The sequence below is a fragment of the Fodinicola feengrottensis genome, from assembly GCF_039530045.1.
Lineage (GTDB): Bacteria > Actinomycetota > Actinomycetes > Mycobacteriales > HKI-0501 > Fodinicola > Fodinicola feengrottensis.
Genome location: NZ_BAAANY010000005.1, coordinates 324206 through 380650, shown reverse-complemented (window position 1 = coordinate 380650; position 56445 = coordinate 324206). Strand labels below are relative to the sequence as shown.

General features: G+C 65.7%; 55 protein-coding genes, 1 tRNA gene, 2 pseudogenes and 1 riboswitch (2 of these 59 only partly in view). Of the genes and pseudogenes, 33 read left to right on the top strand and 25 right to left on the bottom strand.

Annotated elements, in window-relative coordinates; all coding sequences use genetic code 11:
• The 3 genes in view from ABD301_RS07965 to ABD301_RS07955 are tightly spaced (at most 25 nt apart) and all read left to right on the top strand, a layout consistent with a single transcriptional unit that may run on beyond the window.
• A protein-coding gene (locus ABD301_RS07965) for a CBM35 domain-containing protein (protein WP_163566583.1) crosses the window boundary here: on the top strand, window positions 1-1269 show its 3' portion. 1221 nt of this gene lie to the left of the window's left edge; 1269 of the gene's 2490 nt are visible here — the last part of the coding sequence; its start codon lies beyond the left edge, outside the window; it ends in the stop codon at window positions 1267-1269.
• Window positions 1270-1288: 19 nt separating this feature from the next.
• Complete coding sequence (locus ABD301_RS07960) at window positions 1289-2902, top strand: glycoside hydrolase family 13 protein (protein WP_344308528.1); 1614 nt, start codon at window positions 1289-1291, stop codon at window positions 2900-2902.
• A gap of 25 nt (window positions 2903-2927) precedes the next feature.
• On the top strand, window positions 2928-3917 hold the full coding sequence (locus ABD301_RS07955) for a LacI family DNA-binding transcriptional regulator (protein WP_344308526.1): 990 nt from the start codon (window positions 2928-2930) through the stop codon (window positions 3915-3917).
• Here the strand turns inward: ABD301_RS07955 and ABD301_RS07950 are convergent.
• The gene (locus tag ABD301_RS07950) at window positions 3895-4539 is read right to left on the bottom strand and encodes a nicotinamide mononucleotide transporter family protein (protein WP_163566584.1); all 645 of its coding nucleotides are present in this window, start codon (window positions 4537-4539) and stop codon (window positions 3895-3897) included. The two genes, ABD301_RS07955 and ABD301_RS07950, sit on opposite strands and share 23 nt — an antisense overlap.
• Before the next feature lie 71 nt (window positions 4540-4610).
• Window positions 4611-4741: riboswitch (FMN riboswitch) on the bottom strand.
• Window positions 4742-4903: 162 nt separating this feature from the next.
• On the opposite strand from ABD301_RS07950, the gene ABD301_RS07945 reads away from it, so the two are divergent.
• From ABD301_RS07945 to ABD301_RS07935, 3 genes are read left to right on the top strand one after another with little or no spacing between them, the layout of a single operon-like run.
• Window positions 4904-5908, top strand: coding sequence for a 3-oxoacyl-ACP synthase III family protein (locus tag ABD301_RS07945; RefSeq protein ID WP_344308524.1), 1005 nt, complete (start codon window positions 4904-4906; stop codon window positions 5906-5908).
• Window positions 5905-7053 carry a cytochrome P450 gene (locus tag ABD301_RS07940; protein WP_344308522.1) on the top strand — a complete coding sequence of 383 codons (1149 nt, stop codon included), beginning with the start codon at window positions 5905-5907 and terminating at the stop codon, window positions 7051-7053. Before ABD301_RS07945 ends, ABD301_RS07940 begins: the two co-directional genes overlap by 4 nt.
• Complete coding sequence (locus tag ABD301_RS07935; RefSeq protein ID WP_163566585.1) at window positions 7044-7949, top strand: NAD-dependent epimerase/dehydratase family protein; 906 nt, start codon at window positions 7044-7046, stop codon at window positions 7947-7949. The genes ABD301_RS07940 and ABD301_RS07935 overlap by 10 nt, the downstream gene beginning before the upstream one ends.
• 27 nt (window positions 7950-7976) lie before the next feature.
• Here the strand turns inward: ABD301_RS07935 and ABD301_RS07930 are convergent, their stop codons facing one another.
• Both ABD301_RS07930 and aceE read right to left on the bottom strand, forming a co-directional pair.
• A complete protein-coding gene (locus tag ABD301_RS07930) occupies window positions 7977-8441 on the bottom strand; it encodes a hypothetical protein (RefSeq protein WP_344308519.1) in 465 nt (154 codons plus the stop codon).
• A gap of 166 nt (window positions 8442-8607) precedes the next feature.
• A complete protein-coding gene (gene aceE / locus ABD301_RS07925) occupies window positions 8608-11355 on the bottom strand; it encodes a pyruvate dehydrogenase (acetyl-transferring), homodimeric type (protein ID WP_344308517.1) in 2748 nt (915 codons plus the stop codon).
• A 164-nt stretch (window positions 11356-11519) separates the two neighbouring features.
• On the opposite strand from aceE, the gene ABD301_RS07920 reads away from it, so the two are divergent.
• From ABD301_RS07920 to lepB, 6 genes are all read left to right on the top strand, one after another.
• Window positions 11520-11924 (top strand): YjbQ family protein, encoded by a 405-nt coding sequence (locus ABD301_RS07920; RefSeq protein ID WP_279578899.1) that lies wholly within the window; start codon window positions 11520-11522, stop codon window positions 11922-11924.
• A gap of 152 nt (window positions 11925-12076) precedes the next feature.
• On the top strand, window positions 12077-12517 hold the full coding sequence (locus tag ABD301_RS07915) for a DUF3052 domain-containing protein (protein ID WP_279579037.1): 441 nt from the start codon (window positions 12077-12079) through the stop codon (window positions 12515-12517).
• A gap of 47 nt (window positions 12518-12564) precedes the next feature.
• A complete protein-coding gene (locus ABD301_RS07910) occupies window positions 12565-13032 on the top strand; it encodes a peroxiredoxin (RefSeq protein ID WP_344308514.1) in 468 nt (155 codons plus the stop codon).
• Between the two features lie 303 nt (window positions 13033-13335).
• A tRNA-Val gene (locus tag ABD301_RS07905) sits at window positions 13336-13407 on the top strand.
• A 211-nt stretch (window positions 13408-13618) separates the two neighbouring features.
• Complete coding sequence (locus ABD301_RS07900) at window positions 13619-13885, top strand: hypothetical protein (RefSeq protein ID WP_163566587.1); 267 nt, start codon at window positions 13619-13621, stop codon at window positions 13883-13885.
• A 202-nt stretch (window positions 13886-14087) separates the two neighbouring features.
• Window positions 14088-14663, top strand: coding sequence for a signal peptidase I (lepB, locus tag ABD301_RS07895; RefSeq protein ID WP_344308512.1), 576 nt, complete (start codon window positions 14088-14090; stop codon window positions 14661-14663).
• Here the strand turns inward: lepB and ABD301_RS07890 are convergent.
• Window positions 14655-15920, bottom strand: a complete 1266-nt coding sequence (locus ABD301_RS07890; RefSeq protein ID WP_344308510.1) for a DUF6114 domain-containing protein — start codon at window positions 15918-15920, stop codon at window positions 14655-14657. The genes lepB and ABD301_RS07890 overlap by 9 nt on opposite strands.
• On the bottom strand, window positions 15911-16528 hold the full coding sequence (locus ABD301_RS07885) for a DUF6230 family protein (RefSeq protein WP_344308508.1): 618 nt from the start codon (window positions 16526-16528) through the stop codon (window positions 15911-15913). The genes ABD301_RS07890 and ABD301_RS07885 overlap by 10 nt, the downstream gene beginning before the upstream one ends.
• A gap of 292 nt (window positions 16529-16820) precedes the next feature.
• Between ABD301_RS07885 and ABD301_RS07880 the strand changes: the two genes are divergently transcribed.
• The 4 genes from ABD301_RS07880 to ABD301_RS07865 all read left to right on the top strand — a co-directional run bounded on the left by ABD301_RS07880 (window position 16821) and on the right by ABD301_RS07865 (window position 19756).
• Complete coding sequence (locus tag ABD301_RS07880; protein WP_344308506.1) at window positions 16821-18128, top strand: DUF445 domain-containing protein; 1308 nt, start codon at window positions 16821-16823, stop codon at window positions 18126-18128.
• 3 nt (window positions 18129-18131) lie between these two features.
• Window positions 18132-19001: an Abi-alpha family protein gene (locus ABD301_RS07875; protein ID WP_344308504.1), complete on the top strand. Its 870-nt coding sequence runs from the start codon at window positions 18132-18134 to the stop codon at window positions 18999-19001.
• Window positions 19002-19309: 308 nt separating this feature from the next.
• The gene (locus ABD301_RS07870; RefSeq protein ID WP_163566592.1) at window positions 19310-19615 is read left to right on the top strand and encodes a hypothetical protein; all 306 of its coding nucleotides are present in this window, start codon (window positions 19310-19312) and stop codon (window positions 19613-19615) included.
• Window positions 19616-19756: a hypothetical protein gene (locus ABD301_RS07865; protein ID WP_279578903.1), complete on the top strand. Its 141-nt coding sequence runs from the start codon at window positions 19616-19618 to the stop codon at window positions 19754-19756.
• Window positions 19757-19765: 9 nt separating this feature from the next.
• Here the strand turns inward: ABD301_RS07865 and ABD301_RS07860 are convergent.
• The 3 genes and pseudogenes from ABD301_RS07860 to ABD301_RS07850 all read right to left on the bottom strand — a co-directional run.
• Window positions 19766-19970 (bottom strand): annotated as a pseudogene (locus ABD301_RS07860) (type I methionyl aminopeptidase); the annotation flags it as partial.
• Window positions 19955-20347, bottom strand: coding sequence for a TetR/AcrR family transcriptional regulator (locus ABD301_RS42340; RefSeq protein ID WP_425551898.1), 393 nt, complete (start codon window positions 20345-20347; stop codon window positions 19955-19957). The pseudogene ABD301_RS07860 and the gene ABD301_RS42340, both read right to left, overlap by 16 nt.
• A gap of 34 nt (window positions 20348-20381) precedes the next feature.
• Window positions 20382-21026, bottom strand: a complete 645-nt coding sequence (locus tag ABD301_RS07850; RefSeq protein WP_344308501.1) for a TetR/AcrR family transcriptional regulator — start codon at window positions 21024-21026, stop codon at window positions 20382-20384.
• An 86-nt stretch (window positions 21027-21112) separates the two neighbouring features.
• Here ABD301_RS07850 and ABD301_RS07845 point away from each other — a divergent pair, with 86 nt between their 5' ends.
• Together ABD301_RS07845 and ABD301_RS07840 are read left to right on the top strand one after the other, a co-directional pair.
• A complete protein-coding gene (locus ABD301_RS07845) occupies window positions 21113-21913 on the top strand; it encodes an SDR family NAD(P)-dependent oxidoreductase (protein ID WP_344308499.1) in 801 nt (266 codons plus the stop codon).
• Window positions 21914-22049: 136 nt separating this feature from the next.
• On the top strand, window positions 22050-22376 hold the full coding sequence (locus ABD301_RS07840) for a hypothetical protein (protein WP_344308497.1): 327 nt from the start codon (window positions 22050-22052) through the stop codon (window positions 22374-22376).
• 14 nt (window positions 22377-22390) lie between these two features.
• Here ABD301_RS07840 and ABD301_RS07835 read toward each other — a convergent pair.
• A pseudogene (locus ABD301_RS07835) lies at window positions 22391-22705 on the bottom strand (YybH family protein); the annotation flags it as partial.
• A gap of 24 nt (window positions 22706-22729) precedes the next feature.
• Complete coding sequence (locus ABD301_RS07830; RefSeq protein ID WP_279578907.1) at window positions 22730-23173, bottom strand: YybH family protein; 444 nt, start codon at window positions 23171-23173, stop codon at window positions 22730-22732.
• Window positions 23174-23268: 95 nt separating this feature from the next.
• Between ABD301_RS07830 and ABD301_RS07825 the strand changes: the two genes are divergently transcribed.
• Both ABD301_RS07825 and ABD301_RS07820 read left to right on the top strand, forming a co-directional pair.
• Entirely contained in the window at window positions 23269-24225 is a 957-nt protein-coding gene (locus ABD301_RS07825) for a sigma-70 family RNA polymerase sigma factor (protein ID WP_344308495.1), read from the top strand.
• A 54-nt stretch (window positions 24226-24279) separates the two neighbouring features.
• A complete protein-coding gene (locus tag ABD301_RS07820; RefSeq protein ID WP_163566595.1) occupies window positions 24280-24489 on the top strand; it encodes a hypothetical protein in 210 nt (69 codons plus the stop codon).
• A gap of 184 nt (window positions 24490-24673) precedes the next feature.
• On the opposite strand, the gene ABD301_RS07815 is transcribed toward ABD301_RS07820, so the two are convergent.
• On the bottom strand, window positions 24674-25318 hold the full coding sequence (locus ABD301_RS07815) for a nucleotidyl transferase AbiEii/AbiGii toxin family protein (protein ID WP_163566596.1): 645 nt from the start codon (window positions 25316-25318) through the stop codon (window positions 24674-24676).
• Window positions 25319-25323: 5 nt separating this feature from the next.
• Window positions 25324-25698, bottom strand: coding sequence for a hypothetical protein (locus tag ABD301_RS07810; RefSeq protein WP_344308492.1), 375 nt, complete (start codon window positions 25696-25698; stop codon window positions 25324-25326).
• A gap of 57 nt (window positions 25699-25755) precedes the next feature.
• On the opposite strand from ABD301_RS07810, the gene ABD301_RS07805 reads away from it, so the two are divergent.
• Genes ABD301_RS07805 through ABD301_RS07790 form a run of 4 tightly spaced genes read left to right on the top strand, consistent with a single transcriptional unit; the run spans window position 25756 to window position 33845 of the window.
• A complete protein-coding gene (locus ABD301_RS07805) occupies window positions 25756-27309 on the top strand; it encodes a DUF2397 domain-containing protein (RefSeq protein WP_344308490.1) in 1554 nt (517 codons plus the stop codon).
• The gene (locus ABD301_RS07800) at window positions 27306-28451 is read left to right on the top strand and encodes a TIGR02678 family protein (RefSeq protein WP_344308488.1); all 1146 of its coding nucleotides are present in this window, start codon (window positions 27306-27308) and stop codon (window positions 28449-28451) included. Before ABD301_RS07805 ends, ABD301_RS07800 begins: the two co-directional genes overlap by 4 nt.
• Complete coding sequence (locus tag ABD301_RS07795; protein ID WP_344308486.1) at window positions 28448-32653, top strand: TIGR02680 family protein; 4206 nt, start codon at window positions 28448-28450, stop codon at window positions 32651-32653. The genes ABD301_RS07800 and ABD301_RS07795 overlap by 4 nt, the downstream gene beginning before the upstream one ends.
• On the top strand, window positions 32634-33845 hold the full coding sequence (locus ABD301_RS07790; protein ID WP_344308484.1) for a TIGR02679 domain-containing protein: 1212 nt from the start codon (window positions 32634-32636) through the stop codon (window positions 33843-33845). The genes ABD301_RS07795 and ABD301_RS07790 overlap by 20 nt, the downstream gene beginning before the upstream one ends.
• Window positions 33846-34297: 452 nt before the next feature.
• Here ABD301_RS07790 and ABD301_RS07785 read toward each other — a convergent pair whose 3' ends face one another.
• From ABD301_RS07785 to ABD301_RS07770, 4 genes are all read right to left on the bottom strand, one after another.
• Window positions 34298-34483 carry a hypothetical protein gene (locus ABD301_RS07785; protein WP_163566598.1) on the bottom strand — a complete coding sequence of 62 codons (186 nt, stop codon included), beginning with the start codon at window positions 34481-34483 and terminating at the stop codon, window positions 34298-34300.
• A gap of 249 nt (window positions 34484-34732) precedes the next feature.
• A complete protein-coding gene (locus tag ABD301_RS07780) occupies window positions 34733-36076 on the bottom strand; it encodes an SEC-C domain-containing protein (protein ID WP_344308481.1) in 1344 nt (447 codons plus the stop codon).
• Between the two features lie 157 nt (window positions 36077-36233).
• A complete protein-coding gene (locus ABD301_RS07775) occupies window positions 36234-36923 on the bottom strand; it encodes a hypothetical protein (RefSeq protein WP_344308479.1) in 690 nt (229 codons plus the stop codon).
• On the bottom strand, window positions 36884-37159 hold the full coding sequence (locus tag ABD301_RS07770; protein WP_163566602.1) for a hypothetical protein: 276 nt from the start codon (window positions 37157-37159) through the stop codon (window positions 36884-36886). The genes ABD301_RS07775 and ABD301_RS07770 overlap by 40 nt, the downstream gene beginning before the upstream one ends.
• Before the next feature lie 105 nt (window positions 37160-37264).
• Between ABD301_RS07770 and ABD301_RS07765 the strand changes: the two genes are divergently transcribed.
• The 3 genes from ABD301_RS07765 to ABD301_RS07755 all read left to right on the top strand — a co-directional run bounded on the left by ABD301_RS07765 (window position 37265) and on the right by ABD301_RS07755 (window position 39076).
• A complete protein-coding gene (locus ABD301_RS07765; protein WP_279578918.1) occupies window positions 37265-37588 on the top strand; it encodes an ArsR/SmtB family transcription factor in 324 nt (107 codons plus the stop codon).
• The gene (locus ABD301_RS07760) at window positions 37585-38064 is read left to right on the top strand and encodes an SRPBCC family protein (protein ID WP_163566603.1); all 480 of its coding nucleotides are present in this window, start codon (window positions 37585-37587) and stop codon (window positions 38062-38064) included. Before ABD301_RS07765 ends, ABD301_RS07760 begins: the two co-directional genes overlap by 4 nt.
• Before the next feature lie 178 nt (window positions 38065-38242).
• Window positions 38243-39076 (top strand): alpha/beta fold hydrolase, encoded by an 834-nt coding sequence (locus tag ABD301_RS07755; RefSeq protein ID WP_344308475.1) that lies wholly within the window; start codon window positions 38243-38245, stop codon window positions 39074-39076.
• Between the two features lie 76 nt (window positions 39077-39152).
• Here ABD301_RS07755 and ABD301_RS07750 read toward each other — a convergent pair whose 3' ends face one another.
• Together ABD301_RS07750 and ABD301_RS07745 are read right to left on the bottom strand one after the other, a co-directional pair.
• Entirely contained in the window at window positions 39153-39767 is a 615-nt protein-coding gene (locus ABD301_RS07750) for a maleylpyruvate isomerase family mycothiol-dependent enzyme (RefSeq protein WP_425551901.1), read from the bottom strand.
• Between the two features lie 17 nt (window positions 39768-39784).
• Window positions 39785-39952 carry a hypothetical protein gene (locus ABD301_RS07745; protein WP_279579049.1) on the bottom strand — a complete coding sequence of 56 codons (168 nt, stop codon included), beginning with the start codon at window positions 39950-39952 and terminating at the stop codon, window positions 39785-39787.
• 279 nt (window positions 39953-40231) lie between these two features.
• On the opposite strand from ABD301_RS07745, the gene ABD301_RS07740 reads away from it, so the two are divergent.
• The gene (locus ABD301_RS07740) at window positions 40232-40729 is read left to right on the top strand and encodes a hypothetical protein (RefSeq protein ID WP_163566606.1); all 498 of its coding nucleotides are present in this window, start codon (window positions 40232-40234) and stop codon (window positions 40727-40729) included.
• A 135-nt stretch (window positions 40730-40864) separates the two neighbouring features.
• Here ABD301_RS07740 and ABD301_RS07735 read toward each other — a convergent pair whose 3' ends face one another.
• The 5 genes from ABD301_RS07735 to ABD301_RS07715 form a co-directional block, all read right to left on the bottom strand.
• On the bottom strand, window positions 40865-44413 hold the full coding sequence (locus ABD301_RS07735) for a DUF8189 domain-containing protein (protein ID WP_344308469.1): 3549 nt from the start codon (window positions 44411-44413) through the stop codon (window positions 40865-40867).
• Between the two features lie 317 nt (window positions 44414-44730).
• Window positions 44731-46029, bottom strand: a complete 1299-nt coding sequence (locus ABD301_RS07730) for a hypothetical protein (protein WP_344308467.1) — start codon at window positions 46027-46029, stop codon at window positions 44731-44733.
• A complete protein-coding gene (locus tag ABD301_RS07725) occupies window positions 46026-46625 on the bottom strand; it encodes a hypothetical protein (RefSeq protein ID WP_163566612.1) in 600 nt (199 codons plus the stop codon). The genes ABD301_RS07730 and ABD301_RS07725 overlap by 4 nt, the downstream gene beginning before the upstream one ends.
• 123 nt (window positions 46626-46748) lie before the next feature.
• On the bottom strand, window positions 46749-47573 hold the full coding sequence (locus ABD301_RS07720) for a DUF222 domain-containing protein (protein WP_163566613.1): 825 nt from the start codon (window positions 47571-47573) through the stop codon (window positions 46749-46751).
• 199 nt (window positions 47574-47772) lie between these two features.
• Window positions 47773-50466: a helix-turn-helix transcriptional regulator gene (locus tag ABD301_RS07715; protein ID WP_344308464.1), complete on the bottom strand. Its 2694-nt coding sequence runs from the start codon at window positions 50464-50466 to the stop codon at window positions 47773-47775.
• A gap of 108 nt (window positions 50467-50574) precedes the next feature.
• On the opposite strand from ABD301_RS07715, the gene ABD301_RS07710 reads away from it, so the two are divergent.
• The 4 genes from ABD301_RS07710 (at window position 50575) to ABD301_RS07695 (ending at window position 53708) form a co-directional block, all read left to right on the top strand.
• Window positions 50575-51360 carry an SDR family NAD(P)-dependent oxidoreductase gene (locus ABD301_RS07710; protein WP_163566614.1) on the top strand — a complete coding sequence of 262 codons (786 nt, stop codon included), beginning with the start codon at window positions 50575-50577 and terminating at the stop codon, window positions 51358-51360.
• 33 nt (window positions 51361-51393) lie between these two features.
• Window positions 51394-52941, top strand: coding sequence for a carboxylesterase/lipase family protein (locus ABD301_RS07705; RefSeq protein ID WP_279578924.1), 1548 nt, complete (start codon window positions 51394-51396; stop codon window positions 52939-52941).
• 64 nt (window positions 52942-53005) lie between these two features.
• Window positions 53006-53491, top strand: a complete 486-nt coding sequence (locus tag ABD301_RS07700) for a pyridoxamine 5'-phosphate oxidase family protein (protein ID WP_344308460.1) — start codon at window positions 53006-53008, stop codon at window positions 53489-53491.
• Window positions 53492-53552: 61 nt separating this feature from the next.
• Entirely contained in the window at window positions 53553-53708 is a 156-nt protein-coding gene (locus ABD301_RS07695; RefSeq protein WP_344308458.1) for a hypothetical protein, read from the top strand.
• Window positions 53709-53729: 21 nt separating this feature from the next.
• Here the strand turns inward: ABD301_RS07695 and ABD301_RS07690 are convergent, their stop codons facing one another.
• Window positions 53730-55220: a hypothetical protein gene (locus ABD301_RS07690; protein ID WP_344308456.1), complete on the bottom strand. Its 1491-nt coding sequence runs from the start codon at window positions 55218-55220 to the stop codon at window positions 53730-53732.
• A 100-nt stretch (window positions 55221-55320) separates the two neighbouring features.
• Here ABD301_RS07690 and ABD301_RS07685 point away from each other — a divergent pair, with 100 nt between their 5' ends.
• Entirely contained in the window at window positions 55321-55971 is a 651-nt protein-coding gene (locus ABD301_RS07685) for a TetR/AcrR family transcriptional regulator (protein WP_163566616.1), read from the top strand.
• 187 nt (window positions 55972-56158) lie between these two features.
• On the opposite strand, the gene ABD301_RS07680 is transcribed toward ABD301_RS07685, so the two are convergent.
• A protein-coding gene (locus tag ABD301_RS07680; RefSeq protein WP_344308453.1) for an SDR family oxidoreductase crosses the window boundary here: on the bottom strand, window positions 56159-56445 show its end. It continues 493 nt past the right edge of the window; 287 of the gene's 780 nt are visible here — the last part of the coding sequence; its start codon lies beyond the right edge, outside the window — the gene reads right to left on this strand; it ends in the stop codon at window positions 56159-56161.

Below are 56445 nucleotides of genomic sequence, written 5' to 3'. Positions count from 1 at the left end.
TACAACAACGATCCGGCCGGCGGCTCGGGTCACCATTTCTACGACGAAATTCGGGCTCAGATTGGCAGCTGGCCAGCCGGTACGGTCCTGAAGCTGCAAAAGGACGCCAGTTCCACAGCCTCCTACTACGCGATCGATCTCATCGACACCGAACAGGTCGCGGCGGCCCTCGCGATGCCGGCGAACTACCTTTCGATCACCTCGTACGGCGCGGTCGCCAACGACTCCGGTGACGACACTTCGGCGATCAACTCGGCCATCTCGGCCGCCCAGTCGCAGGGCAAGGGTGTGTGGATTCCGGCCGGAACCTTCATCACGACCAGCCGCTTTAACGTATCGGGCGTCAGCATTCGCGGCGCCGGCCCGTGGTACTCGACACTGCGAGGAACAAACGGGAAAGGCGGTTTCTACGGCACCGGCGGAAATGTACAGCTCGCCGATTTCACCTTCGCTGGGGACGTACGCTATCGCGACGACCAGAATTTCGACAGCGCGCTCGATGGGACCTTCGGCGCTGGCTCGCTGGTTTTCAACGTCTGGATAGAACATGTCAAGGTCGGTATGTGGATCGACTCGGGCACCAGCGGGTTTTACGCGGCCGGCGTACGGATCCGGGACACCTTCGCCGACGGAGTGAACATTCACGCGAATGTCAGCAACATCAGGGTGGATCAGAGTGTCACCCGCAACACCGGTGACGACGCGTTGGCGATGTTCTCCGAAGGATCCGCGGTCACCAACAGTGCCTACACATACGACACCGCCACCCTGCCGCTGCTGGCGAACACCGTCGGAATTTATGGCGGCGATGGAAACCGGGTCGAGGACTGTCTGCTCTCGGACACGGTGAACGCGAGTGCCGGTATCGCGATCAGCACCCGGTTCGGCCCGGTTCCTTTCAGCGGTACGACCTCCGTCCAGCGCAACACCCTGACGCGTACCGGTGGATACGAGCCGAACTGGGCGGCCCAGCTCGGTGCCCTGTGGATTTACGCCGACACCGCGGACATCACCGCGCCGGTTCTGGTCAAAGACCTGTCTATTGTGGACAGTCGCTACCAGGGGATCCTGCTCAGCTTCCAAAAGACCATCAGCAATCTCAGTCTCGACCACGTGGCGGTCAACGGCGCCGGTACGTACGGTATCGAGCTCAACGCCGCCGGCAGCGCCACCGTGTCCTATGTGACGGTCACCGGCGCGGCCAGTGGCGGGCTCAACAACCTGACCGGCTACACCCTCATCCGCGGCGCTGGCAACAGTGGCTTCTGACCAACGAAAGCAGGCACCAGTGCCGCACGACAGCACCCGCGACTGGTGGCGTCATGCCGCCATCTATCAGATTTATCCGCGCTCTTTCGCGGACGGGAACGACGATGGTGTCGGTGATCTCGCGGGCATCCGGGACCGGCTCTGGTATCTGCGGGAGCTGGGGATCGACGCGATCTGGCTGAGCCCCTGGTTCCCCTCTCCGATGGCGGATGCCGGCTACGACGTGGCCGACTATCGGGACATTGACCCGGCTTTTGGGACCCTGGCCGCGGCCGAGCAGCTCATCGGTGAGGTTCACCGGGCCGGCATCCGGGTCATCATTGACATCGTTCCCAACCACTGCTCGGATCAGCATGCCTGGTTCCAGCGGGCACTCGCCGAGGGTCCCGGCTCGGCGGCCAGGGAGCTCTTCTGGTTCCGGCCCGGACGCGGCGAAAACGGCGAGCGGCCACCGAACAACTGGAACTCGGTTTTCGGTGGCAGGGCCTGGACCCGGGCCGCCGACGGCGAGTGGTATTTGCACCTGTTCGCGCCTGCGCAGCCCGACCTGAACTGGCGGCACCCGCAGGTGCGAACGGAGTTCGCGGACATCCTCCGGTTCTGGTTCGACCGCGGTGTCGACGGCATCCGCATCGACTCCGCGGCGATGTGCGCCAAGGATCCCGAGCTGACCGACTTCGACCCGGCCACGCCGCCCGACCCGCATCCGTACGTCGATCGCGAGGACATCCACGACATCTACCGGGAATGGCGGCGGATCGCCGACGGCTATCCAGAACCCCGGGCGCTGATCGGCGAGGTGTGGCTCGCTGACAGCGAAAGATTCGCGAACTACCTGCGCGCGGACGAGTTGCACGCGGCGTTCAACTTCGACTTTCTCGGCTGTCCATGGGATCCGAAGATGTTGCGAGCCTGCATCGAAAACACGCTTGCATCGCACGCTCGGGTCGACGCCCCGAGTACGTGGGTCCTGTGCAACCACGACGTGACCCGCACGGTCACCCGTTATGGGCGTACGGACACCGGGTTCGACCACGCTATGCGACAGGCCCGTCATCTCAGCCCCTCTGATGAGGCCACCGGGTTGCGCAGGGCCCGCGCGGCGGCGTTGCTGACGCTCGCATTGCCGGGCTCAGTTTATGTGTACCAGGGCGAAGAACTCGGCCTACCGGAGGTCGAGACGCTGCCGGACGCGGTCCGCCAGGACCCGATGTACGTACGTAGCGGGTGCACCGACCCGGGCCGCGACGGCTGCCGCGTACCGTTGCCATGGTCCGCCGGCGGCCCCGCGTACGGCTTCGGGGCGGCGCAGCCGTGGCTGCCACCGCCTCCCGGCTGGGCGGCCCGCTCGGTCGCCGCGCAGCGCCCCGATCCGGCCTCGATCCTGCGCCTCTACCAGCGGGCGCTGGCGATCAGGCAGGCGCAGGCTGGGCTCGGCGACGGGCCGATGAGCTGGCTGGACACCGGCGAGGACGTACTCGCCTTCGGCCGGCCCGGCGACTTCGCCTGCGTGGTCAACCTGTCCGCGGACCCGATCGAGCTGCCACCGCACCGCACGGTCCTGGTCAGCAGCGCGGACCTGGTCGGCGGCCGGTTGCCCAGCGACGCGGCGGCGTGGTTGTGGACGGGCTGACCCGGTGCCTGTCTACCATCGGACGGTGGCAAGGAAACTGGCCGATGTGGCCGAGCATCTCGGGGTCAGCCAGGCCACCGTGTCCCGGGCGCTCAACGGCAAGCCGGGCATCTCCGACGCCACCCGCGCCGCGGTCCTCACCGCCCTGGACGTCCTCGGGTACGAGCGTCCGGCCAAGCTGCGTGGGGAGACCGCGCGGCTGGTCGGCGTCGTGCTGCCGGACATGCAGAACCCGATTTATGCGAGCTTCGCCGAAGCCGTCGCCGGTGCGTTGGCCAAACGGGGAATCACCGCGGTCCTGTGTCCACGTACGGTTGACGGCGTCAACGAGGCCGACTTCGTCGAGTTGCTGATTGAGCAACAGGTTTCGGGTGTGCTGTTCGCGAGCGGCCTCTACCAGTACGCGACGGCATCGAAGGGGCACTACGCGCTGTTACGAGCGCGAAGCCTGCCGACCGTGTTGATCAACGCAGCCGTCCCGGGTTTTGACGTTCCGAGTGTGTGTACGGACGAAGAACACGCGGTCGGCCAGGCGTACAGCCACCTGACCCACCTGGGACACCGCCGCATCGGTGCCGTTCTAGGCCCGCGTGAGCACATGCCGTCGGCTCGCAAACTGGCCGCGTACCGCGCCCTCGGCGGCAGTCCGGAGCTGGTGGCGCACGCGGGGTTCACGATCGAGGAGGGACACAGCGGGGCGCTCCCACTCATCGCGGCAGGTGCGACCGGCGTGATCTGCGGCAACGACGTGCTGGCGATGGGAGCTGTACGAGCCGCCCGAAAGCTTGGCCGAGAGGTCCCGCGGGAAGTGTCGGTTGTCGGCTTCGACGACTCCGGGCTGATGGCCTACACCGATCCGCCGCTGACCACTGTCCGGCAGCCCATCGTGGCGATGGCGCATGCGGCCGTCGACCTGTTGCTGCGGCAGATCGACGCCGAGGTGGTGCCGACCGACGCGATGCTCTTTGAACCCGAACTCGTCGTACGCGCCTCTACCGCGCCGGCGCCTCGCTAATGGCCTGTGGGGCCTCACGTTGGACGCGGGCGGAGCGGGCCCAGCCGATCCAGCCGTAGATGACCAGGGCGGCGAAGACGACGTATATCGCGGCCGAGAAGTAGAGGTGGCCGGTGATTTGCAGGGGAACGCCCACCGCGTCGACCAGCAGCCAGACCAGCCAGAACTCGACCAGGCCACGGCCCTGGGCGAAGAAGGCAACGGCCGTACCAACGAAGATCCACGCGTCCGGCAGCGGCGCCCAGGAAGCGTTCAAAGCGTTGAGCAACCAGGCGAAACCCAGAGTGCCGAACACCATGATGCCGGCGAGCAGGCCGCGTTCGGGCCAGGTCGATCGGCGTACGGCTATCCCGTAAACGGCGTCACGGTTGTGTTGCCAAGCCCACCAGCCGTAAATCGAGATCAGCAGGATCAGCACGTTGCGGGCGGCGAGGCCGCCCAGATGCGCGGACGCGTAGACGGCGACCAGCAGGACGGTCGCGGCGATTTGTACGGGCCAGGTCCACAAAGTCCGGCGCTGGGCCAGCAGCACGACAGTGAGCGCGCAGATCTGGCCGATCAGCTCGGCCCACGAGATGAACTGGCCGAAGACCGTCAACCCGGTCGTCAACAAGATGTGCACGTCCCGCTCCTTCGCGACAAAAACGCCACGGGGACAGCGGAAGGCGTGCGCGCGTACGGCAGCACCGTCGCGCGTGCGCTGCCTCCCATCCGGACTTTCACCGTCGGTCCCGGAATTCCACCGGATCAACCACTACCTGGCTGGCAGCGGCTCGCGGACTGTCACCGCCGGTTCGGATTTACACCGACCCCGGAGCGCACGAACTCTTACGTGTCGATCTAGCGCCTGCGAGTGTCGCACTATTCCCGGGCGTACGCAGCGATTAAAACCACAGCCCCGACATGCGTGAGTAGTTGTACGCACGCGATGATGCGGCCTTGATGAATACGCTCGCCGCACGACGAGCGGCGAAGGCGGGGCGGCGATGGGCGCACATCTGGCCGGCACTGCGGTGCAGCTGGCGGAGCGGCGGCTGACCACCGCCGAGACCGAGCGGCGGATCCGGGCAGCGAGCGGCACTTTCGGGCCGCCGGAAGGGCTGATCAAGCGGCTGACCGGGATCGAGTCGCGCCATGTGATGGGCGACCATGAGCAGGCCTCGGACCTCGCCGTCGCGGCAGCGCGCAAGTTGCTGGCCGAGACGGGTACGAGCGTGGCCGAAGTCGACTTGTTGCTGTTCGCGTCCGCGAGCCAGGACATGGTGGAGCCGGCGACCGCGCACATCGTGGCGGCCAAGCTGGAGCTGCGATGTCCGGTGATGGATGTGAAGAACGCCTGCAACAGCATGCTGAACGGCATCGAGGTGGCGGACGCGCTGATCGCCACCGGCCGCTATCAGACCGTCCTCGTCGCTGGCGGTGAGGCGCCGTCCCGGGCGGTCCGCTGGAGCGTGCCCGACCTGGCCAGTTTCGTGCGTACCTTCCCCGGCTACACCCTGTCCGACGCGGGGTCGGCGATGCTGCTGACCGCTGGGGCGGCCGGCGAAGGCGTGCTGGGCTGCGGTTTCAGCGCCGACTCCAGCCAGTGGGAGGTGGGTACGCTGCCGTCCGGCGGATCCGCGCACCCGCGGGACGTGGAGTTCTCGTACTTCGCGATGGACGGCGCCCGGATGAAGGCCGCTTTTCTGTCCCTGGGGCCGGAAATCCTGGATGGGACGTTGGACCGGCTCGGCCTGAGCTGGGACGATTTCGCCGTTATTGGTGTCCATCAGGTGTCGATGCCGTATTTGGCGGAGATCTGCCGGCGTACCGGGGTGCCGACCGATCGGCTGGTGATTACCCTGCCTGAGCACGGAAATCTCGCGTCCGCGAGCCTGCCTTTCCAACTGGTCAAGGCTCGAGAACTGGGCCGCTGCGGGCCCGGCGACCTGGTCGCGTTGGTCGGTCTGGCCGGCGGGGTGAGCCTCGGGATCGTGGTGATCCGGCTGTGACGGCCGCGGAGCGGCGCGTCCAGTTCGGCGCTCATCCAGTCGCGTACCCGCTGGTCAGAGGGCTCGGGCTGGTTTACCCAGTGGTACGCGTGCCGCGCGTCGGGGTCGTCGTCAGCGATGCCGCGATCGCCCGCCAGGTGCTGAGCGACCCGGTTTCCTTCACCAAAACCGGTCCTGGCTCGCCGGCGGATTTATGGACGCCGGTGGTGGGGCCGCGGGTGCTGCTCAACATGGAAGGCGCCGAACACGCTGAACTGCGCCGAAAACTCGGCGGACTTTTCACCGCTCGCGCGGTTTCTTCCTTGTGCGCGGAGGTGGCGGCGGCTCCGATGGCTTTCCTATCATCCGAGCTGCGGGCCGGCCGTCCGGTTGACGTGGTCTCGGTGGTGAAAGACCTGGCGGGCGCGGTGATTTGCGCGTTGGTCGGCTTGCCGTCGGCCGATCGCGCGGAGTTGGCTCGGGCTTTTGCCGCTGGCACGGCGATGACGTCGATGGTCCGGCTCGGACGGCCGCGGCTGACGCCCAGCCAGGTCGCCCGATGCCGGTCGGTGCTGGCCGACCTGACCGCACCGGCTGTCCGCGCGTACGCGGACGGAGATCCGTCGACGGTCCCGGGCCGGATGCGCGAACTCGGCCTGACCGAATCGGAGGCGCTCGGCGCGGTCGCTGCTTTTGTGTTGACCGGCACCGAAACTCTCGTCTCTTACGTGCCGCGGCTGATCGCCCTGGCGATCGACACCGGCTGGCTTGCCCGACTTTCCCTTGACCGTACGCGCCTTGACGATGTCGTCAACGAAGGTCTGCGATTCACCGTCCCGTCGCCGGTCATGCTGCGTAGTGTGGCGCGTGACGCTTTTGTCGGCGGTAAACGGGTGAAAGCGGGAGAGCGGGTAGTGATCGCGACCATTTCCTGCGCGAAGACGCTCGGTCCGTTCGATCCCGACCGGCCGCATTCGCCGGCGCTGCGCCAGCTCTGGTTCGGCGCTGGCGCGCATTTCTGTCTGGGCATGCCGTTGGCGTACGCCGAGATCCGTACCGTTCTTGAGACTCTGCTAGGCCTTGACGGACTGTCCATTGTGGAGCGTAGGGTGGCCCGGCGAGTGCTGATCCCGGCGTACGAACGATTGGTGGTGCGGTGCGGATAGCCGTCACTGGCGCGACCGGCTTTGTCGGTGGCGCGGTCTGCCAGGCCGCTCGGGCTCGTGGTTGGGAGGTCCACGGCTTCGGCCGCCGCCGCGTCCCGGGCATCGGTCACTGGGACGTCGATTGCGGGGTTTTGGCCGCCCCGCCGGAAGTCGACGCCGTCGTACACGCGGCCGCCGCGGTGACCGACTGGGGCTCACCCGCGAGGGTGTGGAACACCAATGTGGACGGCACCCGGAATGTGGCGCTTTCCTTCCGCGGCAAGCGTTTCGTCCATATCTCGACGGCGAGCGTCTATGACCCGGCCGTGCCGACCGTGGCCGCCGTCGAATCCCGCGCGCCCGTCACTCGATACCTGAACGCCTATGCCGCGTCGAAGGCTTCGGCCGAAGTTCTGCTGTCCCGATGGCCTCACACGATCATCCTGCGACCTCACGCCGTCTACGGTCCGGGCGATCCGACTCTGCTGCCACGAGTCCTGGGCGCGATCCGCGGCCCACATCTTTTCGTCGTCGGCGACGGTTCCGCGTTACATTCCTTGACTTTCCTCGGCAACCTGGTCTCGGCGATCTTGCTCGCGTGCTTGCCGGACGCTCCGGCCGGCACGTACAACATCGCCGACGCCGAGCCGATCTCGCTGAACTCCGCCTTGGAATCACTGATATCCGAACGCAAACTGCCGGTACGTGTACGCCATCTGCCCATCGACGTGAGCTGGGCCGCCGCCGGGTTTCTGGAGTCTGCCCACGCTTTTCTTCGCATTGGTCAATCGCCACGGCTCACCCGCTATGCGATCAGCCACCTGGCGTACGAACGGACGCTGGACCTGACCGCCGCCCGGCAACGCCTCGGCTACCGTCCCACCCCAACCTCCTTCGCCGGCGCCGCCACCTGGTGACTCAGCTCGTGAGAGTGGTGGCAGGAATCAGCCGTTGTCGTCGGAGTAGCCCAGGTGGCAGTTGTGGTTGGCGCTGTACGTACGAAAGCGGGTGACGGTGTCGAGGTAGCTCTTCGGCAGCTGGAGATTGCTGCCGTTGAGCATCGAGTCGGCCTGCTGGTCGAACTGGGTCGTCAGGATGGTCACGTCGGCCTTCGCGTCGGCCGGCGCGGCGGCCAGGAACGCCTTGTCGTCCGACTTGGCCTTGGCGACCTGGTCCGGCGTCACCTTCTTGCTGGAGGTGACCGTTTTCGCGAAGCCGTCCTGGTCGTTGAAGGCGTTGTTCGCCGGGCCACACCACGCCGGCTGAACGATCGCGGCGGGGCCGGCGGCCTTGCCGGGGGCCGCCTTGCCGGGTGCCGCCTGGCCGCAGCCGGTCAGCACCACGGCCAGTGTGACAACGCCCGCCAGCGGCAGGCTTCGGGCCCACCGGTTCGTACGACTCATCCCCATGATCGCTCCACTCCCCGCGCGGGGGTCTGGAAACGCCCCGCTCCGCTGGGACGAGCGTGGCAGCGCATGCCGTACGCGCCAACGCCAATGCGGGCACTCCGAAGGGCACCACCGTGACGCCCGAAAGGGACCATTTGCGGCGCCGAACGCCGCAAATGGTCCGGTGCTAGCTTTCGCCGCCGGGGTTTTCGGCTGGGGGAGCGGCCGAAACGTCGTCCAGGCGGTACTTCTCCTGGGCGGTTTTGAGTACATCCGCCGAAATCGCACCGGAGCGGGTGAGCTGGCGCAGCGTCGCGATGGCGATCGACTCCGCGTCCACGTGGAAGAACCGGCGCAACGCCGGACGGGTGTCCGAGCGGCCGAAACCGTCCGTACCCAGGGACACGAAATCGTTCGGCACCCAGCGCGAAATGAGGTCCGGCACGGCCCGCATGTAGTCGCTGACAGCCACTACCGGCCCGTGCGTCTCGGCCAGCACCTCGGCGATGTACGGGGTGGCCGGCGCCGGATCCGTGGACAGCAGCCCGGCCTGTTCGGCGGCGACCGCGTCGCGGCGGAGCTCGGTCCACGACGTGACCGACCACAGATCGGCCGCCACGCCCCATTCCTCGGCCAACAGCCGCTGCGCCTTCACGGCCGCCTGCATCGCCACACCGGACGCGAGGATCTGCGCCGGCGGCGGGTTGCTCGCGGCCACCTCGGGCGCTTTCGCGTACCGGTAGATGCCCTTGCGGATGCCCTCCACATCTACACCTTCGGGCATCGCTGGCTGCAGATACGGCTCGTTGTAGATGGTCAGGTAGTAGAAGATGTCCTCGGGCTTCTCGCCGTACATCCGCCGGATCGCGTCCTCGACGATCACTGCGACCTCGTAGGACCAGGCCGGGTCGTACGAGACGACCGCCGGGTTGGTCGCGGCCAGCAGCAGCGAGTGGCCGTCCTCGTGCTGCAGGCCCTCGCCGTTCAGGGTCGTACGCCCAGCGGTCGCGCCGAGCACGAAGCCCCGCGCCATCTGGTCCGCGGCGGCCCAGAAAGCGTCACCAGTGCGCTGGAAGCCGAACATCGAGTAGAAGATGTAGACCGGGATCATCGGCTCGCCGTGCGTCGCGTACGACGTGCCCACGGCGGTGAAGGACGCGGTCGAGCCGGCCTCGTTGATGCCCTCGTGCAGGATCTGGCCGGTTTTGGACTCCTTGTATGCCAGCATCAGCTCGCGGTCGACCGAGATGTAGCCCTGGCCGTGCGGCGAATAGATCTTGGCGGTCGGGAACAGCGAGTCCATCCCGAACGTACGCGCCTCGTCCGGGATGATCGGCACAAACCGGGCGCCGATCTCCTTGTCCCGCATCAGGTCCTTCAGCAGCCGTACGAACGCCATCGTGGTGGCGACCTTCTGCTTGCCGGAGCCCTTCTGCAGCACCTTGTACGTGTCCGGACCAGGCAGGATGAGCGACCGCGACTTGGTACGCCGCTCCGGCAGGAAACCGCCGAGAGCCTTGCGGCGCTCCATCATGTACTCGTACTCGTCGGAGTCCTTGCCGGGGTGGAAATACGGCGGCAGGTATTTGTCGAGTGCGGAGTCCGGGATCTCCATGTAGAGCCGGTCGCGGAACGACTTCAGGTCGTCGACGGTCAGCTTCTTCATCTGGTGGGTCGCGTTGCGGCCCTCGAAGTGGCTGCCCAGCGTCCAGCCCTTGATCGTCTTGGCGAGGATCACGGTCGGCTGGCCGGTGTGCTCGGTGGCCGCCTTGTACGCCGCGTACAGCTTGCGGTAGTCGTGGCCGCCGCGCTTGAGGTTCCAGATGTCGTCGTCGGACATCGGCTCGACCATCTTGCGGGTCCGCGGGTCCTGACCGAAGAAGTGCTCGCGTACGAACGCGCCGTTTTCGGCCTTGTAGGTCTGGTAGCTGCCGTCCGGCGTGGTGTTCATGATGTTGACCAGCGCGCCGTCACGGTCGGCGGCCAGCAGCGGGTCCCATTCGCGGCCCCAGATCACCTTGATGACGTTCCAGCCGGCGCCGCGGAAGAACGACTCGAGCTCCTGGATGATCTTGCCGTTGCCGCGTACCGGCCCGTCCAGGCGCTGCAGGTTGCAGTTGATCACGAACGTGAGGTTGTCGAGCTCCTCGCGGGCGGCCAGGCCGATCTCGCCGAGTGACTCCGGCTCGTCCATCTCGCCGTCGCCGAGGAACGCCCAGACATGCTGCTGGCTGGTGTCCTTGATGCCGCGGTTCTGCAGGTAGCGGTTGAATCGTGCCTGGTAGATGGCGTTGATCGGGCCGAGGCCCATCGACACCGTCGGGAACTCCCAGAAGTCCGGCATCAACCGCGGGTGCGGGTACGACGGGAGGCCGCCGTCGGCGTGGCTGAGCTCCTGGCGGAAGCCGTCGAGCTGATGCTCGGTCAGCCGGCCCTCCAGGTACGCGCGCGCGTACATGCCCGGGGAGGCGTGGCCCTGGAAGTAGATCTGGTCGCCGCCACCCTCGTGGTTCTTGCCGCGGAAGAAGTGGTTGAAGCCGACCTCGTACAGGCTTGCGGACGACGCGTAAGTCGAGATGTGCCCGCCGACCTCGATGCCCGGCCGCTGCGCGCGGTGCACGAGCATGGCGGCGTTCCATCGCGCGTATGCCCGGATCCGCCGCTCGACGAACTCGTCACCGGGGAACCACGGTTCCTTTGCCGGCGGGATCGTGTTGATGTAGTCCGTGTTGCGCAGCAGCGGCACGCCGATCTGGCGTTCGCGCGTACGCTCCATCAGCCGCAGCATCAGGTAGCGAGCCCGGGTCTTGCCGACGTTGTCGATGACCGCGTCGAGGGACTCGATCCACTCGGCGGTCTCCTCCGGGTCGATGTCGGGCAGCTGGCTGGGAAGGCCCCCGATGATGACTGGTGGGCGCTCGGGTACGGACGTCAAGGCTCTAGTCCTTCTCGCGTTGGTGGTCGCGTCACTGCTGGTGCGGGCCCTGCTCGCCCGCGGGTCACGCGGGAAGTGGACACCATGGGTCCATCTTAGGGTCGCCGGTGGATTCGTAGTCGTGTCAGCCGGCCCGGTGAGCGTCCGTGGTGCACATTGGTGGGATGGAAAGCACCCTCATATCGGTACGGACCGGACCGCGGCCGGCCGTCGTGGACCTGACGACCCGGTGTGGACGGTTCGTGGAAGACCGCGGCGACGGGTTGCTGCACGTCTTCGTACCGCACGCGACCGCCGGGGTGGCCGTCCTGGAGACCGGGGCTGGCAGCGACAACGACCTGCTCACAGCCTTGGACGCGCTGTTGCCGACCGATGACCGCTGGCAACACCGGCACGGCTCGTACGGGCACGGCCGGGACCACGTGGTGCCCGCGTTCGTCGCTCCGTACACGGTGATACCGGTCCTCGATGGACAGCTCGCCCTCGGGACCTGGCAGAGTGTCTGCCTGGTGGACACTAACAGCGACAATCAAGACAGATCGGTCCGATTGTCGTTTCTGGCCGGCTGAGCGGGCAAGTGGCGCTACTTTGTGTCGCACGACTTGGTATCGAACGACACCGGGTTGGGTAGCCGTACCACTTGCGCAGGTGGGCCGGAGTGTGTGGACTACCGGACAAGCGTCGTGGGTGGACGGCACTGGCGAACAGGAGATTTGGGGGAATGGTGGGCGGTACCGCGCCTCAGACCGAGGGCACGCAGAGCCCGGCTGAACGACTGGGAGTGCAGCCGGACGCCATCGTGTTGGAGATCGGCTACGACTCCGACAGCGATGACGAGTTGCGTAAGGCGATTGTCGAACGGTCGGGCAATGAGCTGATCGGCAGCGACACGAACGAGGTCGTGGACGTCGCGCTGCTCTGGTGGCGGGACGGAGACGGCGACCTGTTCGATGCGCTGGTCGACGCGCGCGAGCCACTGGCCGACGACGGGGTGATCTGGGTGTTGACCCCCAAGTCCGGCCGGGACGGGCACGTGCCGCCGAGCGACATCAGCGAGGCCGCGCCGGCCGCCGGTCTGCAGCAGACGACGAACCTGAACGCTGCCAAGGACTGGACCGGCAGTCGGCTGGTGACGCCGCGTTCACCGCGGCAGAAACGCTGACGTAGCGTCCTCTCCGAGCGGTTGACATCCATTCGGAGGAGATAGCCATGGCGGTTGAGGTCGGCCAGCACGCGCCCGAGTTCACGCTGAAGAACCAGAACAACCAGCAGGTCGTGTTGTCGTCGTTCTTCGGCGATGACGGCAAGAACGTACTGCTGGTGTTCTTCCCGCTCGCCTTCAGCGGCATCTGCACCAACGAGCTGTGCCAGGTGCGCGACGACCTGTCCACGTACCAGAACGACGCCGTCCAGGTGATTGGCGTCAGCGTCGATCAGACGTACGCGATGAAGACCTGGGCGGACAAGGAAGGCTACGACTTCCCGCTGCTGTCCGACTTCTGGCCGCACGGCGCAGTCGCGCAGAAGTACGGCGTGTTCAACGAGGTCGCCGGCATCGCCAACCGCGGCACCTTCCTGATCGACAAGGCCGGCGTCGTCCAGTTCGCCGAGGTCAACGAGCCCGGCCAGGCCCGCGACCAGTCCGCCTGGAAAGCCGCCCTCGCGAAGCTCTCCTAAGGGGAACCCTTTCGTGCGTTGAGCATGGATCCAGCAATCTTGGTGCGGGTCAAGATCAAGACCTCTCCTCAGACGGCTCCCTGTCGCCGGTACGCGCGGAAGAAGTTGTTGATCTTGGTTGGTTGGTCTACCCAAACACGACATTTCGGACCGATGTCCGCTTTGGGTAGACCAACCAACCAAGATCAACATCAAATATTACGCGATTTGGTGACGGGGAGTGTTGAGCCTAGGAAAGGTCCCATGTGGACCTCGGCGGGGCGTGGCACTGAGGGCGTTCGGTAAGGTGACGAAGCCAAGTTCGGGCGCATAGCTCAGCGGAAGAGCACTCGCCTTACAAGCGAGGGGTCGCAGGTTCGAACCCTGCTGCGCCCACCCAGGTCAGAGCACCCGATTGATAGTCGCACTGCTTTATCGGCGGCAGCTAAGACCGTTGCTTGCCCAACCAGTGCCATCGCCTCATACACAACCTCCCCAGCAGCCTTGGCCGGATCGACCTCTAGGGCCATGTACGCAGCCTTGTATCCACGTGCATAACTGGTGGGAGGTCGAAGGTTTCTGCGCGGAAAGTCGAGTCGTCGCCTAGGTGGAAGAACAGCTGGCCCTCGATCGTCTTGTCATCGATGAGTACTGCCCAGCCGCGACCGGAGACCTGGTCACCCTCGTCAGCGCCTTGCCAGGTGAACTCGACACCGACCCAGCCGTTCCTCTCGGCTGGCCGGCAGTCCAGCCAGCCACTGACGGCGATGAACCCAAACTGGCCGCTGCCGTCCCTGGCGAACTCGATGAAACCTGGTTCGACCAGGTCGATGGCGTCGATGTGGCCCGAGCGTCGATCTCCGTGCAGTTCTGATCTCTAGGCGACGCCGTTGTGCAGTCGCCGGCAGGTCCACGCCCGGCGGTTGGCGGCACTCCACAACATGCTGGTGATACGCATCGTCGCCGGATCGACGGTTCGCAGTGCTTCAAAGAAGCCAGTTTCAGATGAGTTCAACTCGTTGGGTTCATGCCGAAGTTGTAGCCGGGCGTCGGCGGACCCCGTTAGGGTGCCGGGCGTGATCGATGGCAGAACGACCCGTCCCGTGCGTCTCCTGCTGGCCGTCACCGCGCTGGTGATTCTGGTGTGCGCCGCGACGGTCCTCCTGCTGCGCATCCAGGTGTACGCGGTGCCGACCGACTCGATGGTGCCGACCTTGCGGCCGGGTGACCGGTTGCTGGCGGACACGGGATGGCCGGGGCGTTCCACGGCCAGCCGGGGTGATGTGGTGGTCCTGGCCAATCCGGTGTGGTCGAACGGGCCGAGCGACGGATTCCTCGTCAAGAGGGTGATAGGCACTGCCGGTGATGTTGTGTTGTGCTGCGACAACCGGGGGCGGGTGGTGGTGAACGGCGTTCCACTGGTCGAGCCGTACGTGGCGCCCGGTGATGACCCGTCGGATGTGCCGTTTTCCGTTCGCGTGCCGCCTGGGGCCCTGTTCGTTCTCGGGGACCACCGGTCCGTATCAGCGGATTCGCGCGCGCACATGGGCGAGCCGGGCGGTGGCACGGTGCCGGCGCGACAGGTACGCGGGATCGTGGTGGGGGTGGTCTACCCGCGGCTGGGCGGCGTCAGCGGTGCCTCGTCAGGGTGACGGAGCCGGACTGGTGATGTCGATTCGCCAGCCGGTGAGACGGATTGGCCCGCCGACGATCAGTGGCTGGTCGTAGGTCAGGTCGGTGGCCGACAGGAGCGGCACTGGTACGCCGGTCGGCAGCGACACCGGAAGCAGTGCGGGGGTCAGGGTCAGGGGCAGCAGCCCGAGGCTGGTGCCGGGCACGGCGATCCGCGCGGTGAACGTCGTCGTGTAGAGGTCGATGTTGGACAGGTCCAGCCGAGTAGCCAGCCTGATCACCCCGCCCGGACTGTCCAGCCGGTAGTTCGTCAGGCTGGCCGCGCCGATCCGCAGATGCAGGACTGCCAGCGGCCCGTTGATCGTTGGCACCGTCGTACGCCCGAAGATGGTCACGTTTGTCGCCGACATCGTGGCCGAGGTCACCCGGGTACGGCCGGTCGCCACGACTAGCTGCCCGGGTGGCGCCGAGGCGTCGAGCGGCGTCGTACGGGATGAGGGTGGGGTCCCGGCCGGCCGCGAACCGCCAGGAACGGCCGGTGGAACCGGCGGCAGGACGGGCAAGGTCACGCCTGGCGGCTGGACCGGCGGACCGGCCGGCGGTAGGACGACCGGCGGTAGGACGGGCGAGGTCGCGCCTCCCGGCGGCGGCAGGTCGAGCGGCGGCGGGCCCAGTTGCTGGCAGTCCTGGCTCGCCGACGGCAGGACGCCGGGCAGCAGTGACCCCAGCAGACCGGGGGCCGCGGTCGCCGACGGGCACGGCGCCAGCGGCTGGGGGACGGTGCCCGTGGGCGTGACGATGACGAGCAATACCAACGAAAGAATCGCTGGGTGACCTTCGGTCGTACGTCCGTCGTGCGCTTCGCCGTCGGCTGGAGTGGTGGGTTTGCGGGCACGGTACGGCCGCCAACCGAACGCCATGCTCGACCCGATCAGCCCGAGCATCATCCCGACGATAAAGCCCCCCAGGTTCGAGAGCACCAGCGAGGCGAGCGAGCAGAGCATGGTGACGATCGAGATGAACATTCGTTGCTGGGGCGCGAACCAGAAGAACAATCCGGCGGTGATCAGAATGAGGCCGATCGTGAGCCCGGCGACCGCCGCGGTACCGATGCTGATCATCGTGGCCAACGGCGCCAGCGGATAGAAGACGATCTCGACGCCGGCCGCGATGACGAGAACGCCGGCCCAGAACGGCCGGCTGCGCCGCCAGCTCCGGAACGGGCGCCGGGCAGCGGCCGCCGGCAGGACGCGGTCCAGCCAGCCGGTCAGTAGCACTGGTGGTCGCCGGGCAGGACCTTGATCGACAGTCCGGTGAGCCGCAGCGTCGACGCGTTGACCGTCGCGGCCGACAGGTGGACGTTTGTCGCCCGTAGCCCGGAAGCCTGCAGGCCGAACACACCGGGCGGACCTTTCAGAAGGTTGTTCTGGTCCAGGGTGGAGGCGTCCCGGCCGAGTTGGGCGTTGGTCAGGGTGCCGTCGGGGGTGATGAGTTCGCTCGCGTTGGCAACCATGCCGTCGATGGCCACCGGCTCCTGCTGGCCGGAATGGACCTGGATCGACATCGCGCCGACGAGCGGCACTTTTTGCAACGAGGAAAGGCAGAGGTCCTTGCCTTTGGCATTCTTCAGAGCCAACAGCACCGCCGGTCGAGAGCCCGAGCCGCTTGGCACGGAGCTGGCGTATCCGGTGATGTCTCCGCCGTCGAGGCTGGAGAAGCTCGCCTTCATGTCCGAGTTCGCGGCGCCGAACGAAGCGGCCACGGCACCCTGGGCGAGCGCCACGACGATCGCGCCAACGGCGAACAGTGACGGGACCAGCATCAGCGCGGTGCGGCCCCAGCTGGTTCCGCCTTCTAAGGCGGCCTCCGACGATGTCCGGTCCATGGCGTGTGCCCCTTTCGCGACCAGCCGCGTCCTGGTCAGCCGACGATCGCCGGCGCGCCCTGGACCGAAACCGCCCGCCTAGTGACTCGGGTCACAACCGGCTGCGGATGGCGGTCATCATCGCACCGGATTCCGGCCGTTTGCAAGACTTCTCTTTGTGGATAACAACTTGTTTGTACGTTCTTGTCGCGATTTTCGCGGTAAGTCGCCTTACCAAAGGCTTGATCTGTGACGCCGGCCACACGTACTGTCCGGATCACCGATCGGCACGTCCGGCGAAGGGGTGGCGGAAATGGCGATCCTCGCGTCGTTGCTTCCATTGGTGCACACGAGCGGCTGGGTTCAGTATCTGACGGTGCCGCTGTTCACCGGCGTCATCGGATACGTCACCAACTGGAGTGGCGTGTGGATGTTGTTCTATCCCATCACCTTTAAAGGACTGCGAATTCCTGGCCTCGGCCTGCTCGCACCTTTCCTGCCGCGCCGCCTGCAACAGGTGCCTTTGGGGTTGCGGCAGGGAAAGTTCGGTTGGCAGGGCATCATTCCTTCCAGGGCCGCGAAAATGGGCAGTATCGCGATTGACAAGGGTCTGTCGAAGCTGGGCAGCCAGTCGGAGTTCTACCAGCAGCTGGACCCGAACGCGATCGCCGAACACATCCTGGCCACTGCCCGGCAGGAAATCCGCGCGGTCGTCGACCGGATCATGGCGCGTACCTATCCGGCCGTCTGGGCCAACGTGCCGCAGAGCGTCCGCGAGACGATCCATGACCGCGTCCAGACGCAGCTGCCGTTGATCGTGCACCAGGTCACCGACGGGATCGGCGAGAACATCGACCAGCTGCTGGACGTGAAGCTGATGGTCATCAAGCACATGGAGGCGGATCCGACGCTGGCCAACAAGATCTTCCAGGAGGTCGGCAAGAAGGAACTCCGGATGATCATCAACTTCGGCTTTGTGTTCGGGTTCCTGCTCGGAATTCCGTTGCTGTTCCTCACGTTCGTCGTTCCGCAGTGGTGGGTGGTGCCGGTCGCCGGGATCATCATCGGCTACCTCACAAACTGGTTGGCGCTCTATGTCATCTTCGAGCCGGTCAACCCGGTCCGGATCGGCCCGCTGCGGCTGCAGGGGCTTTTCATCCGCCGGCAGCACGACGTCTCGGCGATTTACGGATCGATCATTGCCGACGACATCATCACGTTGCAGAACATCGGTGACGAGTTGTTCGACGGCGAGCGGGGCGACCGTACGAGCAAGATGATCGAGAACTACCTGCGGCCGGCCGTCGACCGGGCCGTCGGCATGGCCAAGCTGCCGGTCAAGGTCGCGATGGGGGCGCGCAGCTACGAGCAGATCACCCAGTCCATGGCGGTCGAAGCGACAGGTTTCACCAGGGCCCCGCTGCAGGACGAGGAGTTCAACCGGCTGCAGAGCGGCAACATCCGCAACCTGATCACCAGCCGCATGCGGGTGATGAACCCAGTCGACTTCGCCGAAACCCTGCGGTCGGCGATCCGCGAGGACGAATGGCTGCTGATCCTGCACGGTGCGGTGCTGGGGCTCGCCGCCGGGCTGCTGCACACCGTCATTTTCGGAGTCTGACCGATGACCGAAAACGGCGACCCGGCGAACCCGGCGTACGCGCTGACGATCGGTACGGTGCTTCGCGCGGCGCCCGACCTCGCCAAGTTCGTCGCAAGCGCGGTCTGGCGGACGAACCAGTGGGCGGCCAAGGCCGGCGTACGCGTCGGCACGATCGCCCTGCAAGGCGCGATCTCTGGTCGACCACCCAGTGAGATCATCCAGCAGGTGACGGCGGATGCCCGCGAAGTGATCCGGGTGGCGCTCGGGGTCGTCGACGCGCCGGACCCGTTGCCCAAGGCGCTGCGTGACCGGGTCGTCCCGGCGGACTCCAGCGCGGACCGCAAACTCACCGTGCCGGAGCGCCTCGCGGCCCTCCTGGACGCGTCCGCCGACCTCACCTACCACGAGGAGAGCCACCCGGCGTACGTCCGGCTGCTCAGCGAACTTTCCACCGACGAAGCCAGAATCCTGCGTCTGATCGCCCGGCGCGGGCCGCAGGCGGCGGTGGACGTACGCACCAGCAAACCCTTCGGCGCCGGTAGCCGGCTGGTCGCCCCCGGCGTCACCATGATCGGGCGCTACGCCGGCTGCCGGGAGGTCGACCGGGTGCCGGCATATCTGAACAACCTCTTCCGGCTCGGCCTGGTCTGGTTCTCCCGCGAGTCGCTCCCCGAACAGACCGCCTACGACGTGCTGGAGGCGCAGCCGGAGATTAAGGACGCCATAGACGAGGCGGGCGGCAAATGCACCACCGTGCGGCGCAGCATCGAACTCACCGCCTTCGGCAAGAACCTCTGCGCCACTGGCGGTCTGTTGCCCGCCTCGGCCGCCCTCGCCCGAGCCACCAAGGCCGAGGCCACCCGCCAACTCCCCCCGCCCGACGCCCGCTAGCCCGTAACGATGGTGGCTGACAACACTGGGGGAGAGCTGCTCGAATGATCACGTCATACAAAGGAGGCACCGGAAACTCGTGTTCGCCACGAACGATGACACTGCGCCAAGCCATTAGCCAGAACTCGCTTGTCGGGATTTCGCGCGGCTACTTTGTGCTCAACCTGCCTTTTGCGTAGCGCTGGGGCCAGTTCGCCTTACCAGCGAGGGGCCGCGCAGGTTCGAACCCTGCTGCGCCCACCTAGATAGTCTGAACTGCAGATACTACGCAGAGTAGTCGAAGAGATGGTGAGCGCAGCGCTCAGACAGTGGTTCTGGATCGGGGACCTGCTGGAGACCGCCAGCGCCGGGATGCGAACAACAAGTACCGGTCGATCCAGCAGATGTTCCAGTGGCTGATGATCGAAGAGGAGATCTCCAAGAACCCAATGGAGGGCATGTCGCCACCGAAGGTTCCGGAGAAGCTCGTACCAGTGATTCCGACCGACGATCTGAGCAGGCTGTTCAAATCCTGTGACGGCAAGACCTTCGTGGCGCGCCGCGACCTGGCGATCCTCCGTACGCTCGCGTCCACCGGGTCACCGACCGTGAGCAGCAGATCCAGGACCGGCTGAGTGACCCGATCCGCTGCCGGATCATTATGCGCGAATCGGGCCGCCGCACCAGCGACGGCCAAACCCGCCGAGATCACTGCCGCTATACGGCCGCAGATCGAGAACGTCCTCGCCGAGCTGGACCGCTGGCTGACCAGGTAATGGGCGCCCCTACAGAGCTGCCGGATCTGCGTGACGAGCCGATCGTTGGGTGAGGATCTGGGGGCCGGTTTCGGTGATCGCGACTGTGTGTTGGGAGTGGGCGGTGCGTGAGCCGTCAGCCCGAGCGGATGGTCCAGCCGTCGGGGTCGAAGACGATCTGGTCGGTCGTACGCGCGAACCAGGGTTCGAGCGCCAGGGTCATGCCCGCCCGGAGCTCGGTTCAGCTGGCCTGGTTTTTTGCGCCGAGAGTGGGGAATTTTCCCTCTCTCGGCGTCGAGTGTGGGGTTTTGTCCCGCACTCGACAGGTGTGCCGCGACGGAACGGTTCCGGTGGGGCTGGTGTGACGTGTGGGGCCGTCCTTGCTGACAGCTTGTAGTTGATCATGGAACAATCGACGGCGTTCCGGTTGGTCAACTCGCGGGCTGCAACCGCTGCGAGCAGGGCCTCCTTGTCCGGGAAATGCCGGTACGGCGCGTTGTGGGAGACCCCGGCGCGGTGACCGACCTCGCGGAGGGTGGCCGCGGCGACCCCGCCGCCGTCGAGCAACTTCGCCGCCGCCTCCACCAGCGCGTCGCACGTGTTCACCGCCATCGGGTGATCGAAGGACAGCACGACGCTGCGCTTCTTACCCGCGTGACCCGCCGATACCGCTGTCGTGGTCGGCTGGCGATCGCGAAACGGCGGCGACGTGCAGGTGGACGATGTCGTACGCCGCGGGGATCGCTTCGTCGGGCCAGTCATGGTCGGTCTTATGGATGCGCAGCGAGACGAGGCCGTGCAGGGCGACCCACAGCCGGGTGGCCCACCGGAGGGCGTGTTCGGTGTCCGTGGACGCGAGATCGGCGAGCAGCTCCGCGGTGTGGACGATGATTTCCCAAGCAGGGCCCTGATTCCGGTCATGCGGCGGAAGATCCAACCGATCCTTGCTCTCGAAGAGCAGCTGGTACGCGCCCGCATTGCCGAATCCCCACTCGACGTACGCGATCGCGCGGCGCTCCAGCCGTTCGGTGACCGGAAGCGTCAGGTCGTCGGCGTCGGCGAGATGCGCGGCGAAACGGCTGTTCAGGTCCTCGACGACCGCCTGGATCAGCTGCTCCTGGGAGGAGAAGTGGAGGTAGACGGCGGTCGGCGAGACCCCGCATTTCCGGGCGACAGCGCGTAACGAGGGAACGGCCGGCGGCTGTGGCGCGAACAGCAGCTCGCTCGCCGCGGCGACCATGTTTTCCCGCAGCCGTACCCCCTCGCCTTTCGGATTCTGCAGTCGCGCCATCTCCTTGCATCCTCCCGGTTGTGGGTGTACACATGTTAACCATACAGGGTTGACAGGCGTAAACCTACTTTTGGAGTGACGTTGCGATGGCACCAATCGACTATCGGACACAGACCGCCCTGATCACCGGAGCCAGCTCCGGCATCGGCGCCGAATGCGCGCGGCAACTTGCGCAACGGGGCGCTGCTCTTGTCCTCGTGGCTCGGCGCGAAAGCAAACTCAAGGACCTCGCCGGCGAGCTTCACAGCCGGTTCGGCGTTTCGGTGACGGTCATCCCGGCCGACCTCGGCGCGCCGGACGCGAGCACCCAACTGGCGCATGAGGTCGCGCGCTTGGGCCTCACCGTCACCACGCTCATCAACAACGCCGGCTTCGGGACCTACGGCCCGTTCGCCGATGAGGATCCCGAACGCATTGCCGCGGAGGTACGGCTCAACGTGGAGGCAGTCGTCACGGTGACCCGGGCGTTCCTCCCCCAACTGCTCGCCGCCGGCAGCGGAGCGCTGGTGAACGTCGCGAGTACGGCCGCCTACCAGCCCGTACCGAGAATGGCCGTCTACGGAGCGACAAAAGCCTTCGTCCGGAGCTTCACCGAAGCACTTTGGCAGGAGACAAAGGGAAGTGGCCTACGGGTGACCACCCTGTCGCCCGGGTCGACCCAGACGGAGTTCTTCGATGTCGTCGGTACGAAGGAGGCCGGAGTCGGCAATTTCCAGACTTCCGAACACGTCGTCAGGACCCTGCTGTCCACTTTGGACCGCAGGAACCCGCCACCCGACGTCATTTTGGGCTCCAGCAACAAACTCAATGTCTTCGCGTCACGATTTCTGCCCCGCCGGCTGTTGATCTCCACCACCGCGAAAATCATGCAGCCAAAAGAAGCCTGAGACGGCGGAAGTGCGGTGACCAAGAGATTTTCCGAGCATGTATCGCTACATGACCCGGCAAGTCTCTTGATCACCCCGCCACGTCCGAGCCACCGGGATTACATTGGGAAACGTCATTTATCGAGGGAGTGCCACCATGCCCGAGTCGTTGCCGGCAACCACGGTCGTACGCGTCTCACGCGGCAGCTTCGACCCGGGCCGGTTCGCCGAGGTCGACGCCGTGAACAAGAAGACCTCGCAATACCTGGTCCCGGCCATCAGCCGACTGCCGGGGCTGCTTCACTACTACGTTGGCATCTCGCCCGAGGGCTCGATCGTGAACGTCAGCGTCTGGGACTCCCACGACCATGCGGCGCAGATGGGCCAGCTGAAGGAGATGGCCGTTGACGCGCGCGGGGAGATGGAAGCGGTCGACGTGTCCTTCGCTCCGATCGTCAACTACCCGATCAGCTGGAGCATCTGACCTGTGTACGCAGATCAGTCGCCCGGCGCCGGTACGGACAGGTGCTGGTGGATCATCTGCCAGTCGCCGTCGCGCTTCTGAAAGACACGGGTGCCGCGGGACCGGACCTCGACACCGTCCATGACGATGCGGTCGAGTCCCCACGCCACCGCGAGGTCGCCGGACGCGCGGACGGTGAGATCGGGGATGTCAAAGGCAATCTGCTCAGGTGACGACTCAAGACCGCGCCGGCAGACCTCGCGGGCGTCACCGATGCCGACGTACTGCAGCGGCCCGGCGTGTTCGTACGACACGATGTCCGGCGCAATGTGCTCCATCAGCCCGTCGAGATCCTTCCCAGCGGTACGGGAGAATCACTGCTCGTGCACTGCCTGGACCTCGGCGGCGGAAGTCTCGGGCGGCTCGGTGGCGTCGGCGAACGAGTGGTGCTCGTGGGTGACGATCCATCGGCCGTCCACTTTGGTCAGGCCGATCGTCAGCCGCAGCCGGTGCTCGGGGTCGCGATCGAAGTCCTCGGGCGTACCGCACCTCAACAAAGCGAAGGCAAACGCGACGTCCGCGCCGGCCGTGACCTGAAGCGACTCGATCTCGAACACCGCGCCGGATGCCTGCCACTCGAAGAAGCCCGGCCAGGTCTCGCGGTAGGCCTCGATGCCACGTACGCCCTGCTCCGGTGGCGGGACATCGAACATCACGATGTCGGGCGCATGGTCGGCCAGTACGGCAGACATGTCTGCGTCCTGGACGGCGGTGGTCCAGCGTTCGATGAGTTCGTGGATCTGCTGTTCGTCGGTCATGGCCAGTTCCTCCTTGTGGATGCTCTCTACAGGTGGAACCCCGGGCACCGCGGGAATTCATCGCAGCGGCGGCGACGATCGGGCACGATGGGCGAATGACAGCGCCCGCCGAGCTCGTCGCCGCTGCTCGCGGCGGTGACGCGGAGGCGTTCGAACTTCTCGTCGCGCCATACCGAAGCGAGTTGTTGGCCCACTGCTACCGGATGCTCGGCTCGTTGCACGACGCGGAGGACGCGCTGCAGGAATCGCTCGTACGAGCGTGGCGGAGCGTCCAGAATCTCGACGACCGCGCCTTTGTACGAGCGTGGCTCTACAAGATCGCGACCAACCGCTGCCTCACCGCAATCGAGCGGTACGGCCGCCGCGAGCTGCCAGCCGACCTCGATCCAGGAACATCCGCCACCGAGATCAAGTGGCTCGAGCCGTACCCGGACACTTCGCCCGAGGAGCACTATCTCGCCCGCGAGAGCGTCGAGCTCGCCTATGCAGCAGCCCTGCAACACCTGACCGCCACCCAACGCGCGGTGCTGATCCTGCGCGAGGTGCTCGGCTTCTCCGCGGCCGAAGTGGCGCAGCAGCTGAACACCTCCACCGCGGCGGTGAACAGTGCCCTGCAGCGAGCCCGCAAGGTGATCGACTCCGCCACACCGACCCAGCAAACAGTGTTGCGCGACCTCGGCGACGAGACAGTCGACACGATCGTGCGCCGCTGGACCGATGCCTGGCACCTCGGCGACGTCGACGCCATCGTCGCGATGCTCGCCGACGACGCTCGTTACTCGATGCCGCCGCTACCCGAGTGGTACAGCGGCCGGGACGACATCCGCGCCTTCCTGGTCGGCGGCCCTCTTCAATCTCGCTGGCGGTTCCTGCCCACCACGGCAAACGGCCAGCTCGCCTTCGGCACCTACCTGTGGGACGACACCGCCGGACAGTACGTGCGCGGCGGCCTTGACGTCCTCACGATTCGGGGCGGCCGTGTCGCCGAAGTGACCGCCTTCCTTACCGCCGATCTCACCCGGTTCGGACTGCCGGCGGGACTTCCTCGGTAAGCGCAGCACTCGGGAGCACCAGCTCGAGAGTGCCGAGCGTACGGCGATCGCGAAGTGGGACTTGCGGTGGTCGCCCGCCTTCCAGATTTCGTCGACGACCTGGAACACGGCGTACGTGATGTGCGCGGTGATGCTGACAAACAGGTCTCCCGCGGTGGCGGGCACGCGCTCGGCGATGGCACCATTCAGGTTGCTCTGAGCCTGTGCGGCCAGATCCCAGAGCTGGGCTCGGGGCACCGGCGCGTTGTCGACGATGCGACGTAGCGCCACCAGACGCCCATCACGGTCGACGAGGTCTTCGAGGGTCGTACGGATCACGGCTCCGAGCGCCACATTCAGCGGCTCCTCGGCAGGACGGTCGCGTAACAGCGTCCGGAGGTCGATCGACCGCGCGAACCGGTCCAGGATCAGCAGATCGTTGCTGGGGAAATAACGACAAAGCGTCGTGCTACGTCCCAGCGATGAGTTCCCGCGCCCAACTGGTCATGCGATGACGAAGCTCTTTGATGTCCTGCAACGCCAGGCCATGACGCTCGAATGCCTGGTCTGGAATACGGTCAACAGCCAGCAGGGCTTGGGAAAGCATGCTTTCCTCTAGGCCCGGGTCAGATTCCTTCGCGAGCCTGAGCAGATCCTCACGCCGGTAACGTCCAGTGCGCAGCACCGCGTCGATGTCAACGTAGTCGCGATCCGCCGCGCGTCCGTAAAGTGCCGCCATCTTGTTCGCCACAGCATCGTCAGGATGCAGCACCGGACCGATGTCCAACTGGACCGGTGGATGAGCACGCCAGTCGATGCCGAACTCGACGCGAACCTGTTCACCATCGACGCTGGTGAGGACAAGTCTGGCAAAAGCGGCATTCTGCAGCGTCGTTTCGACGGTGAACCCGCCGTCACGGTAGGCAGCCACCGCGGCTGCGACGGCTTCCCCGAATTGCTCTTCTGCGTCAGCAACCGTGAACAGGTCCACATCCTCGGAGAGCCGTTCAACGAAACCGTGGGCTTGTACGGCGTACCCGCCCGCCAACGCAAATCCGAACGGCTTTGTCGCGATTAGTCCGATCTTGGCGGCCTGTTCGTGCAGCGGGTTCATGCCGCCTACGTCACGTGGGTCAGCTGGGGGAACTGCTGCTCCCACGCCTGCCGCTGGCCAGCTGGAAGCCAGAGCCGATGCCACATACGGCGCAGGATTGCCGCATTGAGATATCCGGCCAGGTCAGCCGTACTCATCGCCTCACGGATGACCGTCTCATAAAGCATGCCAAGCTGGCGATCGTCACCGAGGTCGAAAGAGCGTAAGCCAGACCACGCGAGCCGGGTCGGCAGTTCGACAATGCCGCTGGTCGGGCCAGCCAGGGTGTCGAACGCGTCGGGCAGCACGATCGGACGCACGTCCGAGTACCGCAGTCGACCAGCCACGCCACTATTGTGCCGTTCCACCGCCTCGCCCGCCAACAGCTCCTGGTACGGCACCTCTCCTTCGTCGAAGGAGAGAAAGTTAGTGATTGTCGCTGGCCTATCCTTGGGCGCGTGACAGGTCACGCGGGGGACGAGGAGCTGCCGGAGTCCAATACGGCGGATCCGTGGGCGGCGCACCTGCCGGGCCAGGAGCTGGTGCCGGCCTACCTGGTGTCCCGGTTCGCCGCGCAATACCGAGTGATCGTCGAGGTGCTGCTTGAGGCGCAGGACACGAGCCTCACGGGGTTGTCCTTCGATGAGGTGGCAGTCGGTGTACGCGGCTATCTGGTCGAGCGACTGTCCGCGCCGACAGCTGACAACTTGCGGGCGGATGACGCGTTCAGCCTGGATGCGCGGCTGGACCGTCTCGTCAAGTGGGGTGTCCTGACCCGATGGCAGGACCCGGCGCGCACTGGCGAGGATTTCCTCCGTCGGCGCGACCGCTATCAGCTGACGCCGGCCGCCGCGCGGCTGCACGCCTTCTGGACGCAGGAGCTGGCATCCGAGGAGGACGCGGCGGCCGACCTGACGCTCGCGCCGCGGGCTATCCACGACCGGCTGCAAGTGTTCGCCACCGCAGTGTCCGCTCGCGACTACATGGCGGCCGCCGCGGAGTTCCAGCAGGTCATCGGGCTGCATCACGGGATGGCAGTGGCGGCGCGTACGTGGCAGCGCAGCCTCGCGCACGCGCTGTCCGGCGGGCCCGACCCGGACAAGCAGGACGTACTGTGGCGGACGCTGCGGGCTTATGTCGGCATGTGGGGTGAGCAGGTCGACGTACACACGCCGAGGATCGCGGCTCTTATCGAAGAGTTGACGCCAAAGTTGACTGAGTCGGTGTGGCGCGCATGCGTACGGTCAGCGCTTGCCGAGGATGCAATTGACGACGTGATCGACCTCCAAGCGGCTCGGTGGACACAGACTTGGACCGCGCTGACCGGCTGGTTCTCTGGTGCCGAGGGACAGGCGGGGCGGCTACGCCGGCAATTGCGCGACCTGGTGGCGCCATGGGCGCGCAACATGCACATCCTGATGGACACCGGTGGAGTGGTGACCCGTCGCGCTGAGTTGTTGCGGCTGGCGCGGGCGATCGAGCGGGCGCCCGACGACGAGGTCGCATGGCGGATCTGGGACACCGCGGTTGGTGTTTTCTCCGCGCGACACCTGCTCTTGCCGGCAGACGCGGCGGACGACAACACCCAGTCCTGGGCGGACGGCCCCGCGGCGCCGGTGACCGCCCGTTTTCGTGAACACGGCCAAAAAGCGACCGTCGGAGTACGTGCGAAGAAACTCGACTATTCTGCTGGCCGGGCAGCCGCCCGACGTACCAGGGCGGCCACCGCTGCGGCACGGGCCGAGGCGGAGGCGTCGTTGCGCGGACGGTCGGGGACCCAGCTGGCGGGGTGGGCCGAGCTCTCCGAGCCGGAGCTCGACCTTCTGGTGGAACTGCTCGGTGTCGCGCGGGAAAGTCCCGGTCAGTCGGCGCGGGTCGGCGTCACCGGCGACGGCAGGTGGCGGGTGACGTTGACTCCAGCGGACAGCGGCTCGGGCTCTGCCGTGGTGCCGAGCCCACGGGGTCGCCTGGTCACCGTGAACTGGTATTTCGAGTTGGACTCGGCCCGATGAGTCGCGACACGGATGACCGGCAGAAGGCGTTCACTGGATTGTTGGCACATCCTGTGGTGGACCGCCGCCGCGATCCCGAGATGTTCGCGCTTGTACGCAGTTCGAAGCATCGGCGTGTCCTGGTCGACTGGTTTTCTGAGCGGCTGGGCTACCGGCTGGTGGTCACCGACGCGGCGGCGCGGTTGTTCCGGCTGCCACTGGAAAATGAGACGACCACACCTCGGCGCTACGGCCCTCCGGGTCGCCGTGTGTTGGTATTGGCGGTGCTGGCCGCGGCAGCGGCGGAGGACACCGAGGACATCACCACGACTCAGGACCTTTCGGACCGAGTACGGGCACTCACCCGACACGAAGACGTGGATCTGGCGCCCTACGAGCCGGACCGATTCGTCGAGCGGCAGTTGTTCGTGAAGGCGGTGGGGTTGTTGGTCGGTACGGGTGCTCTGCGGCCGAGCGGTCGCGGTTCCGATGAGGAAAGGGAAAGTTGGGCATCGCACCGAAATTCGGTCGGCGGCGCGTACGACGTCGAACGTGAACTTCTGTTGCGGATGGTCGATCCGGCCGCACTCGCCGCCGCGCTGGGGCAGCGGCCGACCGGAATCTTGGTGCCGGAGTCCAACACGCGCTTTCGGTTGATGCGCCGGCTGTTGGAACTGCCGGTGTGCCTTTTCGCCGATCTCACAGAGCCGGAGCGGACGTACCTCACCAGCCAGAAGTATCGAATCCTGGCCTGGTGCGAGGAGATGACCGGCTGGGTGGCCGAGCAGCGCGCCGAGGGTCTGGCGCTGATCGCTGGCGGAGAGGATCAAACCGACCTGCCGTTTCCGCGGGTGAAGGCGGTGGATTTCGCCGCTCTGATGGTGTTGGACGAGCTACGTCGGCGGCAGGATCCGCGCGGCATGCTTGATGATGACGAGGTGGACCGAGCGGTGGCCGACGTGCGGGCCCGTCATCCCAAGGCGAAGACGAAGGAACTCAACGACGACATGACCGTACGGACGCAGGTGTTGGAACTCCTGCGCGCGCTGGATTTGGTCCGCCCTACAACCGACGGCCGCTGGTGGATTTCACCGGTAGCTGCCCGTTTCCGTGACCCACGCGTGGTGGCGGTTTCATCCACATTGGACGGTGACGACCGATGAGCGGGGAATCCACTGGATTTGCACAGGAATGGCTGGAGGCGGCGACGACCGGCGGGCTGCCGGAGCCGGTCCGCTCACGCTGGCAGCCGCTGCGGGTCGGCATCGTCGACCTCTGGGAATACGACGAGGCGGAGTTTTGGTTCGCGGACGGACGGATGGTGCTGCGCGGCGGCAATGGCGCCGGCAAGACCAAGGTTCTCGAGCTGACTACCTTGATGTTGATGCGCGGCGAAATCCTGCCGTCCGTGCTCGATCCGTTTGGTTCGCAACACCGCACGATGCGGTTCAATCTGCTGCCAACCGGCGAAGGCGACGATCCGCGGCCGCTCACCGACGCCGGCCTCGGTTACGCGTGGGTGGAGTTCGGCCGCCGCGACGAGACCGGCCAGCAGCGGTTTTTCGTCTGCGGCATGGGCGCGAGCGCTCGTCGCGGATCGGGTACGGCTGGCGTGTCGACTTGGCACTTCGTCACCCGACACCGACCAGGCAAGGATTTCAGTCTGACGCCGGCCGGTCGCGCGATCGAACAGAAGGATCTCAAGAAGATCGACGGCGTCACAGTGCCTGGCAGTGCGATGGCGTACCGAGGCCTGCTGGCCAGCGAGCTGTTCGACCTTTCCGCGGAATCGTACGACAATCTCACTGAGCTGTTGAAACAGTTGCGCAAACCAAAACTCGGTGAGCGACTCAACCCAGCCAGTCTGGCTGAGACTCTGCGGGACGCGCTGCCGCCACCGTCGACCCATGAGGTGACGCAGCTCGCGGAGGGCTGGGAACACCTGGAACAGCTGCGAAGTGCCGTCCAGGAAACGGAGAAGGCGGCCACTGCCGTAGCGGATTTCGTCCGCGGCGGCTGGCGTCCATGGATCCGGCTGCTGCTGCGTTCACGTGCGGACGACTTTGCCGCGGCGACCACTCGCCTGGACAACACCACGCGCGATCGGAACACCGCCGAGAAGAATCTCGCCATCGCGAAGGACGAGGTCGTCGCGGTCGAGAAGAACTTGACCGACGTAAAAAGGGAAAAGCAGGACCGCGGCACGGAGCTTCGGGAACTGCTGGACTCCCAGTCTTATCAAGATGCCGCCGCTGCGGCTGGACGTGTCGAAGGGCTGGAACGGGATGCCAGAAGCCTGACCGGCCAGCTAACGCGAGCGCGGAGCAAAGTTTCGCGTGAACAGGCAACGGTCGCGGGCGCTCAAGTCCGTTTCGAGAAGGCAACTGGTGACGTAGAGAACGCGGAGGTGGCCGTACGCACCGCCTCCGGCGTGTTGACCGAAGCCGCCGGACCGGCAGGACTGACCGGATCAATCGAGCGCCATCTGCCGGGCCGGGACGTGGAGGCGCTGTCCGCGGATCTCACCAGCCGTACGGAACGTTTCACACACCTGAGAAACCTGCACGCGTCGTACGCGGTGACTGACGGGGAGGCGACCGAGTCGGGACATGCTGTGGAGCGGGCCATGAAGGCCGTGGATAAGGCCGTCGAGGAGGAGAATGCTGAGCGAGAGACGGTCGAGGAGTGCGTGGAAACGCTCTGGCGCGGCATCCGCGACTGGGCCGACCTGGCGACGGTCGCGCCGTGTTCTGCTGAACTGGCCGAAGAATGGCGGGATCTGGCGCACGGCCTGACCGTGATCGACACGGAGAGCGGCCGTCCGCAACCCGGGCTGCTGGTCACCGACGCTATGCGCGAACACATCACGATCGCTCAAAACGCTTTAAAAGAGCGGGCTTTTCGCGTACGCGAACGCCGTGCGCCGATCGCCAACCGCCACCAGGAGGCGACCGCCGAACTCGCGGCGGTCAAGGTTCGAACCGAGTCCGCGCCGATGCCGCCGACGGCATGGCAGCGGCAGGAACGGCCGGACGGTCATGGTGCGCCGTTTTGGCGAGTGGTGAATCCCGTCCTCGACGGCGACCGCCTGGACCGGTTGGAGGCGGCGCTGGCCGCGTCTGGCCTGCTCGACTCGTGGCTGGCGCCGGACGGCGAGCTGTCCACTGTGGACGGAGTCCTGATCGCCGACGTGCAACCACTGCCTGCCGGCGTACGCGAGGACAACAATCTTTTAGACGTACTGGAAACCAGTGAAGAGGCTGGTGTTTCTGCCTCTGTAGTCCGCCGTTTGCTGGCCGGCATCGGATGGTACGACAAGGCGCCGACCGATTCCGCCGGCGACTGGTTCGCGGCCGACGGCAGTTGGCGAGTTGGTGGCCTGACTGGTCGAGCCGTACCGGCCGCACCGGCGTCTTTTCTGGGCGCGGCGGCGCGCGAGGCCGCGCGGCAGCGGCAGATCGCCCGACTGGAGGCTGAGCTTGCCGACCTTGCCGCGCGACTGTCCGAAGTGGACACTGAGCTGGCCGCCCTCGGCTCCGACTCCGACCGGCTCGCTCGCGAGGAGCGTGCGATTCCACTCGATGCGGAGCGGAACCTCACCAATGCCGTCGCCAGGCATGCTGATCGAGCGCGCCGTACGGGGACCTGCCGGGTCGACCTCAGCGTCGAGCAGAGACGCCACGATGACCTGCTGACCAAACGTGACCGCGCCTGGGGCCGGTTCGCCGAATATGCCAGTGATCATGGTTTTGGCCTGCGAAACCTCGACGAGCAGGCGACGGCGTTGCGTGAGTTCGAGCGCGGACTCGCCAGCCTGCTCGGCCGGATTGCTGTCCTGGAGGCAAAACGCGAGGCGTTGTCGACCGCTGAAGTTACGCTTTCCCAGCGGCGGGAGGAACTGGAGGTCGCTGCCGTCGAGGAGTCCGAAGTGGACCTTCAGTTGCGGGATGCCACCGTACGTCTGCAGACCGCTCGCAACGCGCTCGGATCGGACCAGCGCCAGCAGTTGCAACGGCGCGACGACCTGGACAAAATCCTGGCCGAACTGGAAAAACAGTTCGAAACACTCAACGACAAGTGGAACAAGGCCAGTGTCGCCGCAAATAAGGCGGAGGTGCAGCTGGACGGGTATGAGCACAGCCGTGCGGACGCGGAACGTGAGCGGGACGGCGCGATGGACTCGCTGTGGGCGGTGGTAACCGGCGGCCTCGCCGAGCCGGCCGGAGTTTCCCCGCCAGAGAAGCGAACCGTCGCCGCGGTCCGCGAGTTCACCGCACTCGTACGCCGACAGATCACCGCGCAGGCCCAGCCGGAGGATGTGGAGCGCGCCTGGCGGCGGTGTTACCGCGAAATGGAAATCTTGCGGCAGAGCCTGCTGCCGGATCGGGACGCCAAGATCGTGGAGGCGGACGAGGTGTCGCCGATTCCACGAGTGGAGGTGTTGGCCGACGCGGCCAGCGGATGGCAGCAGCCACACCAGGCCGCCGACGCCTTGGCCGGGCGGGTACGGGAACAGCAGGACACTTTTGACACCGAGCAGCAGCACGTCCTGACCACGCTGCTGGAGTCGACCTTCATTGAGCATCTAAAGCTGCGACTGGACTACACGACCCATACTTTCGCTCGGATCAACGACCAACTGGGGAGGCATCCGACCCGGCAGGGTCACGTTGTTCGAGTGCAATGCGAAGCTGACCCGGCCGATCCGGACGCGAGTGCCGTGGTCACCGCCCTCACCCGGGGATATCAGGAACTTTCCGCCGATCGTCAGGACATGGTGCGGTCGTTCCTGGCCCGCAAAATCGATGAGGCGCACAGCGACGCCAGTGCGGAGGGTGTGGTCGATTGGAAGGAACGGCTGTCCGCCGCGCTGGACTACCGGCATTGGTTGAAAATCTCGTTGCAGTACCGACCTGGCGCGGGCAGTAAGTGGACGCCGTTCGACGCCGCCAAGCATGCCGCGAAATCTGGCGGCGAGAAGGTCGTCCTGCTGTCGCAACCGCTGTTCGCGGCGGCGGTCGCCGCGTACGACGCAGCCGGTCCGCAGGCGCCCCGTTGGGTGTGGCTAGATGAGGCAATGACCGGCGTGGACGCCGAGATCAAAGCCTCCTTCATGGGCCTGACGGTCGATTTCGAGCTAGACGTGATGCTGACCGCGCACGATGAATGGTGCACCTACCTGACAGTCCCGGCCGTCGCGGTTTACGACCTGCACCGGCACGAGGCGCTGGCTGGCGTGGATGTGCAGCCTTACCTGTGGTGCGGCGGCGAATGGTCCGAGCTGGCGGTCGACCAACTTGGTGCATCAGCCTCGGAGCCGGAGGCACCGACCGGCGGACTTTTCGATGAACTCGAAGATGAGTGACCTGCCAGCGGCACTGGTCGCCTGGGCGCGACTGTCCGGCCCGACCATCGTGCTTGATGCCATCCGGCTGCGTGCCGGACGCGGCGCTCAATTGGACCGCGGGGACGTACGCGTCGATTTGACCGCGGCGCAACGCCGTGAGGTCGCTCGTCTGCTCGGTACGCCTTGGGACGTGTCGGGCCGGCCGCCGCGCCTGCAGGATCTTGCCGCCGGTCTCGCCGAGCACGGGCTGACCGTACGGGCCTATCTGGAATCCCTCGACGGCGCGCCGATTGTCGATCGGCGTAAGGCGCGTGCCGCGCAGCGTTTTGCTGTTGAGGCTGAGCATTCGACTGTCCTGGACCTGTTGTCCGCCGAGATCGACAGTGCCAGCAGCGAAATCTGGCTGTCCGACCTCGGGCTACCCCGGCCAGGTGACGGGGCTCTGCATGCGCTGGTTGAGCAGGTTCTCCAGGTATGGCAACAATTACCAGGAGAAGACGGTCCGCCGGTGCGGCTGGCGTACTTGGCGGCTGGTGTGCTGGGAAACGCGCATGCCTTGGACTACAACGAACTTCTCGGTCGAGCGGTGTGCCGGTTGATCGCGACCGTACATGGCCTGCCCCGACCATTGAGTGCCAGTCGCGACTGGCGTCGGGCCTGGGCGGCGGCGGGCGTACGTTGCGATGAGATCTCCTCGCGGGTCCTTGCGCTGAACCTTCCGCTGCGCGGCGCATCGGCTGCCGCCCGCTGGTGCGAGGCCGCGGATGGCGAACCGCTTTGGTTGTCATTACGGGCAATCTCGGGCGACTGGTCCGTTCCATCGGGCATCCGGGTATACGTGTGTGAGAACCCCACGGTTGTCGAGGCGGCTGCCGACGCGCTGGGCGACCGCTGTCTTCCGTTGATCTGCACAGATGGTCTCGCGTCCTTGGCTGCCGTCAATCTGGTGGCAGGTTTAGCCAAAGCTGGCTGTGAAATCTTAGTTCGTGCCGACATCGATGACAGTGGTTTCGTCCTGGTCGATCAGCTCCGGACCGCTGCACCAGCCGCGACCACCTGGCGGTTCGACAGCGCGACGTACGCACAACATCTCGGCTTGTCCGATGTAACCGGTGAAAAGCCGCTACTGCGGGAGCTATACGCGCGCTACCGCGTACCGCTGCACGAAGAAGCAATCCTCGATGACCTCGTCAGCGACCTCGGTGCCTGACAGTCTCACTCAGTCGGTCCGAGGTGTCCGTGTGTGCGGTGGGGTGCGATGCCGTCTCCCGTGCTGGTGCTTAGGCAGATCGACGGTCGGGTGTCGTTCGACGCGAGGTGACGTGGCCCGAGCGTCGATCGTTTCGGCTGGCTCTTGATCCGAAACGACGCGATCGTGACCCAGCACGGAGGGCCTCTCCTGCTGACCAAATCGCTGGAACGACTGTGTGAGTTCTCGGACAGCTTCAGCCGGCAGGTCCGGTATCACCCTCTGAAACGCTTCGATCGTGTCTTGCGGGACAACTTGCGGACGAGCCATCTCCGCAAGTTGCAGTGCTGATCGAGGGATGCCGGTCTCGTCGAGGAAGCGGCGTACCAGGGCGCGGCCATCACCGAGCGGGGCGCCGTAGCGATCTGCGTACGGCCGCAGGGTTGCGGAGACCTCCGCAAGGTCCAGATGTTTCACCGCCAGTGCGTCGCGGACGACTCCAGCGAGATGTCCACCGTCAAGATGACTGGACGGACCTCCGGATTACGCACGTCCCGACGGGCCGGACCGACAAATTCGAGCAGATCCGCATCGAGGTCGCCGATTCCGTGGAGCTGTGTGGCGCTGCGGTGGGAGACAACCTCCAGTATGTCGCTCATGGCTCGCAGCGATGTCCGCGAGTTCCAGCTTAAGGTCATTAGTACGGCTCATGACGGCAATAGTCACACCTAGGCCGCAACTAATGCCGTCAACGAGCGTCTTAGCTCATGCCCGCTGCGTCTACGGACGGGTTCGATGTTCACCGGAGGTCGGGATCTAGAGCGGATCGGACCGGCGTGGTGTCCTGCGGTGGCGCGGGCGCGTCGAGTGGAATACCACGTTTGGTCAGCCGTACGCGCCGATTGCGATTACAAGCCAAGAGCCGCGCGGATACGGGTCGGGCTCATCCTCGTCGGATTCCCGTCGTCGGGGAAAGACTCGAGTAGCCGGATGAGGTCGTCGCGGCGGGTGGGGTCGTTGGCGGCTTGGCGTGGGGTCAGGCCGGCGAGGGCGGGGATGGAGTCATCGAGCCATTTTTGCTCGTAGTCAAGGATGAACTGCTCCATCACCGAGGTAGCGTCGGCGTCGCTGAGGGCGGGTCCGGCAGGGGCCATTCGGCCGAGAGCCTCGGTGGCTGCGCGTGTGTCGGGTACGGGTTCGCGGGACTCGTCGACGATGGTGAGGATCGGATCGAGCGTACGCAACTCATCAAGAATGCGGTCGAGTCGATTTTCGCTGTTGGTCTCGATATGCAGCTGTCCGTCGAGGCGGATCCGCGCGCGGACATGGTCGTCGCCGTCGAGGTCGAGCCACTCTGGCGCCCCGTCCTCGGCACGCTCATACGCGCCGTCGAGAGCCTCGGAAAGGGTATCTGTGACCGATAGCGTTGCCGAGCACATCGCGAGCGGATCGCCTTCGGTGTTGACCAACTTTGGTGGAGCGAAGCGAGCGGTCAGGAAGGCGACGAGTTCGACCGGGTCCGGATCGTTGTCCAGCAGCTTGATGAGCTCGTCGCGTTCCCGCAAACCGATCGGCTCCAGTCCGCCGAAGATCTGCATGGTGTCACCGGCCGGTACGATCCGCGCGCAGACCAGGGAGCCCGCGGTCAGTTGTCGGCTGGCGGCACGCTCCCGCACATCGTGGGTGTCGCCGGTGCGCAGGTCGCGTACGGTCAATCCGATACCTGCGCGGACCCGCTGGATTTCGAAGACTGACCGCTCGATGAGGGTCCATTGTTCGCCGAGCAATCGTTCGTCGGCGGGCAACAAGGCGCCACGAGTCACCAGGAATGCGGCGAACGCGCCGCCCTGAAAAAGTGCCACGTCATTGATCAGCGGGTCATTGAGCGCCTGCATCCACGTTCCGGAATGGCGGGATCGCTCGGTTGCCAGTTCGATCAGGAGATCCTGGTCGAGATGCATGCCTGCCTTCTGATAGAGCCAGGCCGCCCGTACGTCCAGCGGCAGCTGCTCGCTGTTTAGATGGCAGACCTTGCATTTTCGCCCCGACCCGCACCAACATGGCTTGTTGCGGCCCAGTTCCGGGCGCGGCTGGGGCTGGAACTGCTTCAGTAAGCGAAAAAGTGGGTGCCCGGCGGTGAGCCCGGCACGCTGCGCCAATGCCAGGCCGCGTACGGCGTCGCCTCGCTCGCTCGCATACTCGGCCAAGTCGAGCAGGACTAGCGACGTAGGGCCTAGTTTTTCGGCTTCCAACAAGGTCTTCTCGGCGGCGATGAGGTCACCGGACAGTTCGTGCGCCTTGGCGGCCAGCCATCGAGCCGCCGGACGTGCCCGCGGTGCGACCGCTGGCTCGATGAATTCGGCGAATTTTCGCAGTTTGTCGGCGTCATCCGGATCCAAGTCGAGCTCGTCAAGAACCGCGTACGCGACAATGGGCGTCGAGAGTAGCGACACGAGGTCGTCGACCTTTTCTGTCTGCCGTCCGTAGAGCGAGACGATCGCCAATACGGCGCGAGCTTGATCCTCGCTCACGCCATGCCGTTGGCGCAGCTCGTCGAGCCGGGAGTCCTCTGAGCTCGGCCCGAAGTCGAATCCGTCGCCGGCGAGCCAAGCGCCGTGTCGAACGAGGCCGTACCGCTGGATTACGGTTGAGAGCGGCGGAAGCGGCTGGGGTGAACAGCGACGCATCGTCCGCGCAGGCGGTCAGGACACCGATAGATGACTCGACCGGCTCGCAGTAGTCGAGGATCGAGTGCAACACCTCGCCGAGCCGGGTGGTGTCGGGAGACACCGTGTTCTCGTCGACGGGTTGGAGCACGATTCCGCGATCGGTGAGCCGCAGGCCGATCAGATCGCCGGCCCGCAGATGGCTCAGATAGCCGCGGGGGAGCAGCAGGCATTGCGAGCTGTCAGCCTCATCCACCTCATCGGTGGGAATGCCGCGTTCGACCAGCAGTTCGCGGTCGAACGGCAACAGCGCCGGTACGACCGGCGACCCGTCCGCGAGCAGGCGGCCCTCCAGGTTGTCCGGCATCTCCGCGACCGTTTCCAGATCGGAGGTCAGCGCAAGCGTGTCGTACTCGACCTCCCAGTCCGCCAATCGATGGGTGAAACCCGGTCGACAAGCAGCGCCGGGGCCCATGCCCACCGGTCATCGGCCAGGAGCGTGACACGATCGTCCGTCTCGTCCATCCCCTCCAGGAGCGCCTCGTCGGGATCTTCACCGAGGTCGACGCCGTCCCCTTCCAACAGCGTGATCAGCTGCTCATCGGTGGCCGGGCGGCCGTGGGCGATGAGTACGCGCACGACGGCGTCATTGAGCAGCTCCTCGGACATGAATCGGACACTATCCGGTCGCTTGGACACCGCCCAAAACAACCCACGAAGGGAGTCGGGCTGTGAGGCTTGACTTGCGGTTCGGTAAGTCGTAGCTTTCCGTTCGTGACGACTTACCAAGATCGGGACGGGTGGGAAGTGCTGGGGGATCCCAGCCGGCGGCTCATCGTCGCCAGTTTGGCCGAACGTCAGCAGGCCGTTGGCGAGCTTGCCCAGGCGCTGCCGATCAGTCGGCCAGCGGTTTCCCAGCATTTGAAGGTGCTCAAGGACGCCGGGCTGGTTACTGATCGGGCGGTGGGGACTCGTCGGGTTTATCGGCTGAATCCGGCGGGCGTGGCCGCCTTGCGAGATCAATTGGAGACGTTCTGGAATCGTGCGCTTGGCGGTTATCAGGATGTCGTCGAACAAGACACCGAGGAGAATTCATGACCCAGGCAGATGTCGTGGTGCGTCGGCAGATCATCGTCGAGGCGTCGGTGGAGAAAGCTTTCACCGTATTCACCGAGCGGTTCGGTGATTTCAAGCCTGTTGAACACAACCTCCTTGGCGTCGCGATTGCCGCGACTGTGTTTGAACCCAAGGTCGGGGGTCATATCTACGACACCGGCGTCGATGGCAGTGAGTGCCGCTGGGCGCGGGTCCTTGCGTACGAGCCGCCGGATCGTTTGGTGTTCAGTTGGGACATTGGGCCGACCTGGCAGATTGAGACAGAGCCAGAAAACACCAGTGAGGTCGAGGTCAGGTTTGTCGCAGAAACCCCACAACGTACTCGAGTGGAACTGGAACACCGTCATCTTGACCGGCATGGCGACGGATGGCTGTCGGTCAGGGATGGGGTGGCCGACGACGCTGGCTGGCCGCTGTATCTGGCTCGCTACGCTGCCTTGTTCACCGCGGGCAGCTGAATGCCTCCATTAATTTGGCGGTGAAAGGGCTGGGGCCGACCGTCGAGTGGAGCATGTCTCGGACGATACCGATCAGAGTGCCTGATGCGACTACCTGACAGGTAATTGTGCCGCCAGGCGGAGGGCAGCACTGTGGTGGTGGGCCAAGTCCTTTCCCTGCAACCTCAAAAGGATCTCCATGCCTTTCGTCACAGCCGAAGACGGCACCCCTATCTTTTTCTGCGACTGGGGTTCCGCGGCAGCACCGCCGGTGGTGTTAGTCCATGCGTGGGCACTCAACTCCGATATGTGGAGCGCCCAGGTTCCAGACCTGACAGCGGCTGGATTTCGGTGTGTCACCTACGATCGCCGCGGTCACGGCCGCTCCGATCGGCCAGGTAGTGGTTACGACCTCGACACCCTGGCCGATGACCTGGCCGCTGTCCTGGACTGTTTGGACGTCTCAGACGCTTTGCTGGTAGGTCACTCCATGGGTGCTGCGGAGATCATCCGCTACCTCACTCGCCATGGCACCAGCCGTGCGGCTGGAGTCGTCCTAAGCGCACCCATGGCGCCCTTTCTGTTGCGCACCAAGGACAACCCCGGCGGGATTGAGGAGTCCTCGTTTGAGAGTGCGCGCCAGGCCATGCGCGACGATATAGGTGCGTTTGTGGACGCCGCCCCGTGGAGCGACTATTTCGGCGCCAGCCTCGAAGTCTCTCCGGCGCTCGCCGACTGGACTCGCCGCCAGATCGTCGACACTCCACTTCAGATCCTGCTCGAGACCCAGCGCGCGTTCACCCGCGCAGACCTGCGTCAGGAGCTGGCCCAATTCACCCTACCGACACTCGTCATCCAGGGCAGTGCCGACCGCTCCGCGGCGATCGAGCTTACTGGCGAACGAGCGGCGGCGCTGGTGCCAGGCAGTCGTTTGGTGGTGATGAACGGCGCCGGTCACGGCCTTTACGCAAGTGGAGCGGGCCGGTACGACAGCGAGCTGATCGCATTCGCCCGCGACTGCCTACCGCGTTAGCGCCTGCCGTACACCCGTTGCCCTTCCAGGAAACTCCGTTCCTCGTCGCGGACACAATACCGCGACGCGGTGATCGTCAAGTGCCAATGCGCTCGGCGAGAATCTGCTGTCCTGGACCGGAGAGCTCTTTGACGATGCCATGGCGTCCGGCCATGGCCATCAGCAGGGCCTCGGCGGGTCCCTCAACGGCCGGCCCTGTCCCGGCGACCCAGTCGAGATCGGACGCCACCAGCGTCAGGCCTCGGATGCGTTTAGCCGCGCCGATAGTGGGAGCGGTGCGTCCGAATGGCAACACGGCGTGCATTCTTTCGGCGGGAATGTCGCGGGGTATGCCGAGCGGGCGGCGGATGTCCTGGTGATGGATAACTCCGTCGGTGAGGGCAATTCGGCCACCGAATCCCGCGGTGAGCCCGCGTGGATGGAGGTGGTCCTTCACCAGCGCGACAAGGGCATCCGTGCTGTAGTCAGCATATGCGGCGACACCGGCAGCATTGACCTTGGACGGAAGGATGCCGCCGGTCACGAAGCGGCCTATAAGGCGCCCGGTGCCGAGTTCCTCGTAGCTAAACATGTGCGCGACGACATCGCGCACTCGCCATCCGGCACACAGCGACGGCGTTAGCCATTGCGCTGGGGTCAAAGCGATGAGCAGATCGGCAAGGTCGGCTCGCTCATCGCGAGCCAGCTTCATCGCATCGATGGGTGCGGTCATTTCTGGTTCGCCACCGTCTCGGCAAATCCATCCAACAGGATCGACCGGACGCCGCCGTAATCAATCGTGTCGAACGAGCGGGTAAGGGCTCGAAATGCCTGCTCTACGGGGACGCCGATCGTGGCTGGCCCGTTGACAGACGGCATCGACGCCGTTGTTCTCATGAGTTTCTCCTCTTCGGGCAAGAATCCGCCACGGATGGGGTCATCGAGTACGTGTGCAAGCGCCCGCCTCCGTAAGTAGCCACGAACGGTTAGCGTAGACGCACATTGGGCGGTTAGCAACCGGAGAGACGAACCCGCGTACCGAGGTGACTGCTCGAAGTGGGTCGACGACGGCGTCCTCATCGAGGTTGCCGCGGTTAGCCGCTTGTTAGGGATCGTTTAGCGCCCCTCCGTAGGTTCTGCGCAGTTGTCCCCAGACCCTCCAGGAGGAAATCGCTGATGTTTCGCATCCGGCATGGCAAGACGAGATTGCTTCTGAGTCGAGCGGTCACGGTGTTCGCAGCTACCACAGCGGCTGTGGTCACGACAGCGTTGCTGGCGCCGGCGGCAGCGCAGGCGGCTGGTGCGCCTTGGGCTGTCACCGCGATGAGTGGAAGCACGCCGATCGCCAAGGCTTACGGCGACTTCGCCAAAAACGGCCCGTTTGCGACGGTAGGAATGAACTGGGTCGACATGTCCAACAACGGTAACCCCGTCTATGTCGAGGTGTACTGGTCTTATTGGATTCAGGACGCCAGCGGGAGCTGGTATTGGGCGAGCGGAGGAGGCAAGCAACAGAGTGCTCGGTCATCCCGCATGAAGTACGTGTCAGGAAACCTGTCTGATCGGTATTATCCTGAGGGTAATCGTGCGCGCGCAGAAATCAAGGTGTGTGAGGACAGGTCCAAAGCGTGGGACAAATGCTCGTCAACCGCGACCGTCTATTTCAACTACTGATCCCAGGCAGCGGGGAACGCGTTTATGTCGGCGGGTACGGGCCGCACACGCTGCGCCTCGTGCTGCGTGCCCGTCGACTCCGGCCTTGAAAGCCTCCCTGTTCCGGCTGGCGACAGGGAGGCTTTCGCTGGCGTGCTATCTCGTACGGCGAGTCTTTCGCACATTGGTGCTGAGGCTGGTGATATGCCAAGGCCCGCAGGACGCAGTGTCCTGCCATCCGACGGTGGCCGTCCCGTTCTGGCCGGGGCCAGTGAAAACCAGGCGCCCAATGTCGTCCTGCGACAGCATGACGTCGTCGGTGAGCATCGCGTACGTGTGAGACGCGTTTCGGATGACCGTGTAGTGCCACGGGCCGTTGTCCGCGTGGTCCTGCCAACCGTGCAGCACCTTGCCATCGGCGGTTCGTACGACGAATGTCAACCGCCCACCGGAGTCCAGCGACACCACAGGATCACCGGCGACGGTAGGTGTCACGTGGGCGCCGTCGTCGTCCACGTCCGTGGTCGGCGTGAGGGTGGCCCAGAGCCACGGCCCGTTGCCCGGCGTGCTCTGCCATCCGTGCGACAGCTTGCCGTTGGGGTCACGCGCCATGAAGCACAGCCGGCCCGGAGCGCCCTGGCCCATGCCTATCCGGCCGGCCACCGGTACGGCGGCACCGTTGCCGTTGTTGAGGATGACCGCGGTGTGCCAGGTCGAGGAGCCGGGCGTGTCCTGCCAGCCGTGTAGCAGTTGATTTCCATTGGTCTGGACGAAAAAACACAGCTTGCCGCTGATATCCAAGGCGACGCTTGGATCGTCCAACGCCACCGCCTGGGAACCAGTGGCCACGTCAGCGATCGCCGCGGTGTGCCAGCTGTCCGAGATCGGGCTGTCCAACCACCCGGCCACCAGCGAATTGTCCGCACCTCGGGCCAGGAAGGTGAGCCGTCCAATCGAGTCGATCGCGGCCGCCGGTGAGCCGGTCAGTTTCACGCCCGGCCCCGGCAGGTTCTCCCAGCCGGTTACGGTGGCCCGGCGCCATACCAGCGCGCCATTTTGGTCGATACCCAGCAGATTCATCCTGCCGCGCAGGTCCAGCACGGACACGGCCGAACCGGCGAGAGGCCCCGGTACGGACGACTGCGTCCAGTTGTCGCCATTCGTACGCCGCGCGTACCCGATCGACCCATCGGCCTTGGCCAGCGCGTACGTGAGCACCCCACTGTCGTCCAACCGCATGGCCGTACCAGGATTTTCCAGCACGACGCTGTTCGACTCGAACCGCAGATCGTCTATGTAGAGCGTGGTCGGCGCGGGCTGTTTGGTAGTGGAGAACTGCACGGACGTCAACGTGCTGAGGTCGAAGAGGCCGGACTGCGGGTGGTAGATGTCCGCGAGCGCGTGCCACAGCTTGATCCGTACGGTCTGCCACTGCCGCGCCGCGAGATAGACGTGATGCTCCGGATCTTTCGCGCCCTCGTTGTAAAATGTGCAGTCCAGTCCCAGCACTCGGTCGGAGTCGTTGTACGCCTCGAAAGCGAGTTCGCGGAACCGACTCCAGTCTCGCCGCCCGACGTGCTCGGCGCCACGGATGAACAGGCCGGAGCTGTCCTGGCCGGCGCCGAAGGTGATTTTCAGACTGGACTTGCCGGTCTTGGGATGGTCGGTCGAGCGGCTGACCGTCGCGGTCGCGTCCCCGAAGCGGGCGGCGTCCGCGTCGGTCTCGAAGGAGTTGATTCGTACCGGGTGCGGCAGCCCGATCGGACCGACCTGGACCGACCGGGTCAGGGTGTCCGAGCCGGCGGTCACGGTCACCTTCTGGTAGCCGGCCGGCAGCGGCACGATCGTACGATGTACGTCCGCCTTGGCGGTTCGTTCCACCGGGGTACCGGCCTGGCCCTGGATCGTCACCGGCACGCCGTTTCGGACGTACACCGTCACTGGTACGTGGTAGGCGCGCGGCTGGCCACCGATGAGGACGATCGCCGGCTCGCCGTTGATCGCCCGGTCCAGCTGGACACCGACTTCGGTACGGATGCTCTCAAACAGATCGGGGTTGTCCCGATAACTGTCCAGCCAGTCATAAAGTACGCCGAAATATGGCTTGAGTAGCTCTTCGACCGTGAATCGATCGTCCACGCCGAGCTGCTGGGCGATCTCGACACCGCGCTTCTCGAACAGGAACAAATGCTCGCGGTCCTGCATGCCGGCCTCGACCGCGTGCAGCCGAAGTGACCCGACCGGACCAGGAACATTGGCCTGCGCGCCTGGATAAAGCAGAAAACCATCGCCGGCCGAGTCGTTGTTTGTGTACGGGTCGTTGAAAACATTGCGCGGATGGTAGTCATGCCCATCCCAGGAGCCGAAACAAGTCGTCGACCAGTAGAGCAGGCCGGTGTAACCCTGCGAGTGTTGGAACCAGGGGACCAGTCGTGAACCGACCAGCGAGTCGTTGATCATCACACCCGGGTACGGCCACATGTCGCCGATGCAGATGTAGGTCCACACCAGGTCGCCGCGGGCCTTCAGGGTGTCGACGGCGCGTGGCTCGTCCAGCATCGCGACGGCGTGTTCTTCGAGGACCCAGGCATTGTTTTCGTTGAGCAACGACTGACGCGGCCGGTGCGTCAACGTCATGATCGTCGGCACTTCGGGTGCGTACTGATGCAGCGTTTTGTACGCACCGACAAGGGTGTCCTCGGCATGGTCGTCGCCGGGCTCGTCGCCGACATAGAAATACGCCTTGTTGATCAGGCCCTGTTGACGCAGGTAGGTGGCGACCTTGTCGAGCTTGGCCGTGTCGACGGTGATGCTGTTGGTCTGGTCGCCGCGGGCGTAGGACGGCATCTGGAATTTCACCACGCGTGGATCATTGACATACGCGGCGATCTGCGCGATGTATGCGTCCGGCTCGGCTTCGCCGGGTGACGCATAGTACGGCCCGGGGCCGGGGTCACCAATGATCGGCGGATAGTTCGGCATGACCCGGTGGTCCATTTGATAGTTGTAATAAGCGTCCATTCGGGTCTTGAACTCCGGCGTTCCCCATTTCACGTTCTCGGCCTGCGCCGCCAGCGGATACCACGGCCAGAAGGCACCGACGGTGCTCGGCACCACCGGAATCGAGAAACCCCAAACGGTCAGCGTGACCGGCACGGTCGTCGGTGCGCCGCCGCCAGTGAGCGTGACGGATCCGCTGTATACCCCAGCCGGCTGGTTGGCCGGAATCCGCACTGTCACCATGAACGCGTTGTTGCCGTTGGCGCCGGCCGGGACCTGGTTGCTCGGCACCACCGCGTCCGGCCACCAGCCGCTCAGATACTTGGAGTTCTGCGGTGGCCGACTGACGTTGACGTAGCGCTGGTAGAAAAACGCGACGGCGGACGCCGGGATTTTCGCGCCGTTCGGGCCCGCCAGGTCAGAAGCCGTCGCGGTGACCGTCGTGTCGGATCCAGCGGTGACCACGATCTGGCCGTAATGGCGTTCATTTCCAGCGCCGAGGAAGCGCAACGTGTTCGGTGGCGTACCTGGCCAAGCCCGGTCCGCCCGCACCTTGTCCAGCGAGGCGGCCACCCATGCGTTGACCGACGCGGCCGCCCCCACCTCTGCCGGCTGGCTGGCGGCCGCCGGCAGGTCACCGATGAACGGTGTCGCCGCGGCCGCCCCCAAAAGCGCGAGAATTCCGCGTCGAGGAATGCCTTGCATCTCCCACCCCATCCCGAGATTCCAGTGAGGGCGGGAGGGTAACCAAGCGCATCGACGGGCCACAACTGACATCTGCCATATCGCCGAAAATATCCGGCCGGAAAGGCCTCAACTGGTCTCGTTCCGGCTGTAGAAACAGTTTTCGACGTTTACCGTTCCGCCTGGAGAAATCAGATAATCTCCCGAACATTCGTCCTTGGGATCCAAGAAGGCGGCCTCGGCAGCTCCTAACCCTGCTGAAAACAGCACCTTGACCGACAACAGCGAGGTGCTGTTGTCTATCTACAGAACGAATCTGGTCTCCAGCTGACCCAGCTCTATTTCTTCGGTCCCTTCTTGCTCGCACGCGGCGTCAAGCTCTGCCCGAGGTTGAGGGGCTGACGCAGGTCTGGCTGCTCCGAAGGTGCTTGGTCTGCCTGATTTTCTAGCTTCGGCTCTGGACCGGTATATCCATGCCCAGTACCGGCCTGCCATGGGGCCGCAGGTGCGTTCTGGTCGTGAACAGATTGGTACGGCACGGCTGGCTGAGGGTTGGCCCCTTGCTGACGCTCGGACACCGCCGCCTCGTCCCGTGCTCGACCGGCTTCTTTTGCCTGCTCGTTTCGATCTTTGTGCCACTGCTCATTCGGCGTCAGCTTCGGCTCCCGCCCCTGCAAACGGTCGATGCTGTCCGCGAAGCGCCGCAACGGCCCCTTACGTGTAACTGGTGGTGGGCCATTGTCCCCTCCAATCGATGCCGGCGTCTGACGCCCTTGCAGCGAAGGGCCGGACGCCTGCTGACCTTGCTGGACGGCCTGTTGTTGTGAAGCAACCGGTGCAAGAACTCCAGCAGCCAGTAGCCGTTGGACCTCCGCGGCAACAGCTTGAGGAACCTGCTCAGCTACAGCCTGCTGAACCCGCTGTTCGAAGTACTGGTTCTGCTGCTCAACAGTCTGTTTGAGCCGGTCGTCGAAATGTTGGTTCTGTTGGTCGAAAGCCTCGCGTACGGCGTTGAAAAACTGTTGGCTGTCGTTCTGCAACTGATTCTGCTGCGCGGCCTGGTGTTGCATTTGTTGCCGGACTGCTGATAGCTGCTCGCCTTGCGCCTCAAGTTTGTTGTGGTCCATCCGGACGGCTTGGACAACCTGGCCCAGTTTCTGCCCCTGATCAAGCTGTCTACCTTCAAGCGACTCGATCTTCGCGACCGGCTCGGAGTGTTCGGCGACCGCCTGCTCCAGGGCATCGATCCTGTCGCGCGCTTCCTTGTGCTGCTCCAACGGATCCGTGTCAACGTCGAGCTTCTTGGCGAGTTGTGCCTCGCGTTTCTCGATCGCCGCCTGGTCCTTCAACTTCGACCGGACAATCGTCCACGCGACATCCACAGCAACACCGGCGCCGAGCACCGTGATCAATTCCCACGACCCGCTGTTCAGCGCCAACCCGCCCGCCAAAGCCACCCTGGTAGGAAGCGTTATCGCGAACTTCGCGCCAGCGTCAGCCGTCTTCTCCCAGAAACTCTTCGTCTCATCCTTGTCCTGGATCGTAACGAGGCGAGCAAAACGCGACCGAACCTTGGGCGACGTTGCCGCTGGCAACGCCGCCCGAGGCTGGCTCTGGATCGGGTCGGGCGTGGTCATGACGGTTGCAGATACCCGCAGCGGGTAGCGACTATCGACGGAACCGCCCGAGCAAACATCACGGACAGCTCATCAAGGGTGAACGTGCCATCGGTCGGCAGCGCTTTGGAGTAGGTCTGAATCTCCACTGACATGCTCGACACGTACGGCATGCCTCGAAGCATCGCGTAGGCATCGTGATACAGCTCAAGCACAACTTCGCCCCGGCGACTCAGGCGAAACGTGTCGGGATGCTCCTTCGTGTTTCCGGAGCCTTCGGCGAGCAGGTGCAGCTTGTAGTCCTGAAGGAACCGAGCCGGATCATCCGGGTCGTACTCGACCAAGATCTTGCTGTTCAGCAGTTTCTCGATCATGACTTCAGGATCTGGGATCCGCTCGTCGCCGGTTGTAAGTTTGAGCAGGTCAGCACGGTTGAAACGAACTTCGGCGTGCGCTTGCCGGTCCAGCATGGCGGTGGCCCACACCAAGTAGGCATCCTCGGTGAGCTGAAGCGATCCGTCTCCGAGTAGAACCTCATAGCAGGTCGGCTGATCGGCTGGTTCAAGTGGCCAGACCGGCCCGCTGTCGAAGCCGACCGGGACGATGACCTTGGGCATGTACATGCACCTTCCGTTGACTACGCGATGACGCTGCGCTCAGTCTAGGGACGGCGTCGACGGATATCACCCGATTCCATCGCACTCGGTAGTGGCCGAAGGCAACCGATCGCGCAACCAAGATCATCGCCTGCCGATACCCAGCAAGCACCGCTGTGGCGTAGTGTCGCTGGCCTCCGCATCTGGGAGCCGTTGAGGCGGCTTAGCGTCGCGGCCATGCCCAAAATCCCCGCCAGCGTCCCCATTGCGTTGGGAACCGGATCGCTGGTCGGGGCGGCCGTCTTCGGCGGGACGAGGTTTGGCTAGGGGGCTGAGGATCTCACTGAACAGGGTGCCGGTTCCGCCGTCGAAGGAGCCGCTGAAGTTCAGCCGTCCGTCGCGTCCGGTGTGCAGGTTTAGTTCGCGCCTGGGTTTCTCGTTCTCCCGTTCGGTGGGTGCGGGGCCGTCCGGGTCGAGGTGGTCATGGATACGTTGGCCGAATTCGACCAGGCGGCGGGCGGGGTAGCTTTTCGCGTGCTCTACCAGGGATGCCTCGGCGTCTTCGCGTTCTTTGATGTTGACGCGGGCGGGGAGTTTGTTGACGATGCCGATGATGGTGTCGATTCGAGAGTCGGCGAGTTCGCCTCGACGCATGGATTCGCTGACAATGCCAAGCTTGGGTGCGAGGGCTTCACCGGTCAGGGCTTCGCTGTTGCACAGATTCAGGGCTCGTTTGAGACGTCGTCCTGCTTCGGTGGGCGATAGCAGCAGGTTGTCTTGGAGCATGCCGATGGTGGTTTCGTGCCCGAGAGCCTTCCCGACCCTATTCTGGTGAATCGCCGCGACAATATCCAGCACCCGCGCTTGCCGGCGCCGGACGTCCTGCTCAGCTTCGCGTAGCAGGTCCGCCAGCTGCCGGGGGCGACACATCCAGAGCTCTGGAGCGTTGAGTTCCTCGCCGGCGGCCATGACACTAATTCTACCGCCGCCGCCGACAGTTTGACCGCGTTTCGCCTATCAGGAAATGGTCGTTTCTCAATGTCCCCAACAAAACGCAGAGCGCGCGCGTTCAACTTATCTGGACCGGAAGATTCTCGACCTACGCGAAAGAAGCGGCCTGCGGACAAGGTTCCAGCGGGCATGCATACCTCGGGATGTATCGTCTTTCTCAGACCAGGGCGCAAAGTTCGGTACGGGTTGTGATGCCGAGTTTGGGGTAGGTCTTGTAGAGGTGGTAGGCGACCGTACGCGGGCTGAGAAACAGCTGCGCGGCGATGTCCCGGTTCGACATTCCCTGGCCGGCGAGGACCGCGATCTGCAGTTCCTGAGGCGTCAGCGCCGCGAGTATGTCTTGGCGTACGGCCCCGGGCACGGTCGCTCCTGAGGCGCCAAGCTCCGCCTTGGCCCTCGCCGCCCACGGCCCGCAACCCAGCTCGTCGAAGGCACGCAGCGACGCCTCCAGTTGGACACGCGCGTCGACCTTCCGGCGTACGCGCCGCAGCCACTCGCCATAGAGAAGCTGGGTTCGGGCCAGTTCGAGAGGCCGGTCTACCGGACCGGCCAGGGCCGTCAGGAAGTGGTTCTCGGCGTTCGCGTCGGTGGCCGTCAAGGCGTGGCAGCGGGCCACGAGCGCGTCCAGCCAGGGCTGCCGAACGACCGCGGCCCAGCGCCGGAACTCGGCGAACGGCTCGGCGACCGCGTCCAGCCGACCCAGCCGGGCGGCAGCCTCGACCAGGTCGGGCCGGCATCGCAAGGCCGCGCCATGGTGCCGCGCCGGGCCGCTGACCAGCCGCGAAAGGCGGTTGAAGCAGTCCTGGACGCGGCCGTGACCGAGGTCGAGCAACCCGCGCGCGGACTGCGTCCAGGCGACCGCCGACAGGTGCGCACGAGGCTCGGCGGCGGCGATCTCGTACGAGGTGAGGCAGCCGCTCTCGTCGCCTCGGGTCGCGGCCACGTAGGCGAGGATGCTCGCCGCGTACGTCCGCCAGTGCGCCAACCCGGTGTGCTCGGCGAGCCGGGCCGACTCGGTGCCGGTCACCAGCGCTTCGCGGGGCCGGCCGGCGAAGGTCTCGCAAAGCGTCAGGGTGCCCATGCAGTCGGCCAGCGGCTCCACGGTGCCCTCGCGACGTGCGTTCGCGACGCTGCGTGCGGCGATCCGCGCGCTGTCGGCGTCCAGGCCCAGCGTGAAGGTGCAGTTGGCCACCTCGGTGAGGATCCGCGGGTCGCTGCCGGCGGCGGCGGCCTCGGCCTTCTCGACCAGGTCGGCCAGCGGCGGGTAGGTGGTGGTGTCGCGGCGCAGGATCGCCGCCGTACACCAGCGGGCAAGCCACACCACCGCCATCAGCGGGTGGTCGGCCGGCAGCCCGATTTCGCCGAACTGGTCGACGGTACGGGCGAACATCTCAGCGTCGGCCGGTGCCGACCACGCCGCGTGAAGCGCCTCGGCGACCAGCCAGAACGCCGGTTCCGGGTCGCCGCCGGCCAGCAGCGCGGCTCCTTGGGACAGCAGGTCGTGGGAGAGCGCGATGTTGCCGGAGTTGTATTCGGCCCGCGCCCGTACGGCGATCAGCCGGGCCCGCATCACCGGGTCGATGACTGCCGGCGCGGCCCGCTCGGCCCGCGTCCGAGCCCACCCCGGCCGGCCGCCGTGCAGACCGCTCTCGCAGGCCAGCACCAGCCGCCGGATCGTCGCCGCCGAGTCCTCACTCAGCTGGGCGGCCCGCTCGTATCCGCTGGTGGCGGCATCGAAGCCGCCGCGCGCGACGGCCCGGTCGGCGGCCGCCTCCAGCTCACCGGCGATCCGCTCGTCCGGTGCGGTGGCCGCCACCGCGAGGTGCCAGGCCCGCCGGTCGGCGTCGTGCTGGCGGCCGTACGCGGCGGCCAGCGCGCTGTGCGCGGCCAGCCGCCTGACCAGCGGCGCGCCGTGGTAGACGGCGGAGCGTACGAGCGGGTGCCGGAAGCTGAGCGTGCCAGCGGATTCGGTCACCAGCCCCGCCGCCTCGGCTGGTTGCAGGTCGGTGCTGCTGGCGCCGAGGTCCGCGGCCGCGGCCAGCAGGACCAGCAGGTCGCCGGTGTCGTCCGCGGCCGCGACCAGCAGCAACGCCTGGCAGGCGGGCGGGAGCGCGCGCACCTGGTGGTGGAAGGCGTCCTGCACACGACTGGTGAGCGGCAACGGCAGCGGCCCGGCCGTGGTCGAGACGACCGCCGGCAGCTCCAGCAGCGCGAGCGGGTTGCCGTGGGTCTCGGCGACGAGTTGTCGGCGTTGGTCGTCAGTCAGGTCCGCATGGGCTTTGAGCAGCAGAAGCGCGTCCGGCTCGGCCAGCCCGGCCAGCCGGCGCTCCGGGAGTCCGGTCGAGACCAGCACCTCGGCGTACTCGCGGGCGGCGAAGAGGACGGCGACACCCTCGCGGTCCAGCCGGCGGGCGGCGAACAGCATGGCCGCCACCGACGAACGGTCCAGCCACTGGGCGTCATCGACCAGACAGAGCAGCGGGCCAGTCTCCGCGGCCTCGGCCAGCAACGCCAGCACGGCCGCGCCGATCGCGAACGGGTCGGTGGGGACGCCACCGAGCCCGAAGGCGCCGTCCAATGCCGCCCGCTGGGCCGGCGGGAGCTTGGTCGTCTGGCCGAGCACTGGCCGAAGGACGAGGTGCAGGCCGGCGTACGGCAGCGCCGCCTCGGACTCCGCTCCGACGCAACGCAGCACCTGCATGCCGTCGGCCTTCTCACGCGCGTAGTCCAGCAGTGCGGTCTTGCCGATGCCGGGTTCGCCGCGCAGCACCAACGCGCCGCTGACACCGCTGCGTGCGGACGCGAGAAGCGCGTCGATCGCGTCCTGTTCGACTGCCCTGCCGGAAAGCACGGAACATACCCTACGGGCCGAAGTACTGATGCCGATGCGGATTCCGGCAGTCCCCGCCGTCCGTACGTTCGTAGTCACCGACAGTCGTACTGACCAGGGAGAACTGAGATGAACCTCGAAGACCGCAATGCCATCGTGTACGGCGCGGGCGGCTCGATCGGCGGCGCGGTGTCGGCCGCGTTCGCCCGCGAGGGTGCCCGGGTGTTCCTCGCCGGGCGTACCCGCGAGCCGCTGGAGCTGGTGGCCAAGAAGATCACCGCGGCCGGCGGCCGGGCGCAGGTCGCGGTGCTGGACGCGCTCGACGAGCAGGCGGTCACCGACCACGCGCAGTTGATCGTGGACACCGCCGGGAGCATCGACGTGTCCCTCAACGTGGTGAGCGCCGGCGACCTGCAGAACGTCCCGCTGGTCGACATCACGGTCGCCGACCTCACCCGGCCGGTGGTCAACCGGCTGACCACTAACTTCATCACCGCCCGCGCCGCCGCGCGGCACATGGTGCGGCAGGGTTCGGGGGTGATCCTGGCGCTGGACAGCGGGTCGGCCCATGGCAGCCCGATGATGGGCGGAACGGGACCGGCGGACGCCGCGGTCGACACCTTCGTCCGCAACCTGGCCCTCGAGATCGGGCCGCGGGGTGTACGGGTGGTGGGCATCTGGACGGCCGGCCTGCCCGAAACGCTGTCCGCCGAGAAGATCGCGGCGCAGAGCGGGACGCCGATCGACGAGGCCACCTTCCAGGGCATCCTGCAGCACCTGGACGGGATGCGGATGACGAAGCGATCGCCGACGCTGGCACAGCTGTCCGCCACCGCGGCGTTCCTGGCCTCCGACCACGCCGGCGCGATCACCGGCACCTTCGTCAACGTCACCAGCGGCGTCTTCGCCAGCTGACCCGTTCATCAGCAAGGCCGGAGGGAAATTCCCATGAAAACAGTGACAATAATGCTCGTCGCGGCGGTTGCCGGTGCGCTGCTGACGCCGGCCGCCGCCGCGACGGCGAGCGATCCGATAGCCCGTACCGAAAACGGGCTGGTACGCGGAAAGTCCGCCGCCGGCTACCAGGTCTACAGTGGCGTCCCGTTCGCCGCGCCACCGGTCGGCGACCTGCGGTGGCGGTCGCCGCGGACAGCGCATCCATGGACTGGCGTACGGGACGCGACCCAACCGTCGCCACGGTGCGCGCAGACCGATGGCGCGCACGCGCGTACCGAGGTGGAGGACTGCCTCTACCTGGACGTGACCACACCGACCACGGCCGGTCGCAAGCCGGTGATGGTCTGGCTGCACGGCGGCGGCAACAGTTTCCTGAACGCCAGCGACTTCGACGCGCACCGGCTGGCCGTTGGCGGGAACGTGGTGGTTGTCTCGATCAACTTCCGGCTCGGGGTGTTCGGGAACTTCTCCTTGCCGCAGCTGGGAAACACGTCGAGTTTCACGCTCCAGGACCAGCAGGCCGCGCTGCGCTGGGTGCGCCGCAACGCCGCCGCGTTCGGTGCGAACCCTGCCAACGTCACGCTTTTCGGTGAGTCCGGTGGTGGTTACGACGTGTGCGGGCAGCTCGCCTCGCCGGCCGCGCGCGGCCTTTTCGACCGCGCGATCATGCAGAGCGGATCATGCTCGATGACGTGGCCTGTCAATGGCATCAAGGTCGGCGATCCAGCCGGCTCGCCGTGGATTTCGGTGCCGCAACTGCGATCCCGCAGTGCAGCCCTCGCCGCCAAGGTGGGGTGTACGGACCCGTCGACCGTCGCCGACTGTCTGCGTCGGACGCCGGCCGGCGCGATCATCGACGCCAGCCCGACCCCCGTCACGACCCCGCTCGCGTACGGGAATTCGACGTTGCCCGAACGCCCGGACCTCGCCCTCGCGGCCGGCCACTTTCCCCGCGTTCCAGTGATGTCCGGGACCACTCGGGACGAGGCCGCGCTCACCGTCGGCTTCATGACTGACGAACAGCTCGCGTACGGGCGGCTGCTCCAGCAGGAATTCGGCGCGGCGGCACCGCGGGTACGGGCGACTTATCCGGCCAACGACACCGATCCGTGGGCGACCCGAGCGGTCGCGCTGACCGCCGCGCACACCGACCGGGTCTGGAGCTGTGGGCACCTGACAGACGACCGGCTGCTCGCGCAGCAGACCACGGTTTACGCGTACGAGTTCGCCGACCGTGACGCCCCGACCGGCTTTTTCGCCTTCCCGCCTGGCTTCCCGCCACGCGCCTACCACTCATCGGAGGTGACCTATTTCTTCGACCAGGGCTTCCCGTACACCTTCCGGCCCGACCAACAGCTACTGTCCGACCAGCTGATCAGCTACTGGGCGACCTTCGCCGCGAACGGCGATCCGAATCGCGCCGGGCAACCACACTGGGCGCCATTCACCGGCCGCAACGCGCAGTCACTGGCGCCGGCCGCGGTGCGCGGCGTCGATCTGGACGCCACCCACCACTGCCAGTTCTGGTCTACTGTCTGACCCGTCCCGCGCCACTAACATTCTATCTCTCGAAGGGAATACTCTAATGGATCACCAAAAGGTCATGAACGAGTTGACCAAGCCCATCTCGCAGGAACTGATCAACTCGGCCATTCCGGCACGGTTCGCTTTCAACGGTGAAGACGGCTTTCCGCGGGTCGTTCCGATGGCGTTTCACTGGAACGGGGCGGACATCGTCATGTGCACCACGACAAACTCACTGAAATACCCGGCGCTGCGAAAGTTTCCGAAGGTGGCGCTGACCATCGACACCGAGGGTTTCCCGCCGCGGGTGTTGCTGATTCGTGGCACCGCCAGCACCGAGGTGGTGGACGGGATTCCGCAGGAGTATATCGACGCCTCGCACAAGATCGTGCCGCTGGCGGGGCACGCGGAATGGGAGGCGGGCGTACGGTCGCTCTATCCGCAGATGGTGCGGATCACCATCCACCCGGAATGGGCGCGCCTGCAGGACTTTCAGACCACCCTGCCGCAGAACGTGGAGAAACTGATCCGCGTCGCACAGGCCGCACAAGGCGGCAGCGCTTAGGGGCGATCTCGGCCAGCAATTGTTCCCCAACCTGAAGAATCAGCCGCGCGGGGTCCGGGCCGTGGTGCTCTCGCACCACCTCGGCCTCGATCCGGACCCCGCCGGACAGGTCGACGGCGTGGAACAGCAGGGTGGCGGGCCGCGTCGGATCGGCCGGTCGACCGCCATCGTGCGCCGGCCGACGACCAGTCGCGGCGTGGGATGGGCGTGGTCGTAGCCGAGATGCGAGTGGCTCCGATTAAAGCGCGCCTGCGCTTCGGTACGTGGCCACTGTTACCGAGTACGGAGGTAGCACGATCGAGGTATTGCCAGCCTGGGACCACGTCGTGATTCCGCTGGCACTCGTCTGGCTGACCCTGACCTCAGTCGTGGGGCACGCGCCATCGACGGAAATCGTCTCTGGTTGCGTTGTTGCACCACTTGTGTTGATCAGTAGGACTTTCACCGTCGCGTTCGGCAGTCGTACCGCGTGCGTGGAGACCCCAGCGGTGGCGGTGGCGGTCGCGATCCACGTACCGGTCGGGACGGCGACCGAACCGAACAGTTTCTCCGCGTAATAGGTCGCGAACGGAGTTCCGGCCGCACTCTCGCACACTTGACCGGAGTTTGCGGGAAGGCAACTTCCGCTGGAAATCAGGCCGAGGTCAGCGCCCGGTGCTGGTTGGTTCAGTCCGCTGTAGAGCGCGAACCAGTGCGCCGAGGTGACGCCGTGTTCCAGCAGTGTTGCCTGCGCGTCGGCGAGGTACGCGGCATTTCCTGTTGTGGTGGTGTATTCGTTGCCGGCGGGAAAGGAATTCACCTCACCGACGGTGATGGTCACCTGGTGCCCTTGGTGGTGGTCGAGGTCCGCTCGCATGGCCGCCAGAGTCGCCGGCACCGTACGCACGGCCGCGAGCGCTCCGGTGATCGTCGGGTCCTCGTCAGGGTGCCTGGGCAGTCCGTGGATGTCCACGTAGTCGATGGCGCTGGTCAGTCCCGGCGTGGCGACGACCGCACGGTTCCACGCGGTGAAGTATTTCGCCTGGTCGTCCGCGTTTTCCTGGCCAGCAACGACGGTCGCCAACTCGACGCCGATCCTGATCGTCGGATCGACCGCCTTCATCGCCGCTGCGAACGCGATCACGTCCTTGGCGTACCGCGTCCCGTCGAGCTCTGGAGGTTCCGGGCTGGTGGTGGACACCCGGTTGTTGGGCTCAAAAATCTGGTCGAGCCACACCTCTGCGCCGATCATCCAGTTCTGGACGCGGTCATGGCGGACGTTGTTCGCGTAGTTCACCCAGGCCGCCGCCTCAGCCGCGGTGCCGGTTCCGTAATTCACGTGCACAGTGGTGCGCACGCCTGCGCGACGGGCGGTCGCTTCGAACTCATCGAAGGTGAAGGTGGGGCGCAGGCCGGTCCAGTCGCCAAAAAAAGGGGCGTCGCGAGCGGCGTCGGGATCCGGTCGCAACTGATTGTGCCGCCAGTCGTAAAGATCCAGCGGCGCGCCAGCATCAAAATCGAGGGTGCCTATGCCGGCGCCCCGGATCAGCTGGGTCGTTCGCGCATCCTTGAGATGCGGGTTCCAAAACGGTACGTCGGCGCCAACCGCGCCCGGCTCGATCCTGGCCAGCGCCTTCGTGGGATGCACTTGGACTGTGCCTGTTGACTGGGCCGCGGCTGGGTTCGTGCTAGCTGTCAGCACCGTGGTGGTGACAGCTAGTACGGTGGCGACTGCTCTCTTGATGCGCATCGTTTCTCTCTCCACGTCCCAGGTCTGGATATTTGGAGCTAACGAAAATATGCACTGACTCCAAGTTTGGGATGATAGCAGAAGGTGATAGCATGTCGACATGGCCGAGATGGGGTTGCGGGCAAGGAAGAAGCAGCGCACGCGGCTGACGATCTCGACCGCGGCGACGGCCCTGTTCGAAGAACGCGGGTTTGAGCAGGTCACACTCGCGGAGGTCGCACGGGCGGCGGAGGTCTCCGTCAACACGATCTTCAACTATTTCGGCACCAAGGAAGACTTGTTCTTCGATCGGCAGGACGAGGCGATCGCGGCGCCGGCTGGCGTTGTTCTCGGTCGCGCGACCGGCCAGTCCGCGTGGTACGCGTTGGTGCATGACAGCCTGCGATCCGATCCGCTCTTCACCGCGGACGAGCTGAATCGGGACTGGTTGCGCACCATCGACGAGAGCCCCGCACTGCGAGCGCGCGTTCGCGAGATCATGGATCGCCGTGAAGAAGAACTGGCCAGCGTCCTGGCCGCGGCCGGTGACGGTTCCGCGAACCCGGCCGTCGTCGCGGCCCTCATCGGCGGGGCTCATCGGGCGATCGCCGCGGACCGCCAAGCCAGGTTTCGCGCCAACCAGGCGATAAGGACGATCCGAACGGCGTTGGCTCGGCTCACCGCTGGTTCCTATGCCTTGCTGGAGCCATCAATCGGCACGTACGCCACCAAGGCAGCCCCGCTCGACGGAACCAGCGCGTCGGTTACTTAGGGAGAACCAGCCCGTACAGTAGAGGTGGATCTCGCGGGCCGGCCGAAGCGGCGAAAACCTGCGCAGCGCGTCCGACGCGGCACCCGGCTGGGAGCGCATCGACGCCCGCTTCGAACGCGCCAGCACCCTGCTCCTGCCGTCCGACCGAGCCGCCGAAGGACGTACCGAACCGGTCCAGATGTCCTGATCAGCGGGTTGGGGTCGTGCCGCCGTCGATGGCGTATTCGACTCCGGTGATCCAGCTCGCGCGGTCGGAAGTCAGGAAAGCGACCAACTCAGCCACCTCTTCGGGTCGGCCTGGCCGGCCCAGCGGTACGCCACCGAGCTGCCGCATCAGTTCCTGTCGGGCGGCTTCGCGATCGCCATCGGTGGCGATTCGGTCGAGCACCGCTTGGGCCCCTTCGGTCTCGATGAACCCGGGCAGCACCGCGTTGACCCGTACGCCCACTGGGCCCACCTCGGCGGCGAGTCCCT

Excerpts from the sequence above, each read along its gene's own strand:
- ABD301_RS07945 (WP_344308524.1), top strand. The coding sequence starts at position 4,904 with ATGGGCGCACATCTGGCCGGCACTGCGGTGCAGCTGGCGGAGCGGCGG.
- ABD301_RS07930 (WP_344308519.1), bottom strand. The coding sequence starts at position 8,441 with ATGGGGATGAGTCGTACGAACCGGTGGGCCCGAAGCCTGCCGCTGGCG.
- ABD301_RS07920 (WP_279578899.1), top strand. The coding sequence starts at position 11,520 with ATGGAAAGCACCCTCATATCGGTACGGACCGGACCGCGGCCGGCCGTC.
- ABD301_RS07915 (WP_279579037.1), top strand. The coding sequence starts at position 12,077 with ATGGTGGGCGGTACCGCGCCTCAGACCGAGGGCACGCAGAGCCCGGCT.
- ABD301_RS07910 (WP_344308514.1), top strand. The coding sequence starts at position 12,565 with ATGGCGGTTGAGGTCGGCCAGCACGCGCCCGAGTTCACGCTGAAGAAC.
- ABD301_RS07885 (WP_344308508.1), bottom strand. The coding sequence starts at position 16,528 with ATGGACCGGACATCGTCGGAGGCCGCCTTAGAAGGCGGAACCAGCTGG.
- ABD301_RS07880 (WP_344308506.1), top strand. The coding sequence starts at position 16,821 with ATGGCGATCCTCGCGTCGTTGCTTCCATTGGTGCACACGAGCGGCTGG.
- ABD301_RS07875 (WP_344308504.1), top strand. The coding sequence starts at position 18,132 with ATGACCGAAAACGGCGACCCGGCGAACCCGGCGTACGCGCTGACGATC.
- ABD301_RS42340 (WP_425551898.1), bottom strand. The coding sequence starts at position 20,347 with ATGGCGGTGAACACGTGCGACGCGCTGGTGGAGGCGGCGGCGAAGTTG.
- ABD301_RS07850 (WP_344308501.1), bottom strand. The coding sequence starts at position 21,026 with ATGGCGCGACTGCAGAATCCGAAAGGCGAGGGGGTACGGCTGCGGGAA.
- ABD301_RS07845 (WP_344308499.1), top strand. The coding sequence starts at position 21,113 with ATGGCACCAATCGACTATCGGACACAGACCGCCCTGATCACCGGAGCC.
- ABD301_RS07840 (WP_344308497.1), top strand. The coding sequence starts at position 22,050 with ATGCCCGAGTCGTTGCCGGCAACCACGGTCGTACGCGTCTCACGCGGC.
- ABD301_RS07830 (WP_279578907.1), bottom strand. The coding sequence starts at position 23,173 with ATGACCGACGAACAGCAGATCCACGAACTCATCGAACGCTGGACCACC.
- ABD301_RS07825 (WP_344308495.1), top strand. The coding sequence starts at position 23,269 with ATGACAGCGCCCGCCGAGCTCGTCGCCGCTGCTCGCGGCGGTGACGCG.
- ABD301_RS07815 (WP_163566596.1), bottom strand. The coding sequence starts at position 25,318 with ATGAACCCGCTGCACGAACAGGCCGCCAAGATCGGACTAATCGCGACA.
- ABD301_RS07800 (WP_344308488.1), top strand. The coding sequence starts at position 27,306 with ATGAGTCGCGACACGGATGACCGGCAGAAGGCGTTCACTGGATTGTTG.
- ABD301_RS07795 (WP_344308486.1), top strand. The coding sequence starts at position 28,448 with ATGAGCGGGGAATCCACTGGATTTGCACAGGAATGGCTGGAGGCGGCG.
- ABD301_RS07790 (WP_344308484.1), top strand. The coding sequence starts at position 32,634 with ATGAACTCGAAGATGAGTGACCTGCCAGCGGCACTGGTCGCCTGGGCG.
- ABD301_RS07785 (WP_163566598.1), bottom strand. The coding sequence starts at position 34,483 with ATGAGCGACATACTGGAGGTTGTCTCCCACCGCAGCGCCACACAGCTC.
- ABD301_RS07770 (WP_163566602.1), bottom strand. The coding sequence starts at position 37,159 with ATGTCCGAGGAGCTGCTCAATGACGCCGTCGTGCGCGTACTCATCGCC.
- ABD301_RS07760 (WP_163566603.1), top strand. The coding sequence starts at position 37,585 with ATGACCCAGGCAGATGTCGTGGTGCGTCGGCAGATCATCGTCGAGGCG.
- ABD301_RS07755 (WP_344308475.1), top strand. The coding sequence starts at position 38,243 with ATGCCTTTCGTCACAGCCGAAGACGGCACCCCTATCTTTTTCTGCGAC.
- ABD301_RS07750 (WP_425551901.1), bottom strand. The coding sequence starts at position 39,767 with ATGAAGCTGGCTCGCGATGAGCGAGCCGACCTTGCCGATCTGCTCATC.
- ABD301_RS07745 (WP_279579049.1), bottom strand. The coding sequence starts at position 39,952 with ATGAGAACAACGGCGTCGATGCCGTCTGTCAACGGGCCAGCCACGATC.
- ABD301_RS07740 (WP_163566606.1), top strand. The coding sequence starts at position 40,232 with ATGTTTCGCATCCGGCATGGCAAGACGAGATTGCTTCTGAGTCGAGCG.
- ABD301_RS07735 (WP_344308469.1), bottom strand. The coding sequence starts at position 44,413 with ATGCAAGGCATTCCTCGACGCGGAATTCTCGCGCTTTTGGGGGCGGCC.
- ABD301_RS07730 (WP_344308467.1), bottom strand. The coding sequence starts at position 46,029 with ATGACCACGCCCGACCCGATCCAGAGCCAGCCTCGGGCGGCGTTGCCA.
- ABD301_RS07725 (WP_163566612.1), bottom strand. The coding sequence starts at position 46,625 with ATGCCCAAGGTCATCGTCCCGGTCGGCTTCGACAGCGGGCCGGTCTGG.
- ABD301_RS07720 (WP_163566613.1), bottom strand. The coding sequence starts at position 47,573 with ATGGCCGCCGGCGAGGAACTCAACGCTCCAGAGCTCTGGATGTGTCGC.
- ABD301_RS07710 (WP_163566614.1), top strand. The coding sequence starts at position 50,575 with ATGAACCTCGAAGACCGCAATGCCATCGTGTACGGCGCGGGCGGCTCG.
- ABD301_RS07705 (WP_279578924.1), top strand. The coding sequence starts at position 51,394 with ATGAAAACAGTGACAATAATGCTCGTCGCGGCGGTTGCCGGTGCGCTG.
- ABD301_RS07700 (WP_344308460.1), top strand. The coding sequence starts at position 53,006 with ATGAACGAGTTGACCAAGCCCATCTCGCAGGAACTGATCAACTCGGCC.
- ABD301_RS07690 (WP_344308456.1), bottom strand. The coding sequence starts at position 55,220 with ATGCGCATCAAGAGAGCAGTCGCCACCGTACTAGCTGTCACCACCACG.
- ABD301_RS07685 (WP_163566616.1), top strand. The coding sequence starts at position 55,321 with ATGGCCGAGATGGGGTTGCGGGCAAGGAAGAAGCAGCGCACGCGGCTG.